The sequence below is a fragment of the Ornithinimicrobium sp. F0845 genome (genome assembly GCF_023015765.1).
Classification (GTDB): Bacteria; Actinomycetota; Actinomycetes; order Actinomycetales; family Dermatophilaceae; genus Ornithinicoccus.
On sequence record NZ_JALKAL010000006.1, the window covers coordinates 1 to 54411 of the forward strand.

The 54411-nt window shown below is 70.5% G+C and carries 61 protein-coding genes (1 of these 61 only partly in view); 32 read left to right on the forward strand and 29 right to left on the reverse strand.

Going from position 1 to position 54411, the window contains the following annotated elements; genetic code table 11:
* The first annotated feature begins 454 nt into the window (after positions 1–454).
* Positions 455–3502, forward strand: a complete 3048-nt coding sequence (locus tag MWU75_RS10100; RefSeq protein ID WP_247090567.1) for a DEAD/DEAH box helicase — start codon at positions 455–457, stop codon at positions 3500–3502.
* A gap of 93 nt (positions 3503–3595) precedes the next feature.
* Here MWU75_RS10100 and MWU75_RS10105 read toward each other — a convergent pair whose 3' ends face one another.
* The 3 genes from MWU75_RS10105 to MWU75_RS10115 all read right to left on the reverse strand — a co-directional run bounded on the left by MWU75_RS10105 (position 3596) and on the right by MWU75_RS10115 (position 6089).
* On the reverse strand, positions 3596–4471 hold the full coding sequence (locus MWU75_RS10105) for a hypothetical protein (protein ID WP_247090175.1): 876 nt from the start codon (positions 4469–4471) through the stop codon (positions 3596–3598).
* Between the two features lie 62 nt (positions 4472–4533).
* On the reverse strand, positions 4534–4791 hold the full coding sequence (locus MWU75_RS10110; protein ID WP_247090177.1) for a hypothetical protein: 258 nt from the start codon (positions 4789–4791) through the stop codon (positions 4534–4536).
* 389 nt (positions 4792–5180) lie between these two features.
* Positions 5181–6089, reverse strand: a complete 909-nt coding sequence (locus tag MWU75_RS10115; protein ID WP_247090179.1) for a LysR family transcriptional regulator — start codon at positions 6087–6089, stop codon at positions 5181–5183.
* Between the two features lie 78 nt (positions 6090–6167).
* Between MWU75_RS10115 and MWU75_RS10120 the strand changes: the two genes are divergently transcribed.
* The 3 genes from MWU75_RS10120 (at position 6168) to MWU75_RS10130 (ending at position 8835) form a co-directional block, all read left to right on the forward strand.
* Positions 6168–6404, forward strand: a complete 237-nt coding sequence (locus tag MWU75_RS10120; RefSeq protein WP_247090182.1) for a hypothetical protein — start codon at positions 6168–6170, stop codon at positions 6402–6404.
* A gap of 83 nt (positions 6405–6487) precedes the next feature.
* Entirely contained in the window at positions 6488–7849 is a 1362-nt protein-coding gene (fucP, locus tag MWU75_RS10125; protein ID WP_247090184.1) for an L-fucose:H+ symporter permease, read from the forward strand.
* Complete coding sequence (locus MWU75_RS10130; protein WP_247090186.1) at positions 7846–8835, forward strand: substrate-binding domain-containing protein; 990 nt, start codon at positions 7846–7848, stop codon at positions 8833–8835. The genes fucP and MWU75_RS10130 overlap by 4 nt, the downstream gene beginning before the upstream one ends.
* Here the strand turns inward: MWU75_RS10130 and MWU75_RS10135 are convergent.
* Together MWU75_RS10135 and MWU75_RS10140 are read right to left on the reverse strand one after the other, a co-directional pair.
* Positions 8832–9257 (reverse strand): ATP-binding cassette domain-containing protein, encoded by a 426-nt coding sequence (locus MWU75_RS10135; RefSeq protein WP_247090569.1) that lies wholly within the window; start codon positions 9255–9257, stop codon positions 8832–8834. The genes MWU75_RS10130 and MWU75_RS10135 overlap by 4 nt on opposite strands.
* Positions 9148–10884, reverse strand: coding sequence for a hypothetical protein (locus tag MWU75_RS10140; protein ID WP_247090188.1), 1737 nt, complete (start codon positions 10882–10884; stop codon positions 9148–9150). The genes MWU75_RS10135 and MWU75_RS10140 overlap by 110 nt, the downstream gene beginning before the upstream one ends.
* 29 nt (positions 10885–10913) lie before the next feature.
* Here MWU75_RS10140 and MWU75_RS10145 point away from each other — a divergent pair, with 29 nt between their 5' ends.
* Positions 10914–11336: a TetR/AcrR family transcriptional regulator C-terminal domain-containing protein gene (locus tag MWU75_RS10145; protein ID WP_247090190.1), complete on the forward strand. Its 423-nt coding sequence runs from the start codon at positions 10914–10916 to the stop codon at positions 11334–11336.
* Positions 11337–11413: 77 nt separating this feature from the next.
* Here MWU75_RS10145 and MWU75_RS10150 read toward each other — a convergent pair whose 3' ends face one another.
* Positions 11414–11599 carry a hypothetical protein gene (locus MWU75_RS10150; RefSeq protein ID WP_247090192.1) on the reverse strand — a complete coding sequence of 62 codons (186 nt, stop codon included), beginning with the start codon at positions 11597–11599 and terminating at the stop codon, positions 11414–11416.
* A gap of 255 nt (positions 11600–11854) precedes the next feature.
* On the opposite strand from MWU75_RS10150, the gene MWU75_RS10155 reads away from it, so the two are divergent.
* Together MWU75_RS10155 and MWU75_RS20285 are read left to right on the forward strand one after the other, a co-directional pair.
* A complete protein-coding gene (locus tag MWU75_RS10155) occupies positions 11855–12565 on the forward strand; it encodes a phenylalanine--tRNA ligase beta subunit-related protein (protein ID WP_247090194.1) in 711 nt (236 codons plus the stop codon).
* A gap of 80 nt (positions 12566–12645) precedes the next feature.
* On the forward strand, positions 12646–14733 hold the full coding sequence (locus tag MWU75_RS20285; RefSeq protein WP_247090196.1) for an LTA synthase family protein: 2088 nt from the start codon (positions 12646–12648) through the stop codon (positions 14731–14733).
* A gap of 45 nt (positions 14734–14778) precedes the next feature.
* Here MWU75_RS20285 and MWU75_RS10165 read toward each other — a convergent pair whose 3' ends face one another.
* Complete coding sequence (locus MWU75_RS10165; RefSeq protein WP_247090198.1) at positions 14779–15192, reverse strand: PIN domain-containing protein; 414 nt, start codon at positions 15190–15192, stop codon at positions 14779–14781.
* Positions 15193–15232: 40 nt separating this feature from the next.
* Positions 15233–16186 (reverse strand): LysR substrate-binding domain-containing protein, encoded by a 954-nt coding sequence (locus tag MWU75_RS10170; protein ID WP_247090199.1) that lies wholly within the window; start codon positions 16184–16186, stop codon positions 15233–15235.
* A gap of 76 nt (positions 16187–16262) precedes the next feature.
* Here MWU75_RS10170 and MWU75_RS10175 point away from each other — a divergent pair, with 76 nt between their 5' ends.
* The 3 genes from MWU75_RS10175 (at position 16263) to MWU75_RS10185 (ending at position 17714) form a co-directional block, all read left to right on the forward strand.
* Positions 16263–16442, forward strand: coding sequence for a hypothetical protein (locus MWU75_RS10175; RefSeq protein WP_247090201.1), 180 nt, complete (start codon positions 16263–16265; stop codon positions 16440–16442).
* 90 nt (positions 16443–16532) lie between these two features.
* Complete coding sequence (locus MWU75_RS10180; protein WP_247090203.1) at positions 16533–17165, forward strand: TetR/AcrR family transcriptional regulator; 633 nt, start codon at positions 16533–16535, stop codon at positions 17163–17165.
* A gap of 45 nt (positions 17166–17210) precedes the next feature.
* Positions 17211–17714 carry an SRPBCC family protein gene (locus MWU75_RS10185; RefSeq protein ID WP_247090205.1) on the forward strand — a complete coding sequence of 168 codons (504 nt, stop codon included), beginning with the start codon at positions 17211–17213 and terminating at the stop codon, positions 17712–17714.
* 26 nt (positions 17715–17740) lie between these two features.
* Here the strand turns inward: MWU75_RS10185 and MWU75_RS10190 are convergent, their stop codons facing one another.
* Positions 17741–18592, reverse strand: a complete 852-nt coding sequence (locus MWU75_RS10190; protein WP_247090207.1) for an alpha/beta hydrolase — start codon at positions 18590–18592, stop codon at positions 17741–17743.
* Positions 18593–18677: 85 nt separating this feature from the next.
* Here MWU75_RS10190 and MWU75_RS10195 point away from each other — a divergent pair, with 85 nt between their 5' ends.
* From MWU75_RS10195 to MWU75_RS10205, 3 genes are all read left to right on the forward strand, one after another.
* Positions 18678–18965, forward strand: coding sequence for a WhiB family transcriptional regulator (locus MWU75_RS10195; protein ID WP_348647756.1), 288 nt, complete (start codon positions 18678–18680; stop codon positions 18963–18965).
* 55 nt (positions 18966–19020) lie between these two features.
* The gene (locus tag MWU75_RS10200) at positions 19021–19617 is read left to right on the forward strand and encodes an ATP-binding protein (RefSeq protein ID WP_247090209.1); all 597 of its coding nucleotides are present in this window, start codon (positions 19021–19023) and stop codon (positions 19615–19617) included.
* 207 nt (positions 19618–19824) lie between these two features.
* A complete protein-coding gene (locus MWU75_RS10205; RefSeq protein ID WP_247090211.1) occupies positions 19825–20742 on the forward strand; it encodes an NAD(P)-dependent oxidoreductase in 918 nt (305 codons plus the stop codon).
* Positions 20743–20853: 111 nt separating this feature from the next.
* Here MWU75_RS10205 and MWU75_RS10210 read toward each other — a convergent pair whose 3' ends face one another.
* The 6 genes from MWU75_RS10210 to MWU75_RS10235 all read right to left on the reverse strand — a co-directional run bounded on the left by MWU75_RS10210 (position 20854) and on the right by MWU75_RS10235 (position 25783).
* On the reverse strand, positions 20854–21723 hold the full coding sequence (locus MWU75_RS10210) for a hypothetical protein (protein WP_247090213.1): 870 nt from the start codon (positions 21721–21723) through the stop codon (positions 20854–20856).
* A 63-nt stretch (positions 21724–21786) separates the two neighbouring features.
* Positions 21787–22200, reverse strand: a complete 414-nt coding sequence (locus MWU75_RS10215) for a GNAT family N-acetyltransferase (RefSeq protein WP_247090215.1) — start codon at positions 22198–22200, stop codon at positions 21787–21789.
* Between the two features lie 173 nt (positions 22201–22373).
* Entirely contained in the window at positions 22374–23306 is a 933-nt protein-coding gene (locus MWU75_RS10220) for a DMT family transporter (protein ID WP_247090217.1), read from the reverse strand.
* Positions 23307–23380: 74 nt separating this feature from the next.
* Entirely contained in the window at positions 23381–25003 is a 1623-nt protein-coding gene (locus tag MWU75_RS10225; RefSeq protein ID WP_247090228.1) for a LuxR family transcriptional regulator, read from the reverse strand.
* Between the two features lie 13 nt (positions 25004–25016).
* On the reverse strand, positions 25017–25334 hold the full coding sequence (locus MWU75_RS10230; RefSeq protein WP_247090230.1) for a hypothetical protein: 318 nt from the start codon (positions 25332–25334) through the stop codon (positions 25017–25019).
* A gap of 14 nt (positions 25335–25348) precedes the next feature.
* Positions 25349–25783 carry an HSP20 family small heat-shock protein gene (locus MWU75_RS10235; RefSeq protein ID WP_247090573.1) on the reverse strand — a complete coding sequence of 145 codons (435 nt, stop codon included), beginning with the start codon at positions 25781–25783 and terminating at the stop codon, positions 25349–25351.
* 145 nt (positions 25784–25928) lie between these two features.
* Here MWU75_RS10235 and MWU75_RS10240 point away from each other — a divergent pair, with 145 nt between their 5' ends.
* Positions 25929–26306, forward strand: coding sequence for a MerR family transcriptional regulator (locus MWU75_RS10240; protein ID WP_247090232.1), 378 nt, complete (start codon positions 25929–25931; stop codon positions 26304–26306).
* Positions 26307–26656: 350 nt separating this feature from the next.
* On the opposite strand, the gene MWU75_RS10245 is transcribed toward MWU75_RS10240, so the two are convergent.
* The 4 genes from MWU75_RS10245 to MWU75_RS10260 all read right to left on the reverse strand — a co-directional run bounded on the left by MWU75_RS10245 (position 26657) and on the right by MWU75_RS10260 (position 30066).
* On the reverse strand, positions 26657–27787 hold the full coding sequence (locus tag MWU75_RS10245) for an FAD-dependent oxidoreductase (RefSeq protein ID WP_247090234.1): 1131 nt from the start codon (positions 27785–27787) through the stop codon (positions 26657–26659).
* A 91-nt stretch (positions 27788–27878) separates the two neighbouring features.
* Entirely contained in the window at positions 27879–28763 is an 885-nt protein-coding gene (locus MWU75_RS10250) for a hypothetical protein (RefSeq protein ID WP_247090236.1), read from the reverse strand.
* 18 nt (positions 28764–28781) lie between these two features.
* Positions 28782–29021, reverse strand: coding sequence for a hypothetical protein (locus tag MWU75_RS10255; protein ID WP_247090238.1), 240 nt, complete (start codon positions 29019–29021; stop codon positions 28782–28784).
* Positions 29022–29070: 49 nt separating this feature from the next.
* On the reverse strand, positions 29071–30066 hold the full coding sequence (locus MWU75_RS10260; RefSeq protein WP_247090239.1) for an NAD(P)-dependent alcohol dehydrogenase: 996 nt from the start codon (positions 30064–30066) through the stop codon (positions 29071–29073).
* Positions 30067–30187: 121 nt separating this feature from the next.
* On the opposite strand from MWU75_RS10260, the gene MWU75_RS10265 reads away from it, so the two are divergent.
* Genes MWU75_RS10265 through MWU75_RS10275 form a run of 3 tightly spaced genes read left to right on the forward strand, consistent with a single transcriptional unit; the run spans position 30188 to position 32426 of the window.
* Complete coding sequence (locus MWU75_RS10265) at positions 30188–30529, forward strand: PadR family transcriptional regulator (RefSeq protein ID WP_247090241.1); 342 nt, start codon at positions 30188–30190, stop codon at positions 30527–30529.
* Positions 30526–31491, forward strand: coding sequence for a permease prefix domain 1-containing protein (locus tag MWU75_RS10270; protein ID WP_247090244.1), 966 nt, complete (start codon positions 30526–30528; stop codon positions 31489–31491). Before MWU75_RS10265 ends, MWU75_RS10270 begins: the two co-directional genes overlap by 4 nt.
* A 14-nt stretch (positions 31492–31505) precedes the next feature.
* On the forward strand, positions 31506–32426 hold the full coding sequence (locus tag MWU75_RS10275) for an EamA family transporter (RefSeq protein WP_247090245.1): 921 nt from the start codon (positions 31506–31508) through the stop codon (positions 32424–32426).
* 318 nt (positions 32427–32744) lie between these two features.
* Here the strand turns inward: MWU75_RS10275 and MWU75_RS10280 are convergent, their stop codons facing one another.
* On the reverse strand, positions 32745–33581 hold the full coding sequence (locus tag MWU75_RS10280; protein WP_247090246.1) for an isocitrate lyase/phosphoenolpyruvate mutase family protein: 837 nt from the start codon (positions 33579–33581) through the stop codon (positions 32745–32747).
* Between the two features lie 380 nt (positions 33582–33961).
* Between MWU75_RS10280 and MWU75_RS10285 the strand changes: the two genes are divergently transcribed.
* Positions 33962–34339 carry a hypothetical protein gene (locus MWU75_RS10285; RefSeq protein ID WP_247090247.1) on the forward strand — a complete coding sequence of 126 codons (378 nt, stop codon included), beginning with the start codon at positions 33962–33964 and terminating at the stop codon, positions 34337–34339.
* Positions 34340–34388: 49 nt separating this feature from the next.
* On the opposite strand, the gene MWU75_RS10290 is transcribed toward MWU75_RS10285, so the two are convergent.
* On the reverse strand, positions 34389–34904 hold the full coding sequence (locus tag MWU75_RS10290) for a hypothetical protein (protein ID WP_247090248.1): 516 nt from the start codon (positions 34902–34904) through the stop codon (positions 34389–34391).
* A gap of 237 nt (positions 34905–35141) precedes the next feature.
* On the opposite strand from MWU75_RS10290, the gene MWU75_RS10295 reads away from it, so the two are divergent.
* From MWU75_RS10295 to MWU75_RS10340, 10 genes are all read left to right on the forward strand, one after another.
* On the forward strand, positions 35142–36035 hold the full coding sequence (locus tag MWU75_RS10295) for an aminotransferase class I/II-fold pyridoxal phosphate-dependent enzyme (RefSeq protein WP_247090249.1): 894 nt from the start codon (positions 35142–35144) through the stop codon (positions 36033–36035).
* Positions 36036–36272: 237 nt separating this feature from the next.
* A complete protein-coding gene (locus MWU75_RS10300; RefSeq protein WP_247090250.1) occupies positions 36273–37331 on the forward strand; it encodes an ABC transporter substrate-binding protein in 1059 nt (352 codons plus the stop codon).
* Positions 37332–37376: 45 nt separating this feature from the next.
* Positions 37377–38453 (forward strand): iron ABC transporter permease, encoded by a 1077-nt coding sequence (locus MWU75_RS10305; RefSeq protein WP_247090252.1) that lies wholly within the window; start codon positions 37377–37379, stop codon positions 38451–38453.
* The gene (locus tag MWU75_RS10310; protein WP_247090254.1) at positions 38450–39244 is read left to right on the forward strand and encodes an ABC transporter ATP-binding protein; all 795 of its coding nucleotides are present in this window, start codon (positions 38450–38452) and stop codon (positions 39242–39244) included. The genes MWU75_RS10305 and MWU75_RS10310 overlap by 4 nt, the downstream gene beginning before the upstream one ends.
* Positions 39241–39816, forward strand: coding sequence for a cob(I)yrinic acid a,c-diamide adenosyltransferase (cobO, locus tag MWU75_RS10315; RefSeq protein ID WP_247090256.1), 576 nt, complete (start codon positions 39241–39243; stop codon positions 39814–39816). The genes MWU75_RS10310 and cobO overlap by 4 nt, the downstream gene beginning before the upstream one ends.
* 10 nt (positions 39817–39826) lie before the next feature.
* Positions 39827–41419, forward strand: a complete 1593-nt coding sequence (locus MWU75_RS10320) for a cobyric acid synthase (protein WP_247090259.1) — start codon at positions 39827–39829, stop codon at positions 41417–41419.
* Positions 41416–42477, forward strand: a complete 1062-nt coding sequence (gene cbiB / locus MWU75_RS10325) for an adenosylcobinamide-phosphate synthase CbiB (protein ID WP_247090261.1) — start codon at positions 41416–41418, stop codon at positions 42475–42477. The genes MWU75_RS10320 and cbiB overlap by 4 nt, the downstream gene beginning before the upstream one ends.
* The gene (locus MWU75_RS10330) at positions 42444–43112 is read left to right on the forward strand and encodes a hypothetical protein (protein WP_247090262.1); all 669 of its coding nucleotides are present in this window, start codon (positions 42444–42446) and stop codon (positions 43110–43112) included. The genes cbiB and MWU75_RS10330 overlap by 34 nt, the downstream gene beginning before the upstream one ends.
* Before the next feature lie 48 nt (positions 43113–43160).
* Positions 43161–43358, forward strand: a complete 198-nt coding sequence (locus tag MWU75_RS10335) for a type II toxin-antitoxin system VapB family antitoxin (protein ID WP_247090264.1) — start codon at positions 43161–43163, stop codon at positions 43356–43358.
* On the forward strand, positions 43355–43726 hold the full coding sequence (locus MWU75_RS10340; RefSeq protein WP_247090266.1) for a type II toxin-antitoxin system VapC family toxin: 372 nt from the start codon (positions 43355–43357) through the stop codon (positions 43724–43726). The genes MWU75_RS10335 and MWU75_RS10340 overlap by 4 nt, the downstream gene beginning before the upstream one ends.
* Positions 43727–43733: 7 nt before the next feature.
* On the opposite strand, the gene MWU75_RS10345 is transcribed toward MWU75_RS10340, so the two are convergent.
* The 5 genes from MWU75_RS10345 to MWU75_RS10365 are packed head-to-tail and all read right to left on the reverse strand — an operon-like array spanning position 43734 to position 48835.
* A complete protein-coding gene (locus tag MWU75_RS10345) occupies positions 43734–45038 on the reverse strand; it encodes a hypothetical protein (RefSeq protein ID WP_247090268.1) in 1305 nt (434 codons plus the stop codon).
* A complete protein-coding gene (locus MWU75_RS10350) occupies positions 45035–46198 on the reverse strand; it encodes a pyridoxal phosphate-dependent aminotransferase (protein ID WP_247090270.1) in 1164 nt (387 codons plus the stop codon). The genes MWU75_RS10345 and MWU75_RS10350 overlap by 4 nt, the downstream gene beginning before the upstream one ends.
* Entirely contained in the window at positions 46195–47061 is an 867-nt protein-coding gene (locus MWU75_RS10355) for a 2,3,4,5-tetrahydropyridine-2,6-dicarboxylate N-succinyltransferase (RefSeq protein ID WP_247090272.1), read from the reverse strand. The genes MWU75_RS10350 and MWU75_RS10355 overlap by 4 nt, the downstream gene beginning before the upstream one ends.
* A complete protein-coding gene (gene dapA, locus MWU75_RS10360; RefSeq protein ID WP_247090274.1) occupies positions 47058–48047 on the reverse strand; it encodes a 4-hydroxy-tetrahydrodipicolinate synthase in 990 nt (329 codons plus the stop codon). Before dapA ends, MWU75_RS10355 begins: the two co-directional genes overlap by 4 nt.
* 26 nt (positions 48048–48073) lie before the next feature.
* Complete coding sequence (locus tag MWU75_RS10365) at positions 48074–48835, reverse strand: dihydrodipicolinate reductase C-terminal domain-containing protein (RefSeq protein WP_247090276.1); 762 nt, start codon at positions 48833–48835, stop codon at positions 48074–48076.
* Between the two features lie 648 nt (positions 48836–49483).
* On the opposite strand from MWU75_RS10365, the gene MWU75_RS10370 reads away from it, so the two are divergent.
* The gene (locus MWU75_RS10370) at positions 49484–49831 is read left to right on the forward strand and encodes an MmcQ/YjbR family DNA-binding protein (protein ID WP_247090277.1); all 348 of its coding nucleotides are present in this window, start codon (positions 49484–49486) and stop codon (positions 49829–49831) included.
* 99 nt (positions 49832–49930) lie between these two features.
* Here MWU75_RS10370 and MWU75_RS10375 read toward each other — a convergent pair whose 3' ends face one another.
* Both MWU75_RS10375 and MWU75_RS10380 read right to left on the reverse strand, forming a co-directional pair.
* The gene (locus MWU75_RS10375) at positions 49931–50311 is read right to left on the reverse strand and encodes a PIN domain-containing protein (protein WP_247090278.1); all 381 of its coding nucleotides are present in this window, start codon (positions 50309–50311) and stop codon (positions 49931–49933) included.
* A complete protein-coding gene (locus MWU75_RS10380; protein WP_247090279.1) occupies positions 50308–50568 on the reverse strand; it encodes a hypothetical protein in 261 nt (86 codons plus the stop codon). Before MWU75_RS10380 ends, MWU75_RS10375 begins: the two co-directional genes overlap by 4 nt.
* A gap of 851 nt (positions 50569–51419) precedes the next feature.
* On the opposite strand from MWU75_RS10380, the gene MWU75_RS10385 reads away from it, so the two are divergent.
* Positions 51420–51707: a hypothetical protein gene (locus MWU75_RS10385; protein WP_247090280.1), complete on the forward strand. Its 288-nt coding sequence runs from the start codon at positions 51420–51422 to the stop codon at positions 51705–51707.
* A gap of 19 nt (positions 51708–51726) precedes the next feature.
* Here the strand turns inward: MWU75_RS10385 and MWU75_RS10390 are convergent, their stop codons facing one another.
* Complete coding sequence (locus MWU75_RS10390; RefSeq protein WP_247090281.1) at positions 51727–52266, reverse strand: MOSC domain-containing protein; 540 nt, start codon at positions 52264–52266, stop codon at positions 51727–51729.
* Between the two features lie 267 nt (positions 52267–52533).
* Here MWU75_RS10390 and MWU75_RS10395 point away from each other — a divergent pair, with 267 nt between their 5' ends.
* Both MWU75_RS10395 and MWU75_RS10400 read left to right on the forward strand, forming a co-directional pair.
* Positions 52534–53862 (forward strand): HNH endonuclease signature motif containing protein, encoded by a 1329-nt coding sequence (locus MWU75_RS10395; RefSeq protein ID WP_247090282.1) that lies wholly within the window; start codon positions 52534–52536, stop codon positions 53860–53862.
* Between the two features lie 210 nt (positions 53863–54072).
* Positions 54073–54411, forward strand: partial view of a DUF2071 domain-containing protein gene (locus MWU75_RS10400; protein ID WP_247090285.1) — the start only. It continues 684 nt past the right edge of the window; only the first 339 of its 1023 coding nucleotides appear in the window; it begins with the start codon at positions 54073–54075; its stop codon lies off the right edge, out of view.

A 54411-nucleotide genomic window follows, 5' to 3' on the forward strand; every position in this document is an offset into this window, starting at 1 on the left:
TCTGGGCTGATTGAGGTGGCCCGGCCACGGAAACGATGGGCGTCATCGTCACAACCGCCAACCACCGCTTCTCGAGCTGCGACTAGGATGAGGGCCGTCGCTAAACATCCGGACATCGGCAGTTGAGTGATGTCACGCCCCTCGGCGCGTGAGTGAGCCCCCAGGTGCGGGCAGCCGGATTGCCGGTAGCCCAATCTGGGCGGAAGGACGCACCCGGAGAGGCCTACGCGTGACTGTCGAGGGGCGTGCCCTGCCGTGCCTGATGCTGGGGCCTACGGGCGCACGAAGACCGTGATTCGCGCGTGGTCGGCAGTCACCCAACAAGGACGTTGATGCAGACCGGACCATGTGACACGCCGCATCTGCGATTGGATGAGGGACGGCGACCTCCCGCAACTGGCAAGCTGCTGGTGTGCAGCAGGGAATCTACGAGGCGCTGGCTACTGCGGAACTGATGGCAAGGCTGGGCACGCTGCCTGACGGCACAACAGCCGAGTTCGAGGAAATAGAGGGTGCGGATGAGCCACATACCTTCGCGCGGCACGTCGGCCAGGTCGTGGAGCGGGCGCTGCGCGAGGTCCGTGACGACGACGGTCGTCTCGCGCTCGCGAACAAGCTGCTTGAGCAATTGGCCGCAGACGAAGTCGTGGTCGCGCCAGGCCGTCACCTCACGGTCGTTCGGGGTCCGGGTGTGCCTGGCCAAGCCTCACGCGTCTGGTCGCGGCCAGCCACACCACTCAGCGAGGCGGCGCTGCTCACCAACGCCAAGGGTGAGCCGAATCTCGGGGCTGAGCTGCGGGCAGAGCTAGACGCCGCTGATGGGGTCGACCTCATCTGCGCGTTCGTGAAGTGGCATGGGTTGCGAGTGATCGACCAGCAACTGCGCGGTCTCCGGGAGCGCGACATCCCCTTCCGGGTCATCACCACGACCTATATGGGGGCCACCGAACGAAAGGCCCTGGACCGGCTCGTGCGCGAGCTCGGTGCAGAGGTGCGGATCCACTACGACGAGGCCATGACGCGACTGCACGCCAAGGCGTGGCTGTTCCGTCGGAACACCGGCTATGACACGGCATACGTCGGCTCCTCCAACCTCTCCCGCTCGGCACTGCTCGACGGTGTGGAGTGGAATGTCCGGTTGTCCAAGGTGGGCACCCCTGCCCTCCTGGAGAAGTTCGGCGCGACGTTCGAGACCTACTGGAACGACCCGAGCTTCGAGCCCTATGACCCCGACAACGTGGACCACCGGGATCGCCTCGACGACGCATTAGCGCGCTCGTCAGGGCGTTCCGGGGGACGTGATGACGGGTGGCAGATCTCGGGTCTCGAGGTGCGGCCGTACCCCTACCAGCAGCACATCCTCGACTCCGTCCAGGCTGAGCGGGAGTTGCATGACCGGCACCGGAATCTCGTGGTCGCGGCCACCGGGACTGGCAAGACCGTGATCGCCGCACTCGACTACAAACGGCTGTCGGACCCCACCACGAACACCTACCCGAGCTTGCTCTTCGTCGCCCACCGCAAGGAGATCCTGGAGCAATCCCGGCGCACCTACTGCGAAGTCCTCGCCGACCCCAACTTTGGGGAACTCTACGTTGATGGCGCTCGGCCCGAGCGGTGGAAGCACGTCTTCGCCAGCATCCAATCACTCAACTCCTACGCCGTGTCCGACCTGCCCGCGGACGCCTTCGACATCGTGGTGGTGGACGAGTTCCACCATGCCGCAGCTTCGACGTATCGCGGTCTCCTGGAGCACATCCAGCCACGAGAACTTCTTGCGCTCACCGCGACACCCGAGCGGACTGACGGCTTCGACGTGCGCGCCTACTTCGGTGGGCGGACAGCCGCGGAACTACGTCTCTGGGAGGCGCTCCAGGCAGGGATCCTCTCGCCCTTCCACTACTTCATGGTCAGCGACGGCACAGACCTGAGCTCGGTGTCATGGGCACGCGGCAAATATGACGAGGCCGAGCTTGAGCGGGTGTTCACCGGCAACGACGCGCGATCGCGGGTGATCCTCAAGGAGCTGGAGCACAAGGTCGCCGACGTGCACACGATGAAGGCGCTGGGCTTCTGCGTAGGTGTGGCTCACGCGGACTATATGGCGAAGGTGTTCAACGACGCCGGCATCAGCGCCCGAGCCGTGAACGGAGACACGCGGCCAGACGAGCGCCGGGCGGCACTTGCTGCGCTGCGGGCAGGGGAGGTCAAAATCCTGTTCGCGGCGGACCTCTTCAACGAGGGAGTCGACATCCCCGACGTGGACACCCTGCTCTTCCTCCGCCCCACGGAGAGCGCGACGGTCTTCTTGCAGCAACTCGGGCGTGGATTGCGTTTGCGACCCGACAAGCCGGTCCTGACCGTGCTGGACTTCGTGGGCAACCAGCGCCGAGAGTTCCGCTTCGACGCCAAGCTCGGCGCGTTGACCGGACGCCCCAGGGGACGCCTCGCGGGCGATATCGAGCACGGTTTCCCCTACCTGCCCTCCGGATCCCAGGTCGTCCTGGACCGGCGTGCGCAAGAGGTCGTCCTCGAGAGCCTGAAGACCCAGATCTCCGCGCGGTGGCGCTACCTGATCCAGCAGCTCTCCACGATGGAACCCGCCACCTCTCTCGAGGGCTTCCTCACGGACTCGGGGGTGGAATTGCCCGATGTCCTGCGACGCGGCCAGCGCTCCTGGACAGAGCTGCGCGTTGATGCCGGCCACGCGGACCCCCTGAGCCAGTTAGAACTCAAGCTGGCCAGGCGTGCCCGCGCGTTGGCGCACGTCGACGACCCACTGCGGTACTCGGCATACGGCGCGCTGCTCCAGGGCGAAGCCGGCGAGTATGACAATCTCTCGGCGGTCGAGAAGCGCCTGGCGGACATGCTCTTCTTCTCCCTGTGGCCCGACGGGGGAGGCTTCGACTCAGTGGCCGCAGGGATGGCGACCTTGGCAGCGAGCCCGACCGTTCGTGCCGACACAAGGCAAGTTATCGACCTGGCGTTCGAGGACGCCGATCGACCGGTGCGGCCGCTGACGGGCCGGTTGGCTCATGTGCCACTCCAGGTGCACGCGCGTTATCAGCGTGAGGAGGTGCTCGCGGCCCTCGGATATGCCTCCATGTCCCGCAAGCCCAACTCGTTTCGGGAGGGAGTCCTCTATGAGCCGGAGCTCAACGTCGACGCCTTCTTCGTGACGCTGAAGAAGACCGAGGACGGCTTCTCGCCGACCACGATGTACCGGGACTATCCCATCAGCCGGGAGCTGTTCCACTGGGAATCGCAGTCGGTCACGAGCGTGTCCTCCAAGACCGGTCAGCGTTACATCACCGGCTCATCCACCGTCCTGATCTTCGTTCGCGAAGAGAGGAAGGACGAGTTCGGCACCAGTCCCTACTTGTTCCTTGGCCCCGCGACGTACGTCTCCCACGAGGGAGAGAAGCCGATCGCAATCACCTGGCGACTGGACACTCCGATGCCCGCTGAAGTGTTTGCCTCCGCCAGCGTGGCGGCCGGATAGGCAGGCGCGCTCGGTTGCGGTCCTTCAGACAGCGCGTGAGCCCCGGACCACGCGTCCTGGCGGCTGCCTGAGGTGGGCCGGTAGAGACCAGGGCTACTCGAATGGGCTGTCGTCGTCCCCGTCAGCCTGGCGCAGTGCCTCCACGTCTAGCACGTCTGCTCCAAGGGTCAGGGCAAAGGAGGAGATGTTCTGTGGGGTTCGCGCCTCCCAGATGTTGGTGACGCCGGCCCGGCGGATCAGTGGCAGGTCGAGGCGGGGCTGCTCGAGGTAGCCGTCTCGCAGCAGCACGGTGCGGCTGGTCTTGGAGGTTCCCTCATAGCCGCTGACGCGGGTGCGGGTGCCGTCGCTCTCGGGCACGATCCGGACCGTCAGTGCGGCACGTTCGAGCCAGTCGCTGAAGGTGTCCATGGAGGACCCGCCCAACACGAGAGCGCACCCGAGTCTTCTCGGGATGACGTTGAGGTCGAGGCGACGCTCGACCGGGTCGAGGGCCTCGTTCCAGTAGTGCTCGGAGTTGGAGTAGTCGTCGACGATCACGACCCGAGGAGCCCTCCGCAGCAGTTCGACGGCAACGTCCTCGTGCGCATCGTGGCCGCCGAACACCTGCAGGTCCAGCACGCGGAGCCGGTCGTCGATCCACGCATCGTGCGCGTGGCTGTCGAGCAGTGCGCGGGGTGGCAGGCCCAGGCCACCGGCCCCGACGGCGAGCCACATCTCCTCCCTGGTGACTGCGCGTGAGGCGATCAGCGTGGGGTAGCCGTCGCCGGCCGCCCACGCCGCCATCCGGGCCAGGACCTGCAGACGCAGGTGCTGTGGGCCGCGCACGGCGGTCGTCCTGCCGATTGGGATGCCTTTGGTGACCTCGTCGACCACCGGCCAGCCGCTGCCGATGCGAGGCTGGTCCGCCGTCAGTTTCTTGCGCAGCTCGGCGATGCTGGGCACGGCATCAAACTCTTCTGTGCTCGCCATCGACCGAGTCTGGCAGCGAGGTCTGACAGGGGCCTGCTGCCTGACGGCTCCGGGGCAGCGGGTCAACTGATGATGCCGTGCTGCCTGTTCCACTGCTGAGCGGTGCGATAGCCGTCAACCACGCTAAAGACCCACGCACCGAGCCACAACGGCACGGTCAGAAGCCAGATGAACGGGACGAACAAGAGCATCCAAGCCACGACAACCGAGGCGAGGATCAGGAGTCCTCGGCCTACTTCTCCACCCAGCATGGTGCCGAGTCCCGCAACCAGGAACGACGCCAAGGCATAGAGCACTGGGTTGCGCGGCTGCACCTGCATGACCGGGTGACCGGAGTAAGGCATGGGCGGCGAGCCGGTCAGATTCTGCGGTTGGCCCTGGCCGGGCTGCCCGTACTGACTGTGGCCGGGCTGGCCGTACCCAGGTTGTCCGTATCCGGACTGGGGGTATGGAGTCTGGCCTGGTTGGGGCGGCTGGCCGTACCCGGGCGGTGGTCCCTGCGCGTAGCCCGCAGGTGCCGGTGGCTGCTGAGGTTGGGCCGGGAGGTGTGGCGTGCTCCCTGGCATCTGCGCCGGCGGGAGATGTCCATCCTGCTGGTGCCAGTCCTCGTTATCCGTGCCCATCGTCCACTCCCCGTCCTCGTCGGCCTCTGAGGAGGGTAGCGCTGAATCGCCGTGGCCGGGAGCACCCACGGACCCAGCGTCGGCCGTCAGGTGCGGGCTATGGGGAGCGGTGGTCGCTGCATCACGTGCTCGCGGAACAACCTCGCCGCGGGCAACATCCGGTGCTCCTCAGACCACGTCAGGCCGATCTCGCGCACGGCGTGGCGGTCGGCGAGCGGTAGGTAGCGGATCGATGCGGGGGAGTCGGCGGTGTCGTGGGCGGGCGGTGCCGGCAGGACCGACACGCCCAGACCGGCGGCGACGAAGGCGCGGGCGGTCGCGAGGTCCTCACACACGAAGGCCTGCCGCGGCGTGAAGCCTGCACGGGTGGCCAGGTCGTGGGTGATCTCTCGCAGGACGGAGCCCGGACGGATCAGGATGAACGGCTCGTCCGCGGCCGCGGCGAGGTGGAGGCGGCTCTGCCGGTCGGCGAGGGCATGGCCGGGCGGCACGGCGAGGAACAGCGGCTCCTCCAGGAGGCCCGCCCAGCGCACCGGGCCGGGGAGGGGCCGCACGGTCGACAGCTCCATGTCCACCCCGCTCCGAGCCCCGACGGTGGTCGCCGCTGCCTCCAGCTGGGGAAGGAGCTGGAACTGCACGTCCGGGTGATCCGCGCGGAAGCTGCTGACCAGGTGCGGCACCAGCCACGTCCCCAGCGAGGGATGGAAGGCCAGGGTGACCGTGCCGGTCTCCGGATCGACCAGCTGGTGCACCGCGGCCAGGCCGTCATCGAGCTCGTGGAGCAGGGCGTCGACGTGCCGTTTGAACGCCGACCCCGCGTGAGTCATCCGCAGGGTGCGCCCCACCCGCTGCAACAGTGGGGTGCCGACCTCGCGGTCCAGCCGCGCCAGCGCTCGGGACACCCCGGGCTGGGTCGTGCCCTCGATCTCGCTGAGCTCGGTGACCGTGATGCCGTCGGCCACCTGCTGGAACCAGCGGAGGTCTCGCGTCTCCATAACATATGAGTATGCCGCATGGATAAGATACATAGCACTCATTGGACGCATAAGCCCTGGTCACGCGAGAATAGAGGCATGACAACGACGACTTACCACACCGAGACCATCGACGACATGCAGACCACCGAGCAGACCGAGCCCCGCGCCGGCCAGGGCCTCGTCCGCCTCCTGCGGGCTATGCTCACCCAGCAGGTCGAGGAGACCCAGGACCCAGAGCGCGCCGAGCGTCGCCGGGTCGCCCGCAGGTATGCCGCCTACCCCGCGATGCGTGGGGTCGGTATGACGGCGACCTACCGGGACGCGCCCCGCTGACACACCCGCCCGGGTGACAAGGTCACCAGATGGGGCTACCTTGGGACTCCTCGCAGCCGACGCCGTCGTCAGGGGGCCCACTGGTGAGCGCTACGCCGACCACCGAGTCCCAGGAGAGCGCGGCCCCGCGCCGCCCCCGGCTCGTCGAGCGTGAGCTGCTCGTCCCCTTCATCGTCGTCGTCGCGTGTTTTGCCGCCTGGGGAGTGGCCGCCAACCTCACCGACGTCCTGGTCGGCGTGTTCCGCACCATCTTCGACATGTCGAACCTGCAGTCGTCCGTGGTCCAGTCGGCCTACTACGGCGCCTACTTCCTGCTGGCGCTGCCGGCCGCGTTCATCAACAGCCGGTTCGGCTTCAAGGCCGGGATGCTCACCGGTCTTGGTCTGGCCGCCGTCGGCGGCATCCTCTTCCTGCCCGCGAGCCAGATGCTGGTCTACGAGGCCTTCCTGGTCGCGCTCTTCGTGCTGGCTGCCGGGCTGTCGATCCTGGAGACCTCCGCCAACCCGCTGATCCTCGCGATGGGTTCGGAGGCCACCGCGACCCGCCGCCTCAACCTGGCCCAGGCCTTCAACCCGGTCGGCGCCAACATCGGTGTGCTGCTCGGCGCGATGCTGATCCTGCCGGGGCTCACCTCCGAGGCCGCCAAGACGATCATGTCCGCCGAGGAGCTCCGGGCCAGCCAGGAGGCCGACCTCTTCCTGGTCCTGCGGCCCTACCTCTGCATCGCGGCCGTGCTGATCATCCTCTGGCTGCTGCTGGCCTTCCGCAAGATGCCCGAGCTGCCCGGGGAGCAGGCCGTGCTCGCCGAGTCGGCGACTCCCGGCGCCGCCTCGGGCGGGGTGGCGGGGCGGCTCTGGCGCAACCGGCGCTACCGCTACGGCGTGATCGCCCAGTTCTTCAACGTCGCGGCACAGACCTGCGTCTGGACGTTCACCATCATCTACGCCCTCGACGTGGTCGGCGTCTCCACGAGCGCGGCGGGGTGGTATCTGCAGGCGAGCCTCATCCTGTTCCTCCTTGCCCGGTTCGCCATGGTCTATCTGCTGGGCATCTTCCGCCCCGCCAGGCTGCTGCTGCTGATGGCCGCCTTTGGTGTCATCTGTTGCCTGGTCGCCATGTTCTCCCTGAACATGATCGGGCTCATCGCGGTCGTGGCGATCTCGGCGTCGCTGTCGCTGATGTTCCCCACCATCTACGGGCTGGCGCTCGAAGGGCTCGGGGAGGATGCGAAGTTCGGCGCCGCCGGGCTGGTCATGGCAATCCTCGGCGGTGCCATCCTCCCGCTGGTGCAGGGAGCTGTCATGGACGCCGTGGGCGACACGGCCTTCGGCTTCGTCGTCCCGGCCGTCTGCCTGGCGGTCGTCGCAGCGTATGCCGTGTTCGAACTCCGCGACCGCCCTCACCGGCCGGCCGTGCCCGAGACCGCGGGGGAGGCCGCATCGTGAGCGCCCGTCACCTCGTCCCGGCCGCCGTCCTCACAGCAGGGCTGCTCCTCACCTCCTGCGGCAGCGAGCAGCCGGACGTCACCATCGGGCTGATCACCAAGCAGGAGGCCAACCCCTACTGGGTGACGATGCGCGAGGTGGCCGAGCAGACGGCCGCCGAGGAGAACGTCGAGCTGCTCACGGCCACCGGCACGAGCGACGTGGACGTGGACTCACAGGTCGAGGCGCTGCGGGAGATGACCGCCCAGGGAGCGGACGGCATACTCATCGCTCCCACGGACTCAACGGCCCTGGTCCCGGCCATCGAGGAGGCCCGGGAGGCCGGTGTCACGGTGATCGCCGTGGACACCCCGACCGAGCCCGAGTCGGCCGTGGATGCGGTCTTTGCGACCGACAACCACGAGGCAGGAGAGCTGGTCGGGGCGTATGCCAGGGCCAAGGCCGAGGAGCTCGGGCTCGAGCCACGCATCGCCATCCTGGACCTGGCACCCGGCATCTCCTCGGGTGAGCAGCGTCGGGCCGGCTTCCTCGAGGGCTTCGGCATCGAGGAGGACGACCCCCGGATCAGCGGGTCGCTCGACACGGAGGGGGACCGGGAGCTGGGGGAGACCGCGATGCGCGACCTGCTCGCCCAGGATCCCGGCATCAACGTCGTCTACGCCGTCAACGAGCCGGCCGCGCTGGGCGCCGTCGCGGCCCTCGAGGAGGTCGGCCGGGACCAGGACGACGTGCTCCTGGTGACGGTCGACGGCGGCTGCGAGGCCATCAAGGACGCGGTGCGACCCGGCGCCATCGACGCGACCGCGCAACAGTTCCCCGAGAACATGGCCCGCGAGGGAGTGACCGCCCTGGCCGAGCACGCCCGTGGCGGCGCGGCACCCAGCGGTTTCCTGAACACCGGCGTGGTGCTGATCACCGGCAACCCGGCACCCGGCATCGAGTCCCGGGACGTGGCCTTCGGCGTGCGCAACTGCTGGGGTGACTAGCGCCGGCGGTCGTGCTGCAGGTGCCACCCGGTGTGCGTGTCGGTCTTCGCGAGGTCGGCCGGGGTGCCGGTGAACTGCACCGTGCCGCCCTGGTGACCGCCCTCGGGGCCGAGGTCGATGACGTGGTCGGCGCTGGCGATGACGTCGAGGTCGTGCTCGATGACGACCACGGTGCGGCCGTCGTCGACCATCTCGTGCAGCAGGGTGAGCAGCCGCCCGGTGTCCTGCGGGTGCAGGCCAGTCGTGGGCTCGTCGAGCACGATGAGGTCGGCCCTGCCGGTCAGCTCGCGGGCCAGCTTGAGCCGCTGTCGCTCACCACCGGACAGCGTCGTCAGGGACTGGCCGAGCGTCAGGTAGCCCAGACCGACCTGGTCGGCCCGCTCGAGCAGGGCCAGCAGTGCCGGGTCGGTGAAGAACTCCAGCGCCTCCTCGACGGTCATCTCGAAGACGTCGGCGATCGACCGGCCGTCCACCTGATACTTCAGCACGCCGTCGCGGAACCGCCGCCCCTGGCACGTCTCGCAGGGGATGGTCACCGCGTCGGTGAAGCCGAGCTCGATGGTGGTGAGGCCGGTGCCCTCGCACGCGCGGCACCCGCCGTCGGAGTTCGGGGAGAACGACGAGGCCGGCTGCCCGGTCCGCCTGGCGAACAGTCGCCGGATCGCGTCGAGCATCCCGGTCCACGACGCCGGCGTCGAGCGGCTCGCGCTCCTGACCGCGCGCGGTGCGCAGCGCCTGGCCGGTCGGGGTGTCCGCCTCCCTCAGCTCCTCGAAGGTGCCCTGGAAGAGCAGCTCCCCGCCGTGGATGCCGGCACCCAGCCCGATCTCCACGAGCTGGTCGGCAATCCTCATGATCGCGGGGTCGTGCTCCACGACGAGCACCGTGTTGCCCTGGTCGCGCAGCCGCTGCAGCATCCGACCCAGCTGGTCGACGTCGCGGGCGTGCAGGCCCGTGGTCGGCTCGTCGAAGATGTAGAGCAGGTCGTTGAGGGTGCTGCCCAGGTGCCGGACCATCGTGACCCGCTGCGCCTCACCGCCGGACAGGGTCGCGGTCTCGCGTGCCAGGTGCAGATAGCCCAGCCCCAGGTCGACGAGGCGGTCCAGCCGGGTCGTGATGTCGGCGACGAGCGCGTCCAGCGGGCCGAGGTCCCACGCGCGCATCACCTCGATGAGGTCGCTGACCTGTATGGCCAGCGCCCGGGGGAGGGTCAGCCCCGCCACGGTCGCCGTGCGGGCGGCCTCGTTGAGCCGCGACCCCTCGCACGCCGTGCACGGGCCGCTGGTGACCAGCCCGGCATAGGCCTCCTTGGCCCGGCCCCGCAGCGTCGCTGAGTCCTTGGTCAGGTGGGTGCGCCGGAAGAGCACCGCGGCCCCCTCGTAGTCGCCCGGCCGGGCCCGGACACCCGTCGGCTCCACCTGGCCGGCCTCGGCCTCCAGCAGCAGGTGCAGCTCCCGCTCACTGAACTGCTCGATCGGGACGTCGACATCGAAGAGCCCGCTGTCGGCATACTTCCTCCACGTCGCCATGCCCGGCGCGAAGTCGGGGTGGCGGAACGGGCCCTCGCGCAGCGAGCGGCTCTCGTCGACGAACTCGGCGAGGTCGAGCACCTTCTCGACCCCGAGGCCCTGGCACTGCGGGCACATCCCGGCCGGGTCGTTGAACGAGAAGGCGCCGGCGTGACCGACGTGCGGGGTGGACGCGCGAGACCACAGCACCCGCAGCCAGTCGCCGATGTCGGTGACGGTCGCCAGCGTCGACCGCGGGCCACCCTGCAGGCGGCGCTGCCCGATGACCACGCAGGCCGACAGGTTCTCGATGCTCTCGGTGTCCGGCCGGCCGTAGGACGGCAGATAGCTCTGTGCGAAGGCGCTGAAGGTCGCGTTGAGCTGCCGCTGCGCCTCCGCCGCGATCGTGTCGAAGACCAGGGAGGACTTGCCCGATCCGGAGACCCCGACCACGACGATCAGCGACCGCTTGGTCAGGTCCAGGTCGAGGCCGCGCAGGTTGTTCTGGCGGACGCCGCGCAGGCGCATCGTGTCGAGAGTCATGCTGGCTCCTCGGAGGGTCGCGGTGAGGTGTGCCGGCTGATCGGAACGGACCCGTCGGGGTGGCGCGCGGCGCTGGAGGAGGTGGCCGACGCGAACCGACGGGGAAGTATGACGCCGAGCTGCGTGCCCTCGAGGGCACCGGGCTGGGTGACGTCCAGATCGACCAGGTGCTCGCCCTGGTCCTGGACCACGTGCGCTCGAGCGCACGGCAGGCCTTCGCCGCCGACCGGGCGGCGAGCGCGGCGGAGGAGTCGCACGCCGAGTGGTGGAGCCGGGCCGGACCGCTGCTGGCGACCCTCATCACCCCGGAGCGCTATCCGGTCGCCTCACGCGTTGGGCAGGCCGCCGGTCGGGAGTTCGACGCCCCCTCGGATCCGCGTCGTGCCTTCACCTTCGGTCTGCGGACCCTCCTCGACGGGGTGGAGCAGCTCACCGGCGACCAGGCAGGGTAGACGAGGCCAGTCCGAGCGCCTCGGCGACCTGCCGGATCTGCGTGGCCGGATGACCGCGGCTGGGGGAGTCGCTCCAGCTATCGCGTGACGAGAGCCTTCGGGGAAACGGTGACCGTGAACGGATGGCTGAAGGCGTGGTCGGCGTCACCGACGCTGTCAAGCGATCCGTCGATGAGCTCGTAGCGATGCCCGTCATCGTGGATTGACTCGAGGTCGCGCACGCGCAGTGCCCGACCATGCGGGAGTGTGGTCACAACAGCCATCTTGCTCCTTCCGACCATGCGACCGAGACTGTGCCACCCTGGTGCGACGCCGGGTGGGCGTTGTCCACCGTGCCTGGGGCGGGTTCAGGCTTCAGCCCAGCCCTCATCGCCCGGTTCCGCCCAACATGCGATGCGGTGACATTCCGGGTCTTGGCCAACGAATGGGCGGGCATCGCATGTTTGCCGAAACGAGATGCTGTGACGGACGTGACGCACCCGTGCACCGCCCGTAGCGCGTCCTCGTAGGCTTCGAGCGTGACCAACCCCGAGGACTTGCTCGCCCGTGCCACCGTCGAGCAGGACGTGTTCGCGCTGTGCCCCGACTACCGCGCACTGCTCGTCGTGGTCGACGGCATCACGCCGGCGCCCAGCGACGCGGCCAGCGAGGAGCTGCTCCGCGCCGCCGAGGCCCGCGCCACCGAGCTCCTCGACGAGCAACCGGTCGACCAGCTGCCCCACGTGGCGGCCTGGCGCACGGCATACCGGGCCTTTGGTGCCAAGCCGCAGCGCACCCGCAACAGCCTGGAGGCCCTGACCCGGCGCGCCCCCGGCGGGCTGCCGCGGGTCAACCGCCTCACCGACGTCTACAACGCGGTGTCGGTGCTGCACCAGCTGCCGCTCGGCGGCGAGGACCTGAGCCGGTATGTCGGACCACCGCACCTCGTGCGCGCGACGGGGGAGGAGCCGTTCGACACCGTGGCCGAGGGCGCCGACGTCGTCGAGCACCCCGAGCCGGGGGAGGTGGTGTGGCGCGACGACGCGGGCGTGACCTGCCGACGGTGGAACTGGCGCCAGGCCCGCCGCACCCAGCTGCACGACGGCACCACGACGGCACTGTTCATCATGGACGCGCTCGGCCCGATGGCCGACGATGCGGTGCAGGCCGCTGCCGACGACCTCGTCAGTCACCTCTCCGGCAGTATGCCGTCACGCACCTGGCGGAGGTGGCTGCGCCCGGGCGACTGAGACGACGGCCGGGCGTCTCAATTGGATGAAGATCTGGCGCGCCGTTTCTGTCCCGGGGATGAATGGCGTACAACGGTGAGGTGGCTACGGCGACGCCCGCGCAGGGCACGCGGACGCAGGCCCGGGCTCGGGAGGTGCACAACCCCCGCGCGCGGTTCGTCCTGCCCGTCCTCGTCGCGGCCTCGGTCCTGTGGCTGGAGATGGTCCTGCGCGTCCAGTCCGACGCCCCGTTCCTCAACAGCGGGCTGCTCTACACGGTGGCGTTCGCGGTGGTCGCCGCCCTCGCGGTCTTCCTGGTCGCGAGCTTCCTCCACGGCCTGACCAGGCACGTCGTGGTGGGCCTCTGCCTCGCGGCGATCACGCTGGTCTACGTGTCGCAGTTCCTCTATTACGACATCTTCCGGACCTATTACACCGTCTTCTCAGCAGCCAACGGCGGCCAGGCGGCGGAGTTCGCCGACGTCGTGATCGTCAAGGTCCACGAGAACCTCGCGTCGCTCACCCTGATGGCCGTGCCACTGCTCCTGTTCCTGGTGCTGCCGAAGAAGGCACCGTGGGCCAGGCACCGGTTCAGCTGGCTCGAGCGGGGGATCGCAGGGGGCCTCGCGGTCGTGCTGTTCGCCGCGGCGTTGGGGGGCATCAGCCTGGGAGACAAGGAGCGCCTCGGCCCCCACGACATGTACTTCAACAACAACGAGCCGGTGGCCTCGGTCAACCAGCTGGGTCTCCTGACGACCGAGCGGCTCGACCTGCAGCGCACCGTGTTCGGCTTCGAGCCCGAGCTTGCGCCACCGCCGACGCCGGCCCTGCCCGAGCCCGCCGAGGAGGAGCCGGGGGAGGCCCCGGCCCCGACCGGCACCGACGAGACTCCGCCGTCAGGTGAGGGACCGGTCTCGGGTGAGGAACGGCATACTCCCGTCGAGGAGCCGGTGGTCTATGGGGAGAACGCCATGGACATCGACTTCGACGCGCTCATGGAGGAGGCCGGCGACGAGGAGCTCAGGAACATGCACCTCTACTTCAGCTCGCTGCAGCCCTCGAGTCAGAACGAGCACACCGGCATGTTCGAGGGCTACAACCTGGTCTTCCTCACCGCCGAGGGCTACTCGCACTACGCCGTGGACGAGGACGTCACGCCGACGCTCTACAAGCTGACCCACGAGGGGTTCACGTTCACCAACTTCTACAACCCCATCTGGGGGGTCAGCACCTCCGACGGGGAGTATGTCGCGACCACCGGGCTCATCCCCAAGAGCGGTGTGTGGAGCATGCTCAAGTCCGGCGAGAACTCCATGCCGTTCGCCATGGGCAACCAGCTGGCCGAGCTGGGCTATAAGACCCTCGCCTATCACAACCACACCTACGACTACTACGGGCGCGACGTCTCCCACCCCAACCTGGGTTACGACTACAAGGGCGTCGGCAACGGGCTGGAGGTGAAGAAGACCTGGCCCGAGTCGGACGTCGAGATGATCGACGTGACGACCGACGAGTACGTGAACGACGAGCCGTTCCACGCCTACTACATGACCGTGAGCGGACACCTGCTCTACAACTTCACCGGCAACTACATCGCCATGAAGAACCGGGACCTGGTCGAGGACCTGCCCTACAACGAGGCCGGGAGGGCCTACATGGCCACCCAGATCGAGCTGGACCGGGCGCTCGAGCTGCTCATGGAGCGGCTGGAGGAGGCGGGGGTCGCGGACAACACCCTCATCGTCCTGAGCGCCGACCACTACCCCTACGGCCTGGAGAAGGCCGACCTGGACAACCTGGCCGGCCACGAGGTGGACAGCCGCTTCGAGCTGCACAAGAGCAACCTCATCATCTACGCCAAGGGGATGGAGCCCGAGGTCATCGACGAGCCGGTGTCCAGCCTGGACATCATCCCCACCATCTCCAACCTCCTGGGTCTGGAGTTCGACTCCCGGCTGCTCATGGGCCGCGACGTCTTCGCCGGCACGGACCCACTCGTCATCTTCAACGACCGCAGCTTCATCACCGACAAGGGGCGCTACGACAGTCTCGCCCGCGAGTTCACCCCCGACGAGGGCGTCGAGGTGCCGGATGACTACCGCCAGCTCATCTCCGACGAGGTCGACCGGAAGTTCTACTACTCCGCGCTGATCCTCGACCGGGACTACTACCGCGTCGTGGTGCCGTAGCCGCGAGGGTGCGCCTCGTGCGGCGTGACGCCGTGCCGACCGGCCTCATGACGAGGGCGGTAGGTATTCGTGTCGAAGGTCGACGACCCTCGCGAGATGCTCGAAGTCGTGGTCCGCGGCGAGCACGGTGGCGTCGTTGACGATGGCATAGCCCGCGATGAGGATGTCGAGCGGGCCTGCGGCGCGCACGAGGCCGGCGCTCCGCAGGGCCGCCTGAATGTCGAGCACAAGCGTCTCATCCGGAGCGCGCTCGAGTGGGAATCCCAGGGAGAACTGCTCCCGATAGTGCGCGTGCTCTCCCGGTGTACGAGCGCTGTGACAGAACTCCAGGACCTGTGGAGGGCAGGTGACGAAGAGGTCGGCGGGTGCCTGCTCGATGCGCCGCAGTCGTGTGGTGATGGTTGGGTCTCCGGTGGCCAAGCGGGCCCAGACAGAGTTGTCGACCAGGTAGTCAGTCACGACACCGGGCGCCGACGACCAGCCACACCGGGACACGTCACTAGAGAACGTAGTCCACCTGCGTGCCCAGGCTCTGCAGCCGACCGGCGGCCTCGACCACGTGCTCGCGGAACAGGGCGGCGGAGGGCAGCATCCGGTGCTCCGCCGACCACGCGAGGCCGATCTCGCGGACCGCGCGCCGGTCCCGGAGCGGCAGGTAGCGCACCTGGGCGGAGGACTGCTCGCCCGGACTCGGAGCCGGCAGGACGGAGACGCCAAGTCCCGAGGCGACGAAGGCCCGGGCTGTCGCGAGGTCCTCGCACTCGAACGCGACGTTGGGCGTGAAGCCCGCACGGTCCGCCAGCTCCTCCGTGGTCTCGCGCAGGGCCCAGCCCGGTCGGAGCAGCACCATCGGCTCCCCACTGACGTCGGTGAGGTCGACCGCCGCCCCGCCACCGGTCACAGCACGGTCGGCGACGCGACCCGACGCCAGGCGGTGGTCGGCCGGCACTGCCAGGCACAGCGGCTGCTCGACCAGGTGCGCCCACCGGACCGCCGGGCCGTGCGGTCGCGACGTCGTCAGCTCCATGTCGACACCGGTGCTGGGCCCGGCCGCAGTCGCCACGAGGCCGGGCTGGGCGTGCAGGGAGAACCGCACGCCCGGGTGCTCCCGGCCGAAGCTGCTCAGCAGGTCGGGCACCAGCCAGCTGCCCAGCGACGCATGGAAGGCCAGGGTGACCGTGCCGGCCTCTGGGTCGACCAGCTGCTCCACGGCCGCGAGCCCGTCGTCGAGCTCGTGCAGGAGCGCGTCGACGTGCCGCTTGAAGGCGGCGCCGGCATGCGTCATACGCAGCGTCCGGCCAACCCGGTGCAGCAGGGGAGTGCCGATCTCACGGTCCAGCCTGGCCAGAGCGCGGGACACACCGGGCTGCGTGGTCCCCTCCACCTCGCTCAGCTCCGTCACGGTGATGCCGTCGGCCACCTGCTGGAACCACCTCAGGTCTCGCGTGTCCATCACATGACTATGACGCATGGATTCATGACGTGCCACTCATTGGACGTATAGACGCAGGTCGCGAGAGACTAGAGGCATGAAGACAGCATCAAAGCACCGGACCGACGGACTCGTCCGGACCCTGCAGACCAAGCGCGCCCAGCGCGCTGCGGACCCCACGCGGTCCGGACGCCGCACCTTCGCGCACCACCTCGCGACCTCCCTCGCCGCTCCCAACGTCGGCATGACGGTCCCATACCGCGACGCACCTCGCTGAACCGAGTCCCGGAACGTCCCACGGGCGCTAGCCCACGTCTGACTCATAGGAGTCTTGACAGGTAGCCACCTTCGGCTACACCATGTAGCCATGGCTACGACCTTTAGCCACACTCGCACGGCGCAACGACGGCAGGCGACCATCGAGGAGCTCCTCGACCACGCGCAGGCGATCCTTGACGAGGAGGGCGCCGGGGCCGTCACCGTGTCCGAGGTCGCCCGTCGCGCCGGGATGCGGCCACCGTCGGTCTACAAGTACTTCGCGTCCCTCCACGCCATCCACGACGCGCTCTTCACCCGCGGTCAGGTGCTCCTCGTCGAGGCGATCGAGTATGCCGTCCGCGACCGTGAGCCGGGCCTGGACAGTCTGCTGGCCGGTCATCGGGCCTTCCTGCGGTGGGCGACCACGCAGGTCGGGCTGGCCTCGCTGATGTTCTGGCGCCCGGTCCCCGGATTCGTCCCGGGTCCAGAGGGCATGGCCACCGCCCGGGTTCTCCTGACGCGCGGGCGCGAGGAGCTCGCCGTCGCCGTCGAGCGCGGCGAGCTGGCACCGGCCGCCGACTCGGACGAGGCGGCCCGGCTGCTCACGGTGCTCGTCTCGGGCGTCTTTTCCCAGCAGGCGTCCAACCAGCCCCGCGCCGACTTCGACACCGGGCTCTTCACCTCGTTGACCGACGAGGTGCTGGAGATGTTCGCCCGCCACTACGCCCCCACGGGGACGTGAGGCGCACGGCATACTCCCTGATCCTCAACGAGAGAGGACCTGACGATGGGCCAGATCCTGACCACCGACACGGTGGAGCGCGTGATCAACGCCTCGCCCGGGGCGCTCTACGACATCGTCTCCGACGTCACCCGCATGCCGGAGCTGTCGCCCGAGATCCGCAGCTGCCGCTGGGTCCGAGGGGCGACCGGACCCGTGGTGGGCGCCCGCTTCCGGGCGATCAACACACTCGGCGGACCGATCACCTGGCCGAACTGGCCCGTGGTGCTCGTCGCCGACCATGGTCGCGAGTTCACCATCAGTCGCACCGAGCCGCTGTTCGGCACCCTCGAGTGGCGCTACCGGTTCGTGCCGGAGGGTGATGGGACGCGGGTCATCGAGACCTACGCGGTCACAAAGCCGCTGACGTCGACTGCCTACCTCCTGCTGCGGCTGTTCGGCGACGCGGACCGTGCCGCGACCCTGCGGCAGGGGATGGCGACGACGCTGGAGCGTCTGGCGGTCGTGGCGGAGCGGCAGGTTCCCACGCCACCGGCGCAGGAGGTCTGAGGCGACCGGCGCTCACGGCGGGCGGCTCAGCCCAGCGACTCGGCCAGGCGGACGACCGCGTCGGCCACCGGCGGTCCGAACATCTCCGCGTCGTTGTGATCGACGCCCTCCAGAACGACCTCCTCCACCAGGTTGCCCCGCGAGTCGGCGACCCGGGCCACCTCCTCGCTCAGCGAGGTCGGCAAGACCGAGTCGGCCGTCCCGCGGACCACGCTGACCGGCACGGCGCTCGCGGCCAGGTGCTCGGTGACCGGGAACCTGTCGCGCAGCAGCAGCCCGACCGGCAGGAACGGGTAGTGGTGTGAGGCGACGTCCGCGAGCTGGGTGAACGGCGAGCGCAGCACCATCCCGGCCGGTGGGTGGTCGGCCTGGAGCCGTGCGACCACCCCACCACCCAGCGACTCGCCCAGGTAGATGGTCCGCTCCAGCGGGAAGCCCTCGTCGGCCAGCGCCCGCAGCGCCGCCTCCGCGTCGGTGGCGAGCCCCTCCTCGGTCGGACTGCCCGGGTTGCCGCCAAAGCCCCGGTAGTCCATCAGCAGCACCGTGAACCCCCGGTCCGAGAGGTCACGGGCGATCCCCGCCCGGCCCTGGCGGTTGCCGCCGTTGCCCGGTGCGTAGAGCACCGCCAGCTCCCGGTCGGTCCGCGGGTCGGCGGGCAGGAACCAGGCGGTCAGGTCCAGCCCGTCGTCGGTGCGCAGGGCCAGCTCCCGAGCGTCGGGGAGCACCTCCTCGACCGGGGCGGGAGCAGCCGGGTCGGGGTGGTAGATCAACGAGCGCTGGAACGCCCAGAAGAGACCCACCACAGTCACCACCACCAGCCCGAGGACGAGCAGCACCCAGGCCACGCTGCGCGGTCCCGTGCGACGACTGTAGGCCATGTGTCATGCCTTAGATAGGGCATTTGACGGATGTGCGGGACTACCTTAGACGGTGAGTCTGGAGGCAGTGACGGAGGGAGCGCACGTGCGGACCAGACTCGAGGGAGCCAACGAACTCATCCATGCCGCCCGCGAGGTGGCCAACCTGCCCTGCCGGCTGGAGCCGGAGCTCTACTTCGCGGAGCTGCCGGAGCAGATCGAGCGGGCCAAGGCGCTGTGCGAGGGGTGCCCGCTGCGGACGCTGTGCCTGCAGACGGCGCTGGAGGTCCGGGAGCCGTGGGGCGTGTGGGGCGGGGAGCTGATCGAGAACGGCAAGATCCTGCCCCAGAAGCGTCGCCGAGGCCGTCCCCGGAAGAACCCGGCTGCGGCCTGAGGTCGTCGACATACTGGTGCTGCCAGAGCCGAGCGATCCCACGAACGGAGCGCATATGACCGACCCATCGTCGTGGCAGGTGACGACGCACGACTGGGGCAGCACCGTGGACCACGACCACCTCGCCGCCATCCGGGATGAGCTCAGCCTTGGAGGACGTGCCGGTGGTCGTCGGCATCTCATCCTCGAGGTGCTGGCCTACGCCGACGAGGAGGCCGAGGCCCAGGGGCGCACTGGTCGGGCGACCCTGGCCTATCATCCTGACGGCTCGGTGACGGTCGCCGATGATGGGCGGGGCACCGACACCCGGCGGGACGGCCGGGGGAGGGTCATCCGCAAGCCGGTGATGGCGACCGCCGACGTGCGGTTCGCCGACCCCGCGGACCGGCCGGTGCTGCCCGACGGTCTGCCACGTGGGGGGATGTCGGCGGTGGCGGCGCTGAGCCGCGAGTTGGTCCACGAGAACCACCGGGCCGGCGGCTCATGGTCACAGACCTATCGGTTCGGCGTCCCCGACGACGAGCTCCGGGCCATTGAGGCGTCGGCAGGCACCGGCACCAGCGTCACCTTCGTGACCGACGTCGAGGGGCCGAGCCGCATCGAGGCCCAGGATGTGACGGGCTTCCCCTGGCTCGAGATCATCGAGCACTGACGCTCGAACGCCTCGCGCGCGGTGCGGGGTGACCTGGCGCATGGCCAGCTCCTTCCTGTCGACGTAGCGTGGAGTGAGGGAACGTCCTCGAGGACCTGCGACGAGACGGCCCGGCGCCCCATGACCTCCCGGGGTCCTGTCACAGATCGGTCGGCTGACTCGTCTCAAGTCCAGGAGACGTTCTCGACCGAGGAAGGTGATGGAGCCGTGCGTGTATTCGTGGCAGGGGGCAGCGGAGTGCTGGGCCGGCGGCTGGTGCCGCAGCTGGTCGCCCGCGGTCACGAGGTGACCGCGTCGACGACCGGCCCGGCAAAGGAAGGTCTGCTGGAGGATCTCGGTGCCGACCCCGTCGTGATGGACGGCCTGGACGCGTTGTCGGTCAAGCAGGCGGTGTCGTCGGCCCGGCCCGATGTCGTGGTCCACCAGATGACAGCCATCGCGCCCAAGCCCGACATGAAGCACCCCGACCGGTGGTTCGCTCAGACCAATCGATTGCGCACTGAGGGAACAGACCACCTGCTCGCGGTGGCCCAGGACGCTGGCGTCGAGCACGTCGTCGCCCAGTCGTACGCGAGCTGGAACGGCATCCGGAGTGGCGGTTGGGTCAAGACCGAGGAGGACCCGCTGGACCCTGGGCCGGCCAGCGCACCCATGGGAGCCAAGGCGATCCGGCACGTCGAGGAGTCGGTCGGCCGGATCGATGGCGCGGTCCTGCGCTATGGCTGGCTGTACGGGCCGGGCGCCATGGAGGCTCTCGTCGAGCCGCTGCGCAAGGGGCAGTTCCCGCTCGTCGGCGGCGGTGCCGGGCACACATCGTTCGTGCACCTCGACGACGCCGCGAGCGCCACCGTCCTGGCGATCGAGCAGCGGACCAGCGGGGTCTTCAACATCGTCGACGACGAGCCGGCTGCAGTCCGAGAGTGGTTGCCCTATCTGGCGCGGGCCGCCGGGGCGAGGCGGCCCATGCGGGTCCCGGCCTGGCTGGCCCGGCTGCTCGCCGGGGAGTGGGCGGTGACGATGATGACCGAGGGCCGCGCCTTCTCCAACGCCAAGGCGAAGCACGAGCTCGGCTGGGAGCTGCGCTACCCGTCGTGGCGGGAGGGCTTCGCGGCGGAACTGTCGTGAGTGCTCCGATCACCCTTGGCCGAGAGGCACCCTCTCGGGCGCGGCCCCGCTGAAGAGGTCATCGATCCAGGGTTGGATCACTGGACCGAGCGGACGCCGCCCGGGGCCGCCCTACGTCGCCTCGTCGCCATCGCCCTCCTCCCACACCATCTCGGTGACCTCGGCGCCGAGGGCGCCGGCGAACGCTGCGATGTCCTCTTCCGTGCGCTCGAGCCAGATGTTGGTGACACCGGGCCGACGGATCAGTGCCCGACCCGGCAGGGGCGCCTCGAGGAATCCGTCGCGCAGCAGCACCTTGCGGTGCTCCTTGGAGAGTCCCTCGTAGGCACTCACCCTGATCCGGGAGTAGTCGTCGTCCGGCACCAGGCGCACGGTGAGTGCCGCCCGGTCCATGAGGTCGCTGAAGTAGTCCATCGAGCCCATGCCCAGGATCAGGGCGCACCCCAGCGTGCGGGGTGCCACCTGCAGATCGATGACTCGCTCGCCCGTCCGCTCCGAGAGAGCCTGGTCCCACTCCTCGTCCGACTGCACGTAGTCGTCGATGATCAGCACCCGTGGCACCCTCTCGTGCACCGCGCGATGGGTCTCCATCGGGGCCATCGCCCCACCGATCACGCGCAGGTCAAGCACCCGCAGCCGGGCGTCGAGCCAGGCGTCGTGGGTGGTTGTCTCCAGCAGCGCCCGGGGCGGCAGCCCGAGCCCACCACCCGCGACCGCCAGCCAGAGCTCCTCCGCGGTGACCGACCGCGAGGCGATGAGCGTGGGCAGTCCCTCTCCGGCGGTCCACGCCGCCAGCCGCGCCAGCAGTTGAAGACGCACGTCCTGCGGGCCGCGCACGATCGTCGATCTCGAGAGTGGGAGTCCGCCGGTGACCTCGTCGAGCACCGGCCACCCGGTGCCGATCCGGGGCCCCTGATCCAGGAGGCGCCGCCGCACCTCGGAGACGCTCGGGACCGGACTCAGCTCGCTCTCCTGCACCATCGCGGAAGTCTGGCACCGAGCACTGACAGTCCCCGCCGGTCGGCCCCCGCCACCGACAGCGGGTCAACTGCGCTCTCGGAACCCCAGCCGGCGATACAACCGCACGGCACCCTCGTTCTCGTCCTCGACCCGCAGGCCTACGACCCGCCCGGGCTCCACCGCGGCCAGCGCTGACCGCACCAGCAGCTCGCCGAGCCCGCGTCCGCGGTGCGCCGGGTCGGTGAACAGGTCGATGATGAAGACCAGGTCCGAGACGTCGTCCCACGGAGGTGAGTCGACGACCAGGATGGCTGCGGCCGCCCGGCCGTCCACCTCGGCGAGCAGGGAGGCGGAAGGCAACCACTCGCCATACTCCCCGTCCCAGCTCGCCCGCACGTCGGCGATGGCCGTGGCCTCGTCGCCGACCTCACCGCCGGGGAAGGCCGCGGCGTAGAGGCGGCCCACCCCCTCGAGGTCGCACTCACCGATGGGACGCACGCCCGGGCTGTCTTGTGGACTCGGCCCGGCGAGTCTCACGAGGGTCAGTTGCATGGGGGCACCATCACACGCGAGGTGAGTCGGGATCCACGGGTTTTGCCGCTCCGAGGGCGGGCATCGCTGGGGGACGTGACGCTGGTGCATGAGGTGAACCAGTGTCACGTCCCCGGGGATCAGGGCGTCGGGTTCGGGCGGACCGGCCGCGGCCGGGCGTCCACGACGGAGAGCAGCAGCAGGGCCCCGCCGATCACCAGCGTCGGCGTGACGTGCTCACCCAGCAGCAGGACCGCCAGGACGGTCGCCGTCAGCGGCTCGAGCAGCGCCACGATGGTGGCGACGGCGGGGCCGGCGTGGGCGAGACCGGCGAAGTACAGCGTCCACGCCAGCGCCGTCGGGAACACCGCGAAGAACACGACCAGGCCGAGGTTGCGCGCGGTCGGCTCGAAGGTCAGCGGCGCGAACGGCAGCGTGCACACCGCCAGCAGCAACCCGCCGAACAGGAAGCCGTAGCCGGTCACCATCGGTGCGTCCGTGCCCCGGTGCGGACGGGCCGCGACCATCGACAGCAGCGCGAAGGACGCGCCGGCACACAGCGCCAGCAGTATGCCGAGCAGCGCCTCCCCGGGGTCCGTCCCGGGAGCCGTGGGTCCGCCAACGAGCAGACCCAGCCCGACGATGCCGAGGACCAGGGGGCGCAGCTGCGCCGCGGTCGGCAGCCGGCGTCGACGGACCGACTGCACGAGCACCACGATCATGGGTGCGGACCCGATGGTGACCAGCGTGGCGATGCTGACCGACGCCAGGGCCACGCCCCCGAAGTAGGTCGCCTGGAAGAGCGCCACGAGCACACCGGTGACCGCGATCCGGGTGAGCGAGGTGCGGTCGCGAGGGAGCCACCTGCGCTGGGCCAGGAGCACGAGCACCAGCAGACCGCCGCCGAGTGCGAGGCGGTAGGTCGCGACCGCCGGTGCGCTCAGGCCGGAGCTCTCGGCGAGCGCCGCTCCCGAGACGCCGCCCGTGCCCCAGAGCAGCCCGGCGAGCACGAGCAGGCCGAAGCCGCTGGGGGCGGCGACGTGCTCGGTCGGGACGGTGGTGCGGGTGGCCACGGGGACAGCGTGGCACGCCACGCGAAGCGCCCGGTGCCCCGGGATCTCGCAACACCGTGCGCTCGGTCGAGGGCTTAGGTCAGGCGGTGGGCGAAGGCGTAGGCCGCGGCCTCCGTGCGGGACGCCACGCCGATCTTGCCGAAGATGTTGGACAGGTGGCGGGCGACGGTCTTCTCGCTGAGCACCAGCTCCTGCGCGATCTGGGGGTTGGTGCGGCCGGCGGCGACCAGGCGCAGCACCTCGGCCTCGCGCGCGGTCAGGCCGTCGGGCAGGCCACCGCCCAGCAGCCGCTCCGCCTCACGACGCGCGGGCTCGGCCCCCAGCTCGGCGAAGGTCCGCGCCGCGACGGACAGCTCCGACTCGGCCGACACCTCGTCGCCCAGGGCTCGCAGCGCCTCGGCGAGGAGGAGGCGGGCGCGGGCCGCGTCATACCGCCCGCCGATCCCGATCCAGCACCGCCAGGCGCGCCGCAGGCGGGTCAGGGCACCGGACGAGTCGCCGGTGGCCAGGGCGACCTGGCCGGCGGCATACTCCGCCTGCGCGGTGAGCACGTCGCACCCGAAGGACTCCGCGAGGCCGGTGAGCTCGATCGAGGCTGACCCTGCGGTGTCCAGGTCGTCGGCCGCGAGCAGCACCTCCACCGCCGGACCGAGCACCCGCGCCCTGGCCACCGGCCCACCCGCCTCGTCGAGCAGGCGCCGCACGCAGCCCTCGGCGGCGGCGGTCCGGCCCTGGGCCAGCCAGAGCAGCGCACGCCCGGGCTGCGGGTCGTGCCCCTGCGCGGCGGCCTCCTCGAACGCGGTGTCGGCCCCGTCCAGGTCGCCGGTGAGGCGCAGCACCTCGCCCCGCTCGTAGAGGGCCAGCGCCACGGCCGGCTCCATCCCGTTGGCGGCATAGCGTGTCACCGCACGGCCCAGCTCCTCGAGTGCCTCGGGGAAGGAACCGTGCACCCGGTGGATCTGCGCGCGGTGCACGGCGCACTGGCCGGTGAACGGCACGAGCCCGGGCTGGCCGGCGCACCACCGCTCCAGCGTCTGTGTCCAGGTCGCCATCCGGCCGACGTCCCCGACCTCCTGACACCCCTCGACCATGGCGCAGTACAGGTGACCGGCCATGATCGGGCTGACCTCGCCGGTGGTCAGCGCCACCATTGCCTCGTCGAGGCGCGCCAGGCCATCGGGCACCCGACCCTGATAGATCATGGCCCGCCCCGAGGCGGTGAGTGAGAAGCCGACGAGGTCGGCGTCGCCGACTGTGCGACCGATCTGCCCGATGCGCTCGGCCAGGTCCAGCGCCGCCACGGGGTCGCCGCCCATCAGCGCGCCGAAGACCTCCGGCACGAGCAGGTGCCCCCGCTCGGGCAGGTCCTCCGGCTCGCCCTCCAGCAGTCGGGAGGCCCGGGCCACCCAGCCGGCGCCCACGGCCGGCTCGCCGCGCTCGGCGAAGAACATCGCCAGCTCCTGGGCGTCGCGGGCCGCCGCCCGCCGGTCGCCGTCGGCCAGGCTCGTCGTGTGGGCCGCCTGGCGCGCGTCGATGGCGGTGTCGCGATCACCCACGAGGTATGCCGCGGTGCTGAGCAGGCGCAGGTCCTCCGGTCCGAGGGTGGTCCGGTCCGCGTCGCGTAGGTGCCGGTGGGCAGCGGCCCAGTCCCCGGCGGCGTGTGCCGCCCGGCCCGCGGCGAGCTCGTCGTGACTCATGGGCGCCTCCGTCTCAGGAGACTACTCCTGAGACGGAGCGGCGTCCGGACGCCGGGGGCGGCGCACGCTGCCGCGCCCACCATCTGCGTCGCAGCGCGGTGGCGATCGGTCGCCGGTGCACCTGGCGGGACCAGGCTCTGGCGCGCTCTCGCGGCGCTGGCCCGTGGTGCCTGCGCACGACCGGAAGGGGTGGCCAGTTCGCGGCGATGATCGCCTCGAACTCCTGCTGCAGCAGCCAGTCCTCGCCGAGCATCAGCTCGAGGAACCGATCGTCGGTGGACCGCGACTCGGACTCGGTGAGGCCGCAGCGACCTGTCGGATCGGAACGCATCGTCCTCACCCCGGTCAGGTCGCCAGCGCCGCCTGGCCCTGTCTCGTGCCGTCGCTGGAGATCTGGATCTTGCGGGGCTTGGCCTGCTCCGAGACAGGGATCCGCAGGGTCAGCACGCCGGCGTCGTAGGCCGCGTCAATGTGCCCCGTGTCCAGGTTGTCGCCCAGCACCAGCTGCCGGCTGAAGGTGCCCCGTCGTCGCTCCGCCGCGATCATCTCCTCGGCGTTCGCGCGCATCGGTCGGTCGGCCCTCACCGTGACGACGTTGCGCTCCACGTCAAGGTCGATGTCGTCGGCCTGCAGTCCGGGCAGGTCGAACTCGACGACGAAGGTGTCACCGTCACGCCAGGCGTCCATGGGCATCGCGGTCGGCGCCCAGGTGCCGTCACCACGGAACAACTGCTGCGTGACCCTGTCCAGCTCGCGGAACGGGTCAGTGCGCATCAACATCTGTGCCATGGCTCATCACTCCTCTCTTGCGACTGGAACCACCTCAAATCTATGGTGGTTGTGATAGGTTTTATATAGCACACGTCCACGCATCGTTCAAGCGGCGGTTCGCGGCACGATCCGAGCACCGAGCCTGGAGGCACCAGTGACAGCACCGGATCCGTCGAAGGGGGTCTACGCCATCTCGGTGGCGGCGGATCTGGTGGGCATGGGCATGCAGCAGCTGCGGTGGTACGAGGCTCAGGGGCTCCTGGCACCGGAGCGCACGAGTGGTGGGACGCGCCGCTACAGCGAGAACGACCTGACCCGGTTGCGACGCATCGACCAGCTGCTCGACTCAGGGCTCAACCTCGCCGGCATCGCCATGGTGATGGATCTCCAGGATGAGGTTCACGACCTCCGTCATGAGCTGACCGAGCAACAGGCCACGACCGCAGAGTTGACCCAACCGCAGAGCACGACTGCAGGACAAGGCACGACCGAAGAACAGAGCACGACAGCAGAGGAAGGACGAGGAGCATGACCAAACGGAGTCTGCCGCCTCCACCGACCCTCTCCACGAGGTCCCCGAGGCTGATGCCGCCGATCAGCACGCGCCCGTCACGCCCACCGACGACGACACCGACGCCGCGGACCAGGACGAGCGCTCGGAGAGGTCGACGCTGGAGGCCGACGAGGCCGACGTCTGGGAGCAGAGCCAGGCAGTCGAGACCGAGGAGGACGGTTATGACCGCGTCGTCGGGGAGCTCCGCCGCCGCGACTGAGCAGGATTCGCGCCCCCGCCGGTCACCGGCACGGAGGTCCCCACCGTGGCGGAGCGGGTCGCGGTGCGCGCACAGCCGACACCAACGAGCCTGGCGGCGAGTCTCGCCCTCAGGCTCGGACTGGTGCGCCAGCCACAGGTCGCCTGACGATCTGCCGAACCACCCGGGCGGCATCGCGCCCCGCACCGTGGACCAACATCGAGCCGGCCGCGCTCTGGAAGGCCAGTCCGGTGAAGAACAGCCCGGGCTCCTCCTCGACCGTGCCCCGGAACTCCCGTGGCCAGCCGTGCTCGTCGAAGACGTCGAGTTCGATCCAGCCGAAGTCCTGCCGGAACCCGGTGCACCAGATCACCGAGGCGACCGGCACCGGACCGCGGTCGCCGACCACCGGCAGGCCACCCTCGACACCGGTCACGTGGTCCTTCACCCAGTCGACGTTGCGGCGGGCCAGGTCGGCGGTCTGCACCCGCAGCCGGGGGCCGCCGCCGTGCAGCCGGACGTGCTGGACCTGCTTGCGCCCGGGAGGGCCGGTCCGGGTCATCACGTGCATCATCGCGAAGAGCATTACCGGCATCACGACCTTGGCGAGCGGGGAGGTGAACGGCACCGGGATCTGCCCGGTGTCCCGCCCGGCCATCATGGTCGCGCGGGTCGCCGCCACCTCGTAGGCGACGTCGCAGCCGGAGTGCGAGGAGCCCACCACCAGGACCGGCCCGTCGGGCAGCTGCTCGGGGTTGCGGTACTCGCTGGAGTGCAGCTGCACGACCGAGGGGTCGATCTGGTCGGCGAAGTGCGGCACCGACGGCCTGCGCCCGAAGGTCCCGGTCGCCACCACGACGTTGTCCGCCGACGTTGTCCCGGCGTCGGTGCTGACCTCGAACCCGGCGCCGGACTCCGGCCGGCGCAACCCGAGCACCCGCGTGCCGAGACGGACCGGGAGAGCCAGCGCGTCGGCATACTGCTCGAGGAAGTCGGCGAACTCGTCCTTGCTCGGGAAGTGCCACCGCGGGCCCGGGAAGTCGCGCCCGGGCAGGCCGTCGGCCCAGGCCGGGGTGTAGAGGCGCAGCGAGTCCCACTGGTGGCGCCAGCCGTCGCCGACCCGGCGCGCGGCGTCCACGACCAGACACTCACGGCCGTGCCGTCCCAGGTGGTATGCCGTGGCGAGACCAGCCTGACCGGCCCCGATGACCAGGGTCTCCAGGTGGCGACCGTCGAGCTCTGCGTGCTGGGTTGCGTCCATGCCTCGACGTTAGGAAACGGGGAGGGGCAGGGGCATCGACCGACCTACCCATCCTGGCCGCGGCGGGCATGGGTCAACCCACCCACGCGGCTCAGCGCTGGAGCGGGTCCTCCGGACCCTCGTCCGCCGTGTCGGCGGGCTCCTGGCCCTGAGCGGCCTCCGCCCGTGTCGCCTGGGAGAACAGCAGCCACGCGCCGACCAGCTCGAACGCACCGAACCCCAGGAACAGCCAGGTGAGGAAGTCGGTCTGGCCCGCGGAGACGCGCATCACGGCGATCACTGTGAGGAGCACGCCGAAGACGACGTAGACCCAGCCGCGGCGTCGCAGGGCCTTCGGGGTGCTGCGCTGCTCCAGGAGCTCCTGGCGACGCTCCTGGATGAGGCGGGCGCGTTCGGCCCGAGGATCCAGAGGGGCGTCATGGTCCTCGTCGTCCGCGACCGAGTCGTGGAGCGCGGCGCCGCTCGCCGCGTCGGCAGACTCGCCGCCCTCCGGGTCGTGGCTGGCGGGCTCCTCTGCCCACAGGTCGTCCTGGTCCGGGGTCCGGACCGGCGACGCCTGCGCCGCCACGTCGTCGAAGCTGCCGTCGAAGGTGTCGCCCCGCTGCGGGTCGTAGGCCTCGTAGCCGGTCTCCGCGGCGACGATCTCCACCGCTTGCCGCACCAGGTCCTGCACCGGAGCCCCCGGACCGCCGTAGGGTGCGGAGACCGAGGCGGACCGGTCGTTGAGGTCGACCCGCAGACCGCTGTCCCTGGTCTGGAGCTGGCCGAGGACGTCCCCGTCGAGCTCCTCGGCGACCCAGGTCCGCACCGGCTCGGCGAGCTGATCGCGCAGCCGGGCCTCCACGCGGCGGAACGTGGCGACCCCTCGGTTCAGACCGGTCTGGTCCAGCACCGGACCATCGGTCTCGTCGGCGGCGAGGACCTCGACCCAGTCCTGTCCGGGCGTGCGTGGGTAGAGGAGGATCTCGTAGGTCATGACCCCATTCTGCCGGTGTCAGCCCGCGCGATCGTCCACGGGAACGTCGCCCTCGCTCTGCTTGGCGCAGTGGGCACAGCAGTAGAAGCGCCCCTCCACCTCGGTGCCGTGACCGATCACCTTGCAGCCGCAGTGCTCGCAGATCGGGGCCATCCGGTGGATCGCGCACTCGAAACTGTCGAACACGTGGGTGCTGCCGGCGGCGGTTACCTCGAAGCTCTTGTCGTAGTCGTTGCCGCAGACCTCGCAGGTCGCCATGACGTCCTCTCCCGGGCCGGCCGGGGCGCGCGGCCCGACGTCTTCGACGCTAGGGCTGCGGGTCAGACTCTGCCACCGGGCGGGCCACGCTGATGACGACGTTGCCGATCTTCTGCCCGGAGTCGACGTAGCGGTGGGCCTCGACGATGTCCTCCAGCGGGTAGGTGCGGTCGATGAGCGGTCGGTAGGTCCCCGCGGCGAGGTGGTCGCGGATCTCCTCGACGACGGCCTGGTTGTCCTCGGGGTAGGGGAAGACGACCCGCTGGCGACCGCGCCGCACGGTGCCGAGGAGGGCGAGGGGCAGGTTCTGCCAGCCGGGACCGAGCTCGGATGAGACGTAGACGCCGTCGGGTCGCAGCAGACCGCGGCAGCGACCGAAGGTGCTCTTGCCGACGGCGTCGATGACCACGTGGAACTGCTGCGGCAGGGCGGTGAAGTCCTCCGTCGTGTAGTCCACGACGTGAGCGGCCCCCAGGCCCCGCACCAGCTCCAGGTGCTCGCCGGCGCACACCGCGGTCACGGAGACGCCCATGTCCACGAGCTGCTGGACCGCCGCCGACCCGATGCCGCCGGTCGCCCCGTTGACCAGGACGTCGTCGCCGGGGCGCACACCCGCCCTGCGGATCGCGGAGCGCGCGTAGTGGAAGCCCTCGGTCGAGGCGGCTGCCTCGTGCTGACCGACCCCGGCGGGGACCGTGGCGACCGAGGAGGTCTGGTGCACCACGACATACTCCGCATGGGCGCCGAACCGGCCCTCGCAGTAGCCGAAGACCAGATCGCCCACGGCGAACCGGTCCACCTGCCCGCCGGTCCCAACCACCTCGCCGGCGAACTCGGTGCCCAGGATCGTGCGCCGGGGTCCGCGCAGGCCGGTGAGGGACCGCATGAAGAACGGCCGGGCGGCGCGGTAGGCACAGTCCGTGCGGTTGACGGTGGTGGCGTCGACCCGGACCAGGAGCTCGCCGTCGCCCGGCTCGGGGACGGGGACCTCGGTGACGGCGACGACCTCGGGTGGGCCGTAGCGGGTGTTCACGGCTGCGCGCACGCCCCGACTCTACCGAGCGCGGCGGAGACTCGGACGGCTGACGGGTGGATCAGACACTGGTGTGCGTCGGCAGGTGATGTGTACTTGACAATACTGTGTCACACACACTATCGTGTCTGTCGTGAACATCGAGGAGACGCTGGCCGCGCACAGCCAAGAGATCCGGCGGGGGACCGTCGTGCTCGCGGCGCTCGCCAGCCTGGGGGAGCCGCGCTACGGCTACGCGCTGCTGGAGCACCTCTCGGACGCGGGGATCGAGGTCGAGGGCAACACCCTCTATCCGCTGCTCCGGCGCCTGGAGAAGCAGGGCCTGCTGGTCAGCGAGTGGAACACCGACGAGAGTCGGCCGCGCAAGTTCTACTCCCTCACCGCGGACGGCCGCGCCATCCGCACCGCGCTCACCCAGGAGTGGGGCGCCCTCAACACCGCACTACAGACACTGACCAGCAGGGGTAACTCATGAGCTCACTGACCGACCGCTACGTCCACGCCGTCACCTCGCAGCTGCCCGAGCGGCAGCGCTCCGACATCGCCGAGGAGCTGCGCGGCACCATCGAGGACACCGTCGCCGCCAGCCCCGAGGGCACGGACCCGGCCGAGGCCGAGCGTGCCGCGCTCCGTGAGTTGGGCCACCCGACCACGCTCGCGGACAACTACCGCGGGGAGGTGCGGGCGGTGATCGGGCCGCGCCTCTACCCCGCCTGGCTGCGCACCCTGAAGGCGCTGCTGCTGTGGGTGCCCGCCATGGTCGGCGTGATCATGCTCGTCCTCGGCGTGATCGACCAGGACCGCCCGCTCGACGTCCTCGGCAGCATCGTGAGCGGCGTCCTCTACGCCGCGCTCATGGTGGCCTTCTGGGTCACCGTCGGGTTCGCGATCGCCGAGCGCACGGGGGCGGAGTCCGAGACCCTGGAGATCCTCGGCACCAACGAGGACTGGGACCCGGCCGACCTCCCCGAGCCGCAGCGCCGGCAGGTGTCCTGGGGTGACGGCATACTCTCCGTGGTCCTCAACGCGTTCGTGCTCACGATCCTGCTGCTGCCGGGCCGGCTCGGCGGGGACCTGGACGGCTTCGCGTGGGGACAGATCTTCACCGACACGGCATACTCCCTGCGCTGGCTCCTCGCGGCCGGGATGGTCGCCAGCCTGCTGGCCTCGGTGTTCGTGCTGGCCCGCGGACGGTGGACCTGGCCGACCGCCGTCGCCAACCTCGTCGGCACCATCCTGTTCGTCGGGCCTCTGGTGTGGCTGGCGGCGCGCGACGACCTCTATGCCTGGGACACGCTGCCGGCGGCGTGGCTCGCCGACGGCGGCACCCTGCGCGTCAACGAGGAGCAGACCCTGATCGTCACCGTCATCGTGCTGGTGGTCATCGCGGTCTGGGACACGTTCGACTCCTTCCGGAAGGCAGCGCGCGAGCACTGACCAGAATGGGCAGTATGCCGTCGGTCACCTCTCCCGCAGCGGCGCGGTTCGCCCTGCGGGACGCGGCGGCCCTGGTCACCATCGCCGTCATGTGGGGTTCCTCGTTCTTCCTCATCAAGGTCGGTCTCGAGGACTTCTCACCGGGGTTGATCGCCTGGCTGCGGATCGTGTTCGGGGCGGCTGCCCTGGCGCTGATCCCCGGGTCGTGGCAACCGCTGCGGCACGGCCGGGACTGGGGTGGCGTGATCTTCCTCGGGGTGGTGTGGATGTCGCTGCCGTTCGTCATGTTCACCCTCGCCGAGCAGCACATCTCCTCGGCGCTGGCGGGCATGATCAACGGGGCGGCGCCGTTGTTTACCGCGACCTTCGCCGTGCTGCTGTTCGGCGCGGCCCTGAGTCGGCGCCTGGTCGTCGGTCTGGCCGTCGGGTTCGTGGGCGTGGTGACCATCGGCCTGCCCAACGTCGACGGGGCGGCCAGCCTGGCCGGCATCGCCATGTGCCTGCTGGCGGTCGTCTGCTACGGACTGTCGTTCAACGTCTCCGGCCCGCTGCAGGCCCGCAACGGGGCGCTGCCGGTGATCTGGCGGGTGCAGCTCGTGGCGGTCGTGGTGTCCGCGCCCTTCGGCCTCCCGGGCCTGGCTGACGCCACGCCGAGCCTCGAGAGCGTGGCGGCCGTAGTGGCGATGGGCGCGCTGGGCACGGGGGTCGCTTTCGCGATGTTCGCCTCGCTCGTGGGCCGGGTGGGCGCGACGCGGGCGTCCGTCACGACCTACCTGGTGCCCGCCGTCGCCCTCGGGCTCGGCGCCGGTCTGGCGGGTGAGTCCGTGGCGCCCCTGTCGCTGCTGGGCGTCGTGCTCGTGCTGGTCGGGGCCTATGTCGCGACGTCCCGGGGCGGGCGCTCACGGCAACCCGAGCCAGTGCGCCAGCGACGCTGATCTGCGGGGCCGACTGTGCTCAGTCACCCGCCTGAGGAGGCGGACCCTAACCTCCGGGAAGGGTCGTGCGCTTGGGTGTGGGGTCCGTTGCCGTGTGGAGTCCGCTGCCGTGTGGATTCTGTTCTCGTGTGTGGCTTTTGACCCCGTATAGGGACCGAAAGCCACACACCGGCACGAAGTCCACACAGACGGTCGCGAGGCAGGCCCGCGCAACGCCGGCGCCGAGCTCGAGCTCACCGTTGAAGTGGTGCGCCGCGCTCAGGCGAGTCCCCGACCGCAGGGAGCGCCCGTTCGGGAGGGGCAACACCGGTTTCAGGGTTAAGACCGCAGCAGCCCGTCCACGTCCGGCAGGTCCTGGAACGCGGTGAACGTCCCGGACTCGGCGATCTCCCGGGCGGCGCCGAGCCATCCTCCCCAAGCCGCGCGGGCCATCGTGCCGCCGACGCTGATCCGCCGGACCCCGAGCTCGGCTGCCTCAGCCACGGTGATGAAGGGGGCATTGATGAGCAGGTTGACCGGCTTCGGGGCGACGGCCTCGACGACCGCGCTGATCTGCTCGGTCGTGGTGATGCGTGGCGCGTAGAGGCAGTCCGCACCCGCCTCGGCGAAGGCCCGCAGCCTGCGGAGCGTCTCCTCCAGGTCCGGCCGGCCCACGACGAAGCCCTCGCTCCGCGCAGTAAGCAGCACCCCGGTGCCGCTGTCGTCGATCGCCTTACGCGCGGCGGCCACCCGTTCGACGGCCAGCGCTGCGTCGAAGAGCGGCTCCTCGGGGTCACCGCTGGAGTCCTCCACCGACAGCCCGGCCACGCCCGTGCCCGTCGCCAGCATGACGTTGGCGTGCACCTCCTCGGGGCTGGTGGCGAACGCGCCCTCGAAGTCCGCGTTCACCGGCAGGCTCACGGCGGCAGTCAGCGCGCGGAGGTGTGCCAGGGCGCTCTCCAGCGTGAGCCCGTTGTCGGGCCTTCCCAGTGTCCACGCGGCCCCGGCGCTGGTCGAGGCGAGGGCCGGGAAGCCCAGCTGCTCCAGGACGACGGCACTGCCGGCGTCCCACGGGTTGGGCATGACGAAGGTCCCCGACTCGTGCAGGCGGTGGAACGTGGCGACCCGGGTCGCCTGGTCGGTGTTCTCCGTCGGATGGTCCTGGTTCGTGGCCATGAGAAGCCTCCGCTCAAGGGTGCGCGGACGTCATGTCGTTCGCTCCTTCGGAGGTTACGCGCGAGGGGACCACAACCGCCATCTGGCCACCGCCACGGGCCGGGTGCGCCTCTCCGCCGAGGCGGTGACCGGCCCGGGGCAGGCGGTCGCTGCGCCGAGTCCGCACAAGATCCAGGCAGACCAGGGCACGACGATCCACCCCGAGACCAGCCCGTCTGCGGTTCCGTGGATCGCACTCGCGGCAGGCGTTGGCGTGCTGGCCATCGGGTGGCTGGTCTCGTCGCGACGGTCGCTCTGAGACCGGCAGCCGTGCGTGCTCAGCGCCGTCGGGTCGGTCGTCTAAACTCGACGCGGCCAGTTCCCACATCCCGGAGCTCCTCATGCGACGTTCACCGCTCATCGTCCTCGGCACAACGGTCGCCGTGCTCACGCTGGGTGCGTGCAGCTCGGGCGGAGACGAGTTCTGCACGACCCTCACGGACAGCTCGGCCACGGCTGCGACTGCGTTCGCGCCGCTGATCCCCGGCATGAACACCGGCGCTGACGCCCAGGAACGACTCGACCTGCTCACCGCGGCAGAGTCCCACGTGCCCGAGGACCTCGAGGGTGACTTCTTCACGTGGAAGGGATACCTGCAGACCGCGGTCGAGACCATCGACAGCGACCCCAGCGCTGTGCTCGCCAAGGGGAGCGCGTCAGACGTCGCGGCGGCGGGCGAGGCGCTGTCCGACTACTACACCGGCACCTGCATGAACTGAGCGGGTCCCCCCTCAGCTGACAGCACTGGCACCGACGGGTGCTGCCCCTTCAGTGGGCAGCACGGGCGCCGATGGGTGTCGGCGTCTGATCGGTGTGGGTCGTCGGGCGATGTGCGATGAGCAGGCCGCCCAGGATCACCGTCAGCATCATGTTGACGAGCAGGGTCAGGGCCAACGCCGCGTCCCAGCCTCCTCCGGTCCCGAGCTCGCCCCGGGTCGGTGTCCACGCGATGGCCAGGAGCACGTACGACACCGGCAGCGCAAGGCCGAGCAGACGCCTCCGCGACCGGGTTTGCCTGTCCGTAGCGCGCTGGATCAGCACGGTGCACGCGAGCACCTCGCTCACAACCGCCGCGACGGCACCGAGGGACCAGGGCTCTCCGGCGCCGGTGTCCCAGGCGCCGATCTGGGCCACGCCCGCGCAGAGTGAGGTGCCGACCAGCCAGGGTGACAGCCGCGTCGTGCCCCGCAACTGCCAGGCGCCCCAGGCGACCATGAAGTAGCCCACGGGGTGCAGGAACGACCCCACCAAGAACCCCGCCCCGATCCAGACGAACGACCGCATGCACCGGCCCTACGCCGTGGCCGGCCTCGCGGCCCGGCACCGTCCTGGGCTCAGCTCGGAATGGTGGAGCAAGGCGGTGGCCTTTGCTGGCCCGGCGGTGGTGCTGTCGGTGCCGGCTGTGGATCGCGCCATGCTGTGGATCGCGCCCTGCGGTGGATCGCGCCCTGCGGTAGATCGCGCTCTGCGGTGGACCGGCCTGGGTGTGTGCGCACCGAATGGCCTTGGCAAGATCTCGCCATGTCCTCGCAGCGCTCGCCCGTGCCTCCCGCTGGCTCCCACGGAGGGGACGGCGTGGCCGTGGCGCTGGCGCTGGGTCTCGACCCGCGGGACCTGGTCGACCTGTCGCAGAACATGAACCCGTTCGCCCCGTCGGTGGATCCACTGGTGCTGCGCCACCTCGACGCCGTGGGGCGGTACCCGGACCCGCGCCAGGCCACGCTTGTGCTGGCGGAGACCCTGGACGTCGCACCGGAGTGTCTGCTGGTCACCAACGGTGGGAGTGAGGCCATCCACGTCCTGACCGCGGTCCTGGGAGGCCGGGTCCGCGAGCCGGAGTTTGGTCTGCACCCACGGGGTGGGAGCGGACCGCTCTGGCGCACCGACCCGCACAGCCCCACCGGTCGGCTAGCTGGCGCGGACGAGGTGGCCGACGTGTGGGACGAGGCCTTCTATGCGCTGGCGACGGGCCGGTGGACCGCTGGCCGGGCGGGCGTGGTGGTCGGCTCGCTGACCAAGACCTTCCACTGTCCCGGGCTGCGACTGGGCTACGTCATCGCCGACCCTGAGGTCGTCCGGGCCTGCGCCCAGCAGCAGGCGCACTGGTCGGTGAGCACGCTTGCGCTGAGCCTGGTGCCCGACCTCCTGGAGACCGCTGACCTGCCGAGCTGGTCCCGGTCGATCCGGGATGCCCGCACGGATCTCGTCGCTGTGCTGGAGTCGCACGGACTGTCCGTGGAGGCGGCAGACGCACCGTGGGTGCTCATCCACGAACCCGGGCTGCGCGAGCAGCTCGCCCCACAGGGCGTGCTCGTGCGCGACTGTGCCAGTTTCGGACTGGCCGGTGTGGCACGCATGGCCGTGCCTGACAGCGACGGTCTGCAGATCGTGGAACGGGCGTTGTCGAGGCGCTGAGAGCGGACCAGCCGTCGGGGGGTATGGTGAGCCCGTCGTGCAGACGAAGTCCGGTGAGAACCCGGCACTGTCCCGCAACGGTGGAGCCTTCGGACCCTGAGTCCAGAAGGCCGAGTCCGGTCGAACTGCCCGATGATCCGCACCATTCGCCCTCGAGGACCAGGGGCCGGTTCGGACGGCGGACCCTGCCGTGGACTGTCGCTCGAGCAGCACCAACCTCGACGACAGGAGACCACCATGACGATGCCCCGCCCCAGAACCCGCGTTGTGACCGTGCTTGCCGCCGCCACCCTGCTCCTCACCGCCTGCGGTACGGACGAGGAACCCGCCAAGAGCAGCACCGATTCAGCCGCAGATGCAGCAGACGCCACCGCGGCAGATGCCGCCGACCCCACGGCAGCGGATGCCGCCAACGCCACCGCGGCGGATGCCGACACCCCCACCGACGCCGACACGGAGACCGCGCTCGACGCCTTCCCGGTCACCGTCGACACACCCGACGGCGAGGTGACCGTCCGGGAGCAGCCGGAGCGGATCGTCTCGCTCTCGCCGTCGGCCACCGAGATCCTCTTCGCCATCGGCGCCGGAGACCAGGTCGTCGCCGCCGACACCTACTCCAACTTCCCGGAGGAGGCGCCCACCACCGACCTGTCCGGCTATGACCCGAACGTCGAGGCGATCGTCGGCTACGAACCCGACCTGGTCGTCGTGGCCAACGACACCAACGAGCTCGTGGCCTCGCTGAACGCCCTCGACATCCCGGTGATCATCAACCCCGCCCCCGCCGACGTCGAGAGCGGCTACGACGGCATGGCGGTGCTCGGTCTGGCCACCGGCCACGTCGACGAGGCGGCGACAGCGATCGCCGAAATGCGTGCGGCCATGGAGGCGGGTCTGGCCGCGGCCCCGCAGGACTCCGGGATCCGGATCTACCACGAGCTGGATGACACCTTCTTCTCCGCGAGCAGTCACAGCTACATCGGGTCGGTGTACTCGGCCATGGGCGCCACCAACATCGCTGACGCGGCCGACACCGACCAGACCGGGTACCCCCAGCTCACCGAGGAGGCCATCATCGCGGCCGATCCGGAGCTGATCGTGATCCCGAGCCAGCTGTCCTACACCCCGGAGGACGTCGCCGCACGCCCCGGCTGGTCCGAGGTGTCGGCCGTCAAGAACGGCAACATCATCGTCGTCGAGTCCGACATCTCCTCGCGCTGGGGACCCCGCCTGCCGCAGCTCGTCACGTTCGTCGCGGACGTGCTGACCGACATCGCCGTCCCGGCCGGACGCTGAGCCGCCGGGGCCAGCAGACCCAGGCACACGGCATACGGCATGGTCGTGATCACACAGACCCGCCCCCGGGACGGCCTGGAGGAGGCCGCCGAGCGTGCCTTCCGGCTCCGGTGGCCGGCGGTCGCGGGAGCGGTCGCGCTGCTCCTGCTCATCGGGACCCTCTCCGTCCTGCAGGGGGCCGGGGGGCTCGCCCCCTCCGGCGTCGTGCGCGCCATCGTCGGCGCGCTGCCGGGGATCGAGGTGGAGCAGACGCTGACCCCGCAGCAGGAGGGGCTGCTCTGGCAGATCCGGGTGCCGCGCACGGTGCTGGCCGCGCTGGTCGGCGCCTCCCTGGCCCTGGCCGGCGCCGGCTACCAGGGGGTCTTCCGCAACCCCCTGGCAGATCCCTACCTGCTCGGTGTCTCCGCCGGGGCCGGGCTGGGGGCCGTGCTCGCCCTCGGGTTCGGGCTGGACCTGTCGTGGGGGCCGATCGGTGCGCTGCCGGCCGCCGCCTTCCTCGGGGCGCTGCTGGCGGTCACCGGGTCGGTCCTGGTGGCGCGCTGCTCCTTCCGCACGCCGGCGACCCTGCTGCTCGGTGGCATCGCCATGGCTGCGCTGTTCTCGGCGACCCAGACCTACGCGCTGCAACGGCTGGACCAGACACGCGCCCGCGAGGTGCTGTCCTGGCTGTTCGGACGGCTGGCCACGCACGGGTGGCACCCGGTGTCACTGCTCCTGCCCTACGTGATCGTCGCCGGGGTGATCCTGCTCCTGCACGCCCGCCACCTGGACGTGCTGCGTCTGGGAGACGACGAGGCCCGCGCGCTGGGGCTGCACCCGGCGCGGTCCCGGCTGGTGGTGGTCACCGCTGCCACGCTGGTCACCGCCGCGGCGGTCTCGGTCAGCGGGCTCATCGGCTTCGTGGGCCTGGTCACCCCGCACATCGTGCGGCTGGTCGTCGGGCAGTCCTACCGGATGCTCCTGCCGCTGTCGGCCCTGGTCGGGGCGGCCTTCCTGGCACTGGCCGACATCGGGGCGCGGACCCTGGCGGCCCCGGCAGAGCTGCCGGTGGGCGTGATCACCGCGTTCGTCGGAGCGCCCTTCTTCTGCTTCATCCTGTGGCGCGGGAGAGGTGACCGATGAGCACGACGGCACCGGTGCGCGGCGCGGCCCTCCGGGTGCGCGACGTCCATGTTGCCTACCGCCAGGTCCAGGTCCTGCGCGAGATCACCCTCGACCTGGTCGCCGGGGAGTGGCTGGGCCTGATCGGGCCGAACGGCTCGGGCAAGTCCACCCTGTTGCGGGCCGCGGTCGGGCTGGTGCCCAGCTCGGGCCGGTTCGAGGTGGCCTCCGGTGGGCCGCCGCACCCCACCGACCTGTCGCTCATGCCGCAGGCTCCGGAGCTGCCGCCGGGCATGAGCGTCGTGGAGTATGTCCTGCTCGGCCGCACCGCCCACCTCGGCTGGCTCGGCTCGGAGTCGCGGGCCGACCGGCAGATCGCCGTCAACGTGCTGCGCCGGCTCGGGATGAGCTCCTTCGCCGACCGGTCGGTGCTGCACCTCTCCGGCGGTGAGGCCCAGCGGGTGGTGATCGCCAGGGCCCTGGCCCAGCAGGCACCTGTGCTCCTGCTCGACGAGCCCACCAGTGCGCTCGACCTGGGCCACCAGGTCGAGGTGCTCGAGCTGGTCGATGAGCTGCGGCACGACCAGGGGCTCACCGTGGTCGCGGCCATGCACGACCTGAGTGTCGCAGCACGGTATGCCGACCGGTTGGCTCTGCTCCACAGAGGTCACCTGATGGCGCACGGGACACCGGAGCAGGTGCTGGAGCCCGAGCTGCTCTCGCAGGTCTACGGTCACCCGCTCCGCGTTCACACCCTCGAGGGTCACCTCGTCGTCACACCCGCCCCACGGCATACCAAGGAGAGATCATGACCGAGCACGCCGAGCCCCGCACCGAGCGCCCCTACGACCGCCGCGAGCTGCGGTCGGCACCCTCGCTGGTGCTGGTCAACACCGGCCACGGCAAGGGCAAGTCCACCGCCGCGTTCGGGACCCTGCTGCGCAGCCGGGGCCGGGACTGGCCCACGGCGGTGGTGCAGTTCATCAAGTCCGGCCGGTGGCGGACCGGGGAGGAGGCCATGATGCGTCAGCTCGGCGTCGACTGGTTCGCCGCGGGTGACGGTTTCTCGTGGGAGTCGGACGACCTCGACGAGAGTCGGGCCAAGGCCGTTGCGGCGTGGACCTTCTCACGGGCCCTGATCGCCGCTGGCAGCCACCGGATGATCCTGCTCGACGAGATCTCCTATCCCCTCAACTGGGGTTGGATCGACATCGACGAGGTGACGACCGTGCTGCGGGAGCGCCCGGAGGATGTCAGCGTCTTCCTCACCGGTCGCGAGATGCCCGGCCCGATCGTCGAGGTGGCCGACACAGTGACCGAGATGGTGCCGGTCAAGCACGCCTTCCAGCAGGGGATCCGGGCACGCCGTGGCATCGACTACTGAGGCCGCCCCGGTGGGGCAGCGCACGGGTTGTCGGACGTCACCGGCGGGCTCCGGTGCGCTCCTGGTCGTCGGTGCCACAAGCAGCGCCGGGAAGTCCACGGTGGTGACCGCGCTGTGCCGGACCCTGGCCCGGCGCGGGGTGGACGTGGCGCCGTTCAAGGCGCAGAACATGTCCAACCACGCCGCGGTCACGTCCGACGGCGGCGAGATCGGGCGGGCCCAGGCGATGCAGGCGCTGGCCGCCCGGGTCGACACGGACGTCCGCATGGGGCCGGTGCTGCTCAAACCGTCCGGGGAGCGGTCCTCGCACGTGGTCGTGCTGGGCCAGGAGGACGGTGTCGCCGACGCCGTCGACTATGGCGAACGCGCCCGGCGGCTGCGTCCCGTGGTGCTGGAAGCGCTGCAGTCGCTGCGAGCAGAGCACGAGGTCGTGCTGCTGGAGGGCGCCGGCGGAGCGGGCGAGATCAACCTGCTGGAGCGCGACCTGGTCAATCTTCCCCTCGCTGCGGCCGCCGGGTCGCCAGCCGTGCTGGTGGTCGACATCGAGCGCGGCGGGGCGTTCGCCGCGGCCTACGGCACGTGGGCGCTGCTGCCCGAGCGGCTGCGGGCCTGCCTGCGTGGCTTCATCATCAACAACTTCCGGGGTGAGGTGTCGCTGCTGGGTGACGGGCTGCGCGAGCTGGAGGCGCGCACCGGGGTCCCGGTCCTCGGCGTGCTGCCTCACCTGGGGGACCACGTGATGCTCGGGCAGGAGGACTCCCTGGGCCTGGACCAGCACGTCTTCGGGCAACTGCGAGGGCGGTCGGGACGGGTCGGTCGCCCGGTCCGAGTTGCCGTGATCCGGCTGCCCCACCTGGCCAACCCCGCCGACCTGGACCCGCTCGTGCTGGAGCCCTCGGTGGACCTGCGTGGGGCCGCCGTCCCGGACGACCTCGCGAAGGCTGACCTGATCATCGTCCCGGGAAGCCGGGCGACCGTCCTCGACCTGGACTGGCTGCGCGCGCAGGGGCTGGACGAGGCTCTGCGTGACCGGGCCGCCGAACCTCACGGCCCGTGGATCCTCGGGATCTGCGCGGGTTATCAGATGCTCGGCGAGGTGATCGCGGACGACCTGGAGTCCGGCAGGGGACAGGTGCCAGGCCTGGACCTGCTTCCGGTCGTGACCACCTTCACCGCGCCAAAGATCGTCACCCGAGTGCACGGCAGGCTCGCCGCCGACCCGGACGTCGAGGCAGCTGGCTACGAGATCCGCTGGGGCCGACCGCAACCCGCGGCCGGAGCCACACCCTGGCTCGATCTGGACCCGACCGCTGCCCGCGATCCAGGGCTGTCGCTCGTCGACGGCTGCCTCAGCGACGACGGCCGGGTCATCGGCACCTCGGTGCACGGCATCCTCGACTCGGACCCGTTGCGGCAGAAACTCATCGGGGACGTCGCTGTCGCCCGGGGCCGCGACTTCGACCCGCTGTTGTTCGGCTATGACATCGCCCTCGAAGCACACCTGGAGCACCTCGCGGACTGGGCCGAGAAGCACCTCGACGTGCCCGCACTCCTCGAGCTTGCCCGCGCAGCCACCCCGGTTCACCAGGCGCCTGGGTGGTGAGCAGCCGCGCCCTCGGGGTGACCGTCGGGCTCCTGCTCGACCGCGTGCTCGGCGAACCGCCGGATGCCTGGCACCCGGTCGCCTGGTTCGGCACCGCGATGCAACAGGTGGAGCAGGTGCTGTATGCCGACAGCCGGGTCCGCGGGGTCGTGCACGCAGTCATCGGCGCCGGCACCGGCCTGCTCGCAGGAAGGGTGCTCACCAGGATGTGCGACGTGGCTCCGGTGCCCCGTCCTCTCGGCCGCGCGGTGGCGACGGCGGTGGCTGTGGGGGTGGCGAGCTCCGGGCGGATGCTGCGCACCACCTCCCACGACATCGAGCAGTTGCTCCTGGCAGAAGACCTGGAGGATGCCCGGGTGCGGGTCACCTGGTTGGTGGGCCGGGACCCGTCAGGCCTGGACGAGTCCGGGGTCGCGTCGGCGGTGGTGGAGTCGCTGGCGGAGAACACGGTCGATGCCGTGGTGGCTCCTGTCTTCTGGGCCCTGGTGGCGGGAGCTCCCGGGGTGCTGGCGCACCGCGCCGTCAACACGATGGACGCCATGGTGGGGCACCGCTCGGAGCGCTACGAACTCTACGGCTGGGCGGCGGCCCGGCTCGACGACGCCATGGCCTGGGTGCCGGCCCGGATCATGGCCGCGGTGGTCGCTGTCGTGTCCGCTCTGACCCCCGACCTGGCGGCGGCACGCACCGTCGCCCAGGTCGTGCGCCGGGACGCACCGGCCCACCCCTCGCCGAACGCCGGGGTCGCCGAGAGCGCCGTGGCGGCAGCGCTCGGCGTGCAGCTCGGCGGCGCGCTCAGATACGGACGTCGAGTCGAGGACCGGCCCCTCCTGGGAGACGGGCCTCGGCCCACGGCACACAGCATCAGCCGGGCACGTCACCTCGTGGCCACAGTGGAGTGGGTGCTGACGGCCTGTGCCCTGGTGAGCGGCCTGACCGCCCGCCGACTCGCAAGGGGCGGCCTCCGAGCCTTCCCGGAACCGACGACGCGGCGGTCACGTCCCAGCCTCGGAGAGGATCGACCATGCCACGCCCACGCACCTGGCCGACGGCCCTGACCGCCCTGGCCACCGTCCTGTTCACGCCAGTCCTGGTGCTGCTCACCCCGACCGCGGCCCTGGCCTGCTCGTGCGGGCCAGCGGACACCGAGCAGCTGCTCGGATATGTCGACACCGTGGCGGTCGGAGAGCTCACCGCGGTGGAGCCACCGCCGGCGCGCGGCGACGGAAGTGTCAGCAGCGATGACCGGGTCACCTACACGGCCGAGCTGGAGACGGTCTTCAAGGGCGAACCCGAGGACCCGCTGACGTTCCGTTCCGTCTCGCACGGCGCCTCATGCGGCCTGGAGGACATGCAGGTCGGCCACGACTACGTCTTCTTCGTCCGCGACGGCGAGTCCGGGTTGTGCGACGGCACGTCCCGGGCCACCCCAGGACTCATTGCGGAGGTCGAGGCGGTCACCGGTCCCGGCCAGCCGGTCGCGGCGCCCGACCCGGCCACCGCGTCCGACCCGGTCGCGGCGCCCGACCCGGCCACCGCGTCCGACCCGGTCGCCGTGGTTGAGCCCGCGCCGGAGGCCGATCCCGAGTCTGCTGCAGCACGGTCCGTGTGGCCGGCACTGGGCCCGGCAGCCGGAGCCCTGGTCCTGCTGGCTGCCGGCTGGCTGCTGTGGCGCAGATCCTCTCATGGATGACATCATTAGGAGCATCAATTGATGCGATAGATGATGAGGAGGAGTGTCATGAGGACGACAGTGACCATCGATGACGATCTGCTGGCAAGGGCCAGTGAACTGACTGGCACCACCGAGAAGGCTGCACTGCTGCGGGAAGGGCTGGAGACACTGGTGCGGGTGGAGAGCGCCAAGAGACTCGCTGCCCTCGGAGGGTCGGACCCAGAGGCGGTTGCCGCACCGCGGAGGAGGGGCGGCGCGGCGTGATCCTGGTGGACACATCAGTGTGGATCGACCACCTGCACAAGACCGAACCGCAGCTCGTCGAGCAATTGGATGGTGACGAGGTCGGTGGTCATCCTGCGGTCATTCAAGAGCTCGCACTCGGGGCGATCGCCCAACGTGATGACGTGCTGGGCCTCCTGGGGAGCCTGCGTCAGTTCCCGGTGTTGAGGCACGACGAGTTGCTGACGCTCGTGGGTGCTCGTCGCCTGTGGGGCCGAGGCCTCAGTGCCGTGGACGCGCAGCTGCTGGGGTCCGTGGCGATCGTGGGCGGCGCAAGGATGTGGACGCGAGACGAGCGCTTGCGTGTTGCGTGCCAGGATGTTGGGATCACCTGCTTCGTCGAGCGGTGAAGCCAACTCAGGAACTGGTCGAGCCGCCCAGCCAGACCTGCTCGGGCACCGGGTGGCCCAGGAAGTTGGTCATCGCCTGGGTGAACCCGTACGCCCCGGCCTGACCGAACACCAGCAGGTCACCGGGCCGCAGCGGTCCGAGCTCCGCCGTGCCGACCCGGTCTAGTGAGGTGCACAGCGGCCCCGCCAGGGAGTATGTCGTGCGCTCACCGGCCCCGCCTGGCTCACCGTCCTCCGCGGTCCGGGGCCGGAGCCGGTCCGGGACCGACTGCACCGGGAAGGACTGACCCGTCATGAGCGGACGCAGCAGGTGGTTGATCCCGCCCTGCAGGATCGCGAACGTCGTGCCGCGGCTCTCCTTCACCCGCACGACACGCGTCAGGTAGACGCCGGTCGGTCCGGAGACCCACCGGCCCGGCTCCAGCACGATGTCGCCGGTGAACCACGGATTGGCCTCCAGCAGCTCAGCCAGCCCGGCGCCGAGGGCGGCGATGTCCAGCTCGGGGGAGCCCACGGCATACGGGATGCCCAGGCCACCACCGAGGTCGATGAGGTCGAGGTCGTGACCCAGGAGCGACTGCAGCCGCTGCCCGATCCCCAGCGCGGTGGCGTGGTTGGCCACGAGCCGGCCCGCGTCGAGCTCGTTGCTGGCCGAGAAGACCTGCAGTCCCGACAGACGCACCTGGGGGTAGGCGGCGCACGCGGCCACGAAGTCGGCCAGGTCCTCCTCGTCCACACCGAACGCCGACGGACCGGAGCCGCCGATGATCGAGGCCGTCTCGCTGACGCCCTCGAGGGGGTGGACGCGCACGTTGACCGCCAGCGGGACCGTGCCGTGGTGCCAGGCCGCCAGCCGCTCCACGTCCTCGATGCCGTCGACCTGGATGCGGGCACCGGCTGCGAGAGCGGCGCGCAGGTCGGCCTCGGACTTGGCGGGGCCGGCGAAGACCATGCGACCCGGCACGGCCTCACTCGGACCGGCCTGCCAGCCGACCTCGTCCCGTGCGGTGCCGACGGCGACGACCTCACCGGCCGAGGCGCAGTCGAACCAGGCGCCCAGCGAGGCCAGCTCGGCCAGGAGGGGGGCGCCGGGGTTGGACTTCACGGCATACGCCAGGCGCACCCGGTCCGGCAGCGCCGACCGCAGGCTCAGGAAGCGCTCCCGGGCCAGATCCAGACGGTAGGCGAAGCACGGGGTGCCCAACGTCTCGGCGACCAGGAGGGCGGCCGAGTCCGTGAGGGCGAACAGGTGGTGGTCACCCGACACGGCGGTCAGAGAGCCCGCGGCGGTCGTGATGGCGGTGGTCGTCATGGCACCTCCCAGAACGGCGCCATCCGCTGCAACCCCTGCGCCAGCAGCCGGGGGTCGCCGCCGCAGGAGACCCGCACGAAGCCCTCACCGGCCGCGCCGAAGGCGGTGCCCGGCACGACGATCACGTGACCCTCGTCGCGCACCCGCCGGCAGAAGCCGAGGGTGTCGCCGACCGCCCACTCCGGCACCGGGATCCAGGCATAGAAGCCACCGGCGGGCGCGGCCACCGGGCGGACCGCCACGGGACCGGTCTGGGCGATCGACCAGCGCTGGATGAGCTCGCGCCGGGTCTGCCGCAGCACCTCCGCGGAGTTGCGCAGCAGGGCGGTCGCGGCCAGCTGGCTCGGCCGGGCCGCGCTGGTCGTCATCGCGTTGTGCACCAGCCGCGCGGGCTCCAGTAGCGCCGGGTCGCCGACGGCCCAGCCGACACGCAACCCGGGGGCCGCCCAGCCCTTGCTGACCGAGGACACGACGACACCGCTGGTGCTGACATCCCGCAGCGAGGCCGGGCGCGGCCCGAGGTGGACGTCGCGATACACCTCGTCCGACACCAGGACGGCACCCGCCGCGCGGCACGCCGAGGCGACCGCGGCCAGCGCCTCGAGGGAGGCCCCACCACCGGTCGGGTTGCCGGGGTGGTTGATCACCGCGAGCCCCACGTCGCCCTCCAGCAGCGCGAGGAACGTCTGGGTGTCGAGGTCGCCGCGCGGGCCGAGCGCATACGGCACCGGGACGCCGCCGGCCAGCCGGGCCAGGGTGGAGTATGCCGGGAAGCCGGGATCGGGGACCAGCACCCGTTGGCCGGGGGAGACGTGGGCGAGGAACAGCGCGGTCAGCGCCGCCTGGCTCCCCGCCGTGACCATCACCTGGTCGGCGACGTCACCAGGGACGTGACACTGGTGCACCGGGTGCACCGATGTCACGTCCCCCAGCAGGTGGTAGTCGCCGATGGCCGACACCAGCTCGGGGATGCCGCCGATGGGGCCGTAGCCCAGCGGCTCCTCACGGGCAGCGCACTCCTCCAGCGCCCGACGCGCCGGCTCCGGCAGCGCCCAGCCGGGCACCCCGAGACCGAGGTCGATCGCCTCCGGCGGGGCACCCACGGACATGGCCCGGATCAACGACGGCGACAAGGACGTGACTCGGGTCGCCGTGCTCATCGCAGCGCCTCCTCGAGGACGGTCGAGGCGTCGGTGGAGCCGTCGCGGTACTTCACGATCACCGGCGCATACAGGGAGATCCCCAGCGACTCGGCATACTGCCCGCGGGCGGGACGTGAGCCGGGGACGACGACCGCACCGGCGGGCACCTCGCCGCGGACCTCGCGGCCGTTGACCAGGTCGTAGATCACGGTGCGCGAGGTGAGAGTGACGCCCGGGGCGAGGACCGCGCGCTCGCGGACGACGACCCCCTCGTAGAGCCCGCACTGCGCCCCGACGAACGCGTCGTCCTCGACGACGACCGGGGTGGCCCCGATCGGCTCGAGCACGCCGCCGAGCTGGACGGCGGTGGACAGGTGGACGCGCTCGCCGACCTGGGCGCACGAGCCGACGAGCACGTGGCTGTCGACCATCGAGCCGGTGCCGACCCACGCACCGGTGTTGAGATAGCTCGGCGGCATGACGACGGTGCCCTCGGCCAGGCCGGCCCCGCGGCGCACGGAGGTGCCGCCCGGCACGAGCCGGATGCCGTGGGCCGGGTCGATCTGTCGCGGCGGCACCAGCGACTTGTCGACCGCACCGCCCGGCCAGCCGGGCACCGCGATGGTCTCGCTGAGCGCGAAGGCGGCCAGGATGCCGGACTTCACCCAGGCGTCGGCGTGCCACGTGCCGTCGGCGTCCCGCTCGGCAGCCCGGACCGCGCCGGACTCCAGCGCGTCGAGGAACTCCCCGAGCCGTTCTGGAGCGGTCGGATCCTCCCGCAGCTCCGCGACCGGCCGGGAGAGGTAGTCGACGAGAGTCGTGCCTGTCGTGGTCATGGCGGTCGTGGTCGTGGTCGTGGCGGGCGTGGTCGTGGCGGTCATGACGCCACCGCCGTCCGCAGCTCGACGGCCGGTGCGGTGGGTGCTCCGGGGGTCAGCGCGAGATCGGACAGGGCCGCCTGGATCCGTGCCCAGGTGTCGGGCGCGGCGGGCACCAGCGGCAGCCGCACCATGCCGGTGGCCAGGCCGAGGCAGGCCAGCGCGGCCTTGAGCGGCACCGGGTTGGTCTCGGAGAACAGCGCGGACATCAGCGGGGCCAGCTCGGCGTTGAGCTCGCGCGCGCGGACCAGGTCGCCGGCGACCGCACTGTGGACCAGCTCCGCGGTCTGCGTGGGCGCGACGTTGCCACAGACCGAGACCAGCCCGGTCGCACCGACGGCGATCGCCGGCAGGGCCAGGTCGTCGTCGCCGGCCAGCACGGCCTTGCCGGCGGGCGCCTCCTGGCAGATCCGGACCATCTGGCGCATGTCGCCCGAGGACTCCTTGACGGCCACGACCTCCGGGATCGCCCACAGCTCGCGCAGCGTCTCCGGCGTCAGGTTCGAGCCCGTCCGACCGGGCACGTTGTAGGCGATGATCGGCACGCCCGGCAGCTCCTCGGCGATCGCCCGGAAGTGCGCGACGATCCCGGCGGGCTGCGGCTTGTTGTAGTACGGCGTCACCACGAGCAGCCCGTCCGCGCCCGAGGCGACGGCGGCGCGGGCCAGCTCCACGGCATACGCCGTGTTGTTGTGCCCGGTGCCGACGACCAGGGGCACGCCGGGGGCGGCCTCGCGGGCGGTGCGCACCAGGCCGGCGCGCTCGCACTCGTCGACCGTGGCGGCCTCGCCGGTGGACCCGAGGACCACCAGGAAGTCGGCGCCGCCGGCGACGACGTGCCGGACGAGACGGTCATAGGCCGCGAGGTCCACGGCGGGCCGCATGCGGGAGGAACCTCCGCCGACGGCCGGCTTGGCGGTCGACTCCGTCCCTGTGGTGAACGGGGTGGCCAGCGCCACGCCGAGGCCGGTGAACTGTGCACCGCTCATGGTTCCTCCTTCTGTGTGGGTGTGGGTCATGCAGTGGTCGGTCGGAACAACGGGTCGAGGACCTCGGCGGCGAGGTCGTCGAAGGTGAAGGTTCCGCGACGGCCGTGCAGCCAGCGGACGGCGGTGAGGGCGCCGAGGGCGAAGACGTCGCGCGAGTGCGCCTCGTGGGTCACGGTGATCGACTCGACGGCGCTGGTCAGGTGCACGTCGTGGCGCCCGACGACCTCGCCCAGTCGCAGGCTGGCGGTCTGGACGTCCTGGCCCGAGGCCTCGGCGAGGGCGTCGCGCAGCAGGAGCGCGGTGCCGCTGGGCGCGTCGACCTTGCGCGTGTGGTGGATCTCGCTGACCGCGAGGTCGCCGCCCTGGAGTGCGGCGTAGCCACCGAGGGCGAGGCTGATCCGGCGCAGCAGGGCGACCGTGAGGGAGAAGTTCGGGGCAGTGAGTATGCCGATCGCCGGGCTCTCCCCGGCGCTCGGCTGGGCGTGGGTCGCCTGGGCGTGGGTCGCCTGGGTGCTCGGGCCGGTGGTGCCAGCGTCGTCGTCCAGGAGGGAACGGTCCCAGCCGGTCGTGCCGATGACGAGGTCGGTGCCGGTGCGGCGTGCCCAGCCGATGCGGTCGGCGACGGCGCCTGCGTGGCTCACCTCGAGGGCGACGTCGACGGGGGAGAGGTCCTCCGGCGTGTCCTGGCCGACCAGCCAGGCCACCTCGAGGTCGCCGCTGCGCTCGACGGCAGCGGCGATCGCGGAGCCGAGGCGGCCCCGTCCGAAGATCCCGATCTGCAGCGGCATGCGAATGAGTATGGACCAGTTCGAGAGTGTCGCTGACCACTAAAAGTGCTGGTCAGATAGGGTTTTCGGTGATTGGTGATCACTGCAGGAAAATTTCCTGTCGGGTCGGTGGCCTGACTGGTTCGCTCTGCTCAAACCGGTGGAAGTTCGGACTGTGAGGCAGGTCTCACGGGACGCCGAGAGGCGAGCACCGCCGTCAGTCCGGGCTGGGTGCGGCGTCCACGTTGTCCTCCGCGCCAGGGGTGTCGGTGCACAGGGTCGGCTGCAGCGCCGGGGATGTCGGTGCACAGGGTCGGCTGCAGCGCCGGGGTAGCGCGAGTCAAGCACCTCGAGCAGTCCTGGACGTCGTCGGACCCCGGCGGCCAGGTCATCGACGCCGCCATGGGCCCGGTGAGCAGGCCGTCGGTGTGACACGGACTCAGCCTTTGAGAGCGGTCCGGCAGATCCTTCCGACTGGTCGCCCGTGCCCGCCCGGTTTCCGTGCGAGCAACACGCCGTCGGTGCGAGCACTAGGACCTCACTCCGACGGCGTGTTGCTCGCACCGATTAGGTGACGCCCCGCCGCGGGTCGATGGCCGTCTTATGCATCGGGCTCGACGCGACCACTCGGCGCGTTGTGCGTCGTGCTGGCTGTGCTGGGATGAGCAGGTGGCTGACGTCGAGGACGTGCGCGCGTTCGCGCTGACGCTCGAGCGCGCCTACGAGGTGTTCGTCCGTGGGCGGCGCAAGTTCCGGGTCGGGTCGCTGGTCTTTGTGGCCTTCTCCGACGACGAGGAGATCATCGAGTTCGGCTTCCCCAAGGAGGAGCGGGACGGCCTGATCGCCAGCGACCCGGACACCTTCTCGCTCCCGTCGCAGAGCGACCTGCGTTTCAACTGGGTCCGGGCGCGGATGGACCGGCTCGACCCGGCCGAGGCCCGGGAGTTCGTCGTCGAGGCGTGGCGGATGTGCGTGGCCCCAGAAGGTGGCCAGGGCCTGGGACGAGGCGCATCCTGACGGACCGTGAGACGGCGGGCATCCGGGGTGGCCGGGACATCTTCGCCGACCCCTTCATTCCGCCAGTCGCAGCCGTCCTCGCGGTTGACGCCAGTGACGCTAGATCGCGTGCAACGCCAGGCTCGGGTCGAGGGCGCGCAGGTCGTCGGGGTCCGTCGTCACAACCGTCGTCGCCATCCGCCGAGCGCAGACCACCACGTGCGCGTCAGCAATGTCGCGGGTGCGGGTGCGAGCGAGGAGGCGCGCGACCTGCGTTGCCTCCACCCGGTCCAGCGGCACGACCTCGGTCAGCGGTTGGCGCAGCAGTCGCGCCAGTCGCGCCTGTCGTGCGGGGTCACGGACGGCCTGCGCCAGGGCTGGTGCGGGGACCACGACCCGCGCACCCACCGCTGTGGTGCGTGCGAGAAGCAGCAGGACTCGTCGGTCGCCACGGTCGAGTTGGATGAGAGGCCCGGCATCGAGGGTGATCCCAGTGCTCATCCGGATCCTCGCCGCGCCGCGCCCCTGCCCAGGATGTCGTCGGCCCAAGCTCGTTCCTCGTCCGTCATCGGCCCACCCGTGTGCTCCAACGCTTCGGTCAGCATGTCCGCCCAGCCCCCGATGTCGTCGAGCGCCAGCCTGACCGCGTGCTGGACGAAACCCGAGACCGTCTCGGCCTGACCTGCGCTCACCAGCGCGCGGATCGACTCCACCTGCTCCACCTGCAGGGTCACCGTCACCTTCTGCGTGGTCGCCATACCAACCACCATACTGGTCACCACAGCCCGGCGCCGTTCACCAGGACGACTTCTCTGATCTCGTTTTTCTCGGCGACGAGGAGGAACAACTGCCCGTCATCCCGCTCCGCTGCGATCGTGCCGCTGACGACGTGGTCAAAGGTGAAGTCCGCGAAGTCCTCACGTCCGTCGCCCTCTGCGTGGGTGCCGGGTCGCAGGAGTGATCGACGAGGTATTGCAGGGCAACACATGCATTGTTGGACTTTGCCGACGAGACCCAGTGCAACTGCCGGCCATCGACAGACGGCTGCCAGTCGCAGTAGGACAGACCTCCGTTGCGGGACCGTGCGGGGAAGCTGGTGACGGCACCGGTTTAGTGACGAGAGGGTGGTCGTCCGGAACAACTCCCGGGTTCATGGGTACCTCGTACGGATCGGCGTACAGCGGTCGATGCGAGCGGCGGAAGGACCGCAGCCAGGCCGTCTCTTCAGGGTTGAGGGGCGGCTCGATACGGAGTGCGCCCAGGTGGTCCGTGTTGTAGCCCATGTTCGTCCTTCGCGGTCGTCGTTGGTCGGCCACCACGACACCACAGGGACGCCTGGGTCGAGCGGTCTTGTCCACAGCCTGTGGACAAGGATCAAGGGCGCTTGTTCTTGCGGCACGCTCAGCGCATGACGCCTCGAAACGAACCCTGGACTCTGTCCGACCCTGCACGGATCCTGACGGAGATCCTTGATCGCGTCGGCGGGAGGCCGGGGCTGGCTCATATCGCGTACGTGAGGGGCCACCCGCAGGAGGTGCAGGGCATCCGGACCGTCACGACCCCCTCGCCGGACTGTGGGTCGGAGGCAAGCGCGCGCGAGGATCCGCCAATGCCTCTCGAGAGCCAGATGCAAGCGATTGCGACAGATCTTGCGCCCTTACGCACGTTCGACGGCGAGCGGTGGAGTGAGATGGACGGCGGCCTGGTCACGGTGGTCTGCCGCGAAGGGCGGGTGGTCAGCACGGCCGACGAGCACCAGTTCTTCCCGGCCTGGCGTTACAGCAACCACATGACGGCCGCGTTCGACGGCGATATCTTCGCCGTAACGCCACACGGCTGGACCGGGACCCTGAGCGAAGCGTGCGGGCTGGTCCCGGCGCTTCAGCCCACCGATTGATGCGTCGAGCGGGTCAGCCTCAGACCCTGGTGAGCCGATGGTGGGGTTCGGGTGGCAGGGCCACCGTGATCTCGTCATCGGCCCGGACGGTGCCGCCCCGCGAGACGATGCCCATGACACCGGTCAGCCGCTCCAGGTCGCCCTCGGGGGTGGTGCGCAGCACGTGCTTGAGCAAACCAGGCTGGAAGTCGTTGATCTGTCGGCACGGGTTGCGCAGTCCGGTGACGGTGATGACGGCCTCGCCGATGGTGAGGCGTGTGCCCACGGGTACATCGAGCAGTGCGATGCCCCGGGTCGTGATGTTCTCGCCCAGCTCGCCGGGGGAGACGCGATGGCCGACGGCCGCCAGGTGCTCGAGCAGCTCGGCGTGGATCAGGTGGACCTGGCGCAGGTTCGGCTGGTCGGGGTCGGCACGGACCCGGCTGCGGTGCCTCACGGTGGCGCCCGCGTGTGCGTCGCCCATGACGCCGAAGCCCTCCACCAGCTCGATCTCACGCACCGTGGGCTTGCTGAAGCCGTGACGGTCACTGCGGTGGACGGCCACGACGAACGGGTGCATGTGGCCATTGTCCGGCACGACCTGGTAGGTCTCGGACGGCGGCTCATGCACGTCGCTCGATTCGTGTTTGCCCAGGTCAAAGCATTGTCAGTGGTGGGTGTTTAGATCGTTTGTATGACGAACACGGAGGTCACGGAACCGACTGGGGTGGTGCCCGGGTCGGGTGCTGGTGTGCCTGGGTCGTGCCCGACGGAGCGGTCGTCCTCGGCGTGGTCGGGGGAGGCGAGTGCCCAGGAGTTGGCGTCGTGGGCTGCGTGGGAGGTGCAGGTGCGCACCGAGGAGGGTGATCTGGACAGCCCGGAGTTCTGGGCGCTGGTGGCCGAGGTGGACGCTGCCACGTCCCCAGGTACACCGGGTGCTACGGAAGCCTCGGGGTGGGTGGATCCGGTGCAGGAGCTGGCGGGTGGGTTGGCCACAGCCGCACGGGGCCTGGACCGGGCCGCGCTAGGCGAGCAGGGTCTCGTCGGGGTCTTCGATGCCGGGATCGAGGAGGGGCTGGAGGCTGCGGGGCGGGTGCGTGACCAGTTGACCGGCGTGACGATGGGGTTGGCGCTCGAGGCGTTTTCCCGGGGGTTGCACTCGGCGGTGGGGCTGACGTTGGTGTCCTGGCTGCGGCAGCGGTGCCCGTGGTTGTCCAAGGCCGAGGCGGCCCAGGTGCAGGACGTGGCGCGGGCGGGCGAGACGTTCTGGGGCAAGGACCTGGCCGCGGTGGTGGTGGCGGGCCGCACGGGAGTGCACCGGGCGGCGTTGGTAGCGCGCACCATGCGGCGCCTGGTGGGGTGCCTGTCGGCCGAGGACGCGGTGGCGTTTACCGAGATCGCGACGGCGGCGGCGTGCAACACCGGGCTGAGCGATGCCGAGCTGGAGGTCGTCTGCAAGAAGCTGCTGATCGACCTGCTGGACAAGAAGCCGCGGGATGAGGCCAAGCGGACCGCCCAGCAGTTGCGGTGCGTTCGGCGCCGCCGGTTGGGGACCGGGATGACGCGGTACACGGTGGATGCCCCCGAGTCTGACGTGCCGTTGTTCGACGGGGTGCTGACCGGTCCGTTGGCCGCGCCGGCGCCACAGGAGGACGGGGGGCTGGACCTGCGCGGCGCGGGGCAGCGGGGGTATGACGCGCTGCTGATGGTGCTGAACCGGGGCCTGTCCAACCCGGGGGCACCGCCCTCCTCGGGGCGGGCGTCGGTGATGATCACGATCAAGGCCGATCCGGACACCGGTCAACCCGGTGGGCCGGGGGTCTCGCACACCGGGACGGTGCTGGATGCCGAACAGACAGGTCGGTACGCCTGCATCGGTGACCTGACCCCGGTCGCATTGGGACAATACGGTGAGCCGTTGGCGTTGGGACGCACGGTCCGGTTGGCCACACCGGGACAGTTCAAGGCACTCATGGTCCGGGACGGTCAATGCACCTACCCGGGGTGCGATGTACCTGGGACCTGGTGCGACAGTCATCACCTCGTCTGGTGGTGCCGTGGAGGCACCACCGACCTAGCCGTCCTGGTGCTGCTCTGTCCCCGGCACCACACCCTGGTCCACGACCAAGACCTGATGGCCACAGTCACCGGGTCCATCGTCACCTGGCACGTCTGAAGACCCCGCCCCGCAGCCCGACCTCACGGTCGGGCCCACAGGCATGCCCGGGGCAGGGTCATCCAGCGATCAAGGGCGGCCGGCCAGCCGTGGCTGATGGGGTGGGCCAGCGATTGCGGGGCTCTGCGGGCTCTGCCAACACTGGCAGGGCCGCCGCCCTGAGCTGTCCGAGGGCCTGCCCGAAGACCCTGCCCGCCAGTCAGGAGTGACGTGACCACGAACATCTTTGTCCTGGGGATGACCGACCTGCAGCGTGATGAGCTTGAGACGATCCGGGGAGCCGACGCCTACCGTTTCCACGGTCTGCTCGACTACGACCAGCTCGCCATCGTGTGCCACTGGGACTTCCCGAGCTCCATCATCGGTCCGATCCTGTCGGCCGAGCGTGACCTGCCCGCACCCTCCCTGAAGAGTCTGCTGCCGACGAGCCGGACTGACACGCCGACCGGCATGAGCGCGCGGCATCCCTCGCACCGCGTGCGGGTCCCGGTCAACCTGCAGACCTGGAGTCACCTGACCTTCCTGCACTGGGAGTATGCCGTCGAGACC

Bases quoted from the DNA above. Each gene is read 5' to 3' on its own strand.
- MWU75_RS10390 (WP_247090281.1), bottom strand. From the start codon at position 52,266: ATGCACCCGTTCGTCGTGGCCGTCCACCGCAGTGACCGTCACGGCTTC.
- MWU75_RS10330 (WP_247090262.1), top strand. From the start codon at position 42,444: ATGCCACGCCCACGCACCTGGCCGACGGCCCTGACCGCCCTGGCCACC.
- MWU75_RS10230 (WP_247090230.1), bottom strand. From the start codon at position 25,334: ATGCGTTCCGATCCGACAGGTCGCTGCGGCCTCACCGAGTCCGAGTCG.
- cobO (WP_247090256.1), top strand. From the start codon at position 39,241: ATGACCGAGCACGCCGAGCCCCGCACCGAGCGCCCCTACGACCGCCGC.
- MWU75_RS10310 (WP_247090254.1), top strand. From the start codon at position 38,450: ATGAGCACGACGGCACCGGTGCGCGGCGCGGCCCTCCGGGTGCGCGAC.
- MWU75_RS10185 (WP_247090205.1), top strand. From the start codon at position 17,211: ATGGGCCAGATCCTGACCACCGACACGGTGGAGCGCGTGATCAACGCC.
- MWU75_RS10385 (WP_247090280.1), top strand. From the start codon at position 51,420: ATGCCTCTCGAGAGCCAGATGCAAGCGATTGCGACAGATCTTGCGCCC.
- MWU75_RS10380 (WP_247090279.1), bottom strand. From the start codon at position 50,568: ATGGCGACCACGCAGAAGGTGACGGTGACCCTGCAGGTGGAGCAGGTG.
- MWU75_RS10100 (WP_247090567.1), top strand. From the start codon at position 455: ATGGCAAGGCTGGGCACGCTGCCTGACGGCACAACAGCCGAGTTCGAG.
- MWU75_RS10255 (WP_247090238.1), bottom strand. From the start codon at position 29,021: ATGGCGACCTGCGAGGTCTGCGGCAACGACTACGACAAGAGCTTCGAG.
- MWU75_RS10190 (WP_247090207.1), bottom strand. From the start codon at position 18,592: ATGGCCTACAGTCGTCGCACGGGACCGCGCAGCGTGGCCTGGGTGCTG.
- MWU75_RS10105 (WP_247090175.1), bottom strand. From the start codon at position 4,471: ATGGCGAGCACAGAAGAGTTTGATGCCGTGCCCAGCATCGCCGAGCTG.
- MWU75_RS10180 (WP_247090203.1), top strand. From the start codon at position 16,533: ATGGCTACGACCTTTAGCCACACTCGCACGGCGCAACGACGGCAGGCG.
- MWU75_RS10280 (WP_247090246.1), bottom strand. From the start codon at position 33,581: ATGGCCACGAACCAGGACCATCCGACGGAGAACACCGACCAGGCGACC.
- MWU75_RS10120 (WP_247090182.1), top strand. From the start codon at position 6,168: ATGACAACGACGACTTACCACACCGAGACCATCGACGACATGCAGACC.
- MWU75_RS10275 (WP_247090245.1), top strand. From the start codon at position 31,506: ATGCCGTCGGTCACCTCTCCCGCAGCGGCGCGGTTCGCCCTGCGGGAC.
- MWU75_RS10235 (WP_247090573.1), bottom strand. From the start codon at position 25,783: ATGTTGATGCGCACTGACCCGTTCCGCGAGCTGGACAGGGTCACGCAG.
- MWU75_RS10335 (WP_247090264.1), top strand. From the start codon at position 43,161: ATGAGGACGACAGTGACCATCGATGACGATCTGCTGGCAAGGGCCAGT.
- MWU75_RS10350 (WP_247090270.1), bottom strand. From the start codon at position 46,198: ATGAGCACGGCGACCCGAGTCACGTCCTTGTCGCCGTCGTTGATCCGG.
- MWU75_RS10210 (WP_247090213.1), bottom strand. From the start codon at position 21,723: ATGGTGCAGGAGAGCGAGCTGAGTCCGGTCCCGAGCGTCTCCGAGGTG.
- MWU75_RS10245 (WP_247090234.1), bottom strand. From the start codon at position 27,787: ATGGACGCAACCCAGCACGCAGAGCTCGACGGTCGCCACCTGGAGACC.
- MWU75_RS10170 (WP_247090199.1), bottom strand. From the start codon at position 16,186: ATGGACACGCGAGACCTGAGGTGGTTCCAGCAGGTGGCCGACGGCATC.
- MWU75_RS10285 (WP_247090247.1), top strand. From the start codon at position 33,962: ATGCGACGTTCACCGCTCATCGTCCTCGGCACAACGGTCGCCGTGCTC.
- MWU75_RS10270 (WP_247090244.1), top strand. From the start codon at position 30,526: ATGAGCTCACTGACCGACCGCTACGTCCACGCCGTCACCTCGCAGCTG.
- MWU75_RS10175 (WP_247090201.1), top strand. From the start codon at position 16,263: ATGAAGACAGCATCAAAGCACCGGACCGACGGACTCGTCCGGACCCTG.
- MWU75_RS10365 (WP_247090276.1), bottom strand. From the start codon at position 48,835: ATGCCGCTGCAGATCGGGATCTTCGGACGGGGCCGCCTCGGCTCCGCG.
- MWU75_RS10375 (WP_247090278.1), bottom strand. From the start codon at position 50,311: ATGAGCACTGGGATCACCCTCGATGCCGGGCCTCTCATCCAACTCGAC.
- MWU75_RS10110 (WP_247090177.1), bottom strand. From the start codon at position 4,791: ATGCAGGTGCAGCCGCGCAACCCAGTGCTCTATGCCTTGGCGTCGTTC.
- MWU75_RS10200 (WP_247090209.1), top strand. From the start codon at position 19,021: ATGACCGACCCATCGTCGTGGCAGGTGACGACGCACGACTGGGGCAGC.
- MWU75_RS10115 (WP_247090179.1), bottom strand. From the start codon at position 6,089: ATGGAGACGCGAGACCTCCGCTGGTTCCAGCAGGTGGCCGACGGCATC.
- MWU75_RS10250 (WP_247090236.1), bottom strand. From the start codon at position 28,763: ATGACCTACGAGATCCTCCTCTACCCACGCACGCCCGGACAGGACTGG.
- MWU75_RS10150 (WP_247090192.1), bottom strand. From the start codon at position 11,599: ATGGCTGTTGTGACCACACTCCCGCATGGTCGGGCACTGCGCGTGCGC.
- MWU75_RS10295 (WP_247090249.1), top strand. From the start codon at position 35,142: ATGTCCTCGCAGCGCTCGCCCGTGCCTCCCGCTGGCTCCCACGGAGGG.
- MWU75_RS10355 (WP_247090272.1), bottom strand. From the start codon at position 47,061: ATGACCGCCACGACCACGCCCGCCACGACCACGACCACGACCGCCATG.
- MWU75_RS10225 (WP_247090228.1), bottom strand. From the start codon at position 25,003: ATGAGTCACGACGAGCTCGCCGCGGGCCGGGCGGCACACGCCGCCGGG.
- MWU75_RS10345 (WP_247090268.1), bottom strand. From the start codon at position 45,038: ATGACGACCACCGCCATCACGACCGCCGCGGGCTCTCTGACCGCCGTG.
- MWU75_RS10140 (WP_247090188.1), bottom strand. From the start codon at position 10,884: ATGACTCTCGACACGATGCGCCTGCGCGGCGTCCGCCAGAACAACCTG.
- MWU75_RS10300 (WP_247090250.1), top strand. From the start codon at position 36,273: ATGACGATGCCCCGCCCCAGAACCCGCGTTGTGACCGTGCTTGCCGCC.
- MWU75_RS10290 (WP_247090248.1), bottom strand. From the start codon at position 34,904: ATGCGGTCGTTCGTCTGGATCGGGGCGGGGTTCTTGGTGGGGTCGTTC.
- dapA (WP_247090274.1), bottom strand. From the start codon at position 48,047: ATGAGCGGTGCACAGTTCACCGGCCTCGGCGTGGCGCTGGCCACCCCG.